The organism is Paracoccus homiensis, from assembly GCF_900111675.1.
Taxonomy (GTDB): Bacteria; Pseudomonadota; Alphaproteobacteria; order Rhodobacterales; family Rhodobacteraceae; genus Paracoccus; species Paracoccus homiensis.
In genome coordinates this window covers 56,502-102,135 of record NZ_FOHO01000011.1, presented here as the reverse complement: position 1 = coordinate 102,135, position 45,634 = coordinate 56,502, and the positions used below count along the sequence as shown (strand labels likewise).

The following is a 45,634-nucleotide window of genomic DNA, read 5'->3' as shown; positions in this document are numbered from 1 at the left end:
TGTGGGTGATGACCATCGCCGCGCGGGCGGGCGTGTCGGGGGTGAACATCACCAAGGTGCACGCGGCCTATTCGCTGGGGGCGTCGAAATGGCAATTGCTGCGGCACGTGATCCTGCCCAATTCGCTGCCCGAGATCTTTACCGGGGCGCGGGTGGCGATGGGGGTGTGCTGGGGCACGGTGGTGGCCGCCGAGCTGGTCGCGGCCCAGAAGGGCGCCGGCATGATGATCATCGCCGCCTCCAAGTTCCAGCTGACCGACATCGTCCTGATGGGCATCATCCTCATCGGAATCATCGGCTACGCAATCGACGTCATCATGAGACTCGCAGAACAAAAACTCGTCCCATGGAAAGGACAAAGCTGACATGAGGGGGAACAGGGCAATGCCCGATCCGGAAAGAAAGGACAGACCATGAAGATCATCGCCTTTACCGACCACCCGCTTGACAGCAGTCAGCGCCGCCTGGCCGATCTGCCCGACAGGGTGGTCGAGGGGGATCCCCAGCATCAGACCGACCTGCTGTTTCGCAGCCCCGATGGGGTGGTGATCGCAGGCATCTGGACCTCGACGCCCGGCAAATGGCATGCCTTCACCGATCGCGACGAATTCTGCCACATCATCAAGGGCCGCTGTGCCCTGATCGCCACCGATGGCGAGCGGCGTGAATTCACCGCCGGCCAGTCCTTCATGATCCCCAATGGCTTTACCGGCTACTGGGAGGTCATCGAAACGACCACGAAGCATTTCGTCATCCGCGAACACTAGGAAACTGCGTGTTTCCCGTGCATCCCGGCACATTTTCTGCCCCGGTGGCAGCGTGTCGGGGTGCTTTTGCCCAAACAGGCATCAATCCGTGCCTTGCCGCATAAAAATGAAAAAAACGGCAAAAATTTCATTGTCAGATTGTGAAGAATCGGACAATCTTTTCACAAGACAGGCTGGTTCGATCCTGTCGCCACAGGTCATCCGGATTCGTGGCGACAGCCTGAAAAGGGCAGGGACCGCGCCGCAGCTACCACCAGATACGATCCGCGTTCAGGGTCACGGATCGGCTTCATTCTCATCAGAGGTCCATGAATGACTATTCCTTCGACAGCACGAGTGGTGATTATCGGTGGCGGGGTGGTCGGCGTCTCGGCGCTGTATCACCTTGCCAAAGCGGGCTGGACGGATTGCGTCCTTCTGGAAAAGAACGAGCTGACGGCGGGGTCGACCTGGCACGCGGCAGGCAACTGCCCGAACTTCGCGGCGAATTACGGCGTGATGAACATGCAGCGCCACGGGCTGGCGCTGTATCGCGGCCTGGCCGACGAGGTGGATTACCCGATCAACTATCACGTGACGGGCGCGGTGCGGCTGGCCCATACCCATGACCGGATGATGGAGTTCGAGCGCGTGCGCGGCATGGCCGCCCATATGGGCCTGACCATGGACATGTGCACGCCGGACGAATTGCAGAGCCATTTCCCCTTCATGGAGACGCATGACCTGGAAGGCGGCCTCTGGGATCCGCTGGACGGCGATATCGACCCCAGCCAGGTCACGCAGGCGCTGGCCAAGGGCGCGCGGGCGCATGGCGGCACGATCCTGCGCTTCACCCCCGCCACCGGCGTCAGCCGCAAGGATGGCGAATGGATCGTCCATACCGAAAAGGGCGATATCCGCTGCGAATACGTGGTGAACGCGGCGGGCTACTATGCCGCACGCGTCGGCGAATGGTTCCTGCCGCATGGTGGCCGCCCCGTGCCCCTGTCCGTGATGAGCCACCAGTATTTCCTGACCGAGGCCATCCCCGAGGTTGCCGCATGGTCCAAGGAACATGGCCGCAAGCTGCCGATGCTGCGCGACGTGGACAGTAGCTATTACCTGCGGCAGGACACGCATTCGTTGAACCTGGGGCCGTATGAACGCAACTGCCAGGTCGGCTGGGCCTCGGGGCAGGACATGCCCGCCGATTTCAGTTTCCAGCTGTATCCCGACGATCTGGACCGGCTGGAATGGTATATCGAGGATGCGATGGCGCGGGTGCCGCTGCTGGGCACGCAAGGCGTCCAGCGCAACATCAATGGGCCGATCCCCTATGCGCCGGACGGGCTGCCGATGATCGGGCCGATGCCGGGCGTGCCGAACGCGTTCGAGGCGCACAGCTTTACCTTCGGGATCGCGCAGGGCGGCGGCGCGGGCAAGGTGCTGTCGGAATGGATCATGCATGGCCATACCGAATGGGACATGTGGTCGGTCGATCCGCGCCGTTTCACCGGACATGCCGACGCGGCATATTGCACCGGCAAGGCGCTGGAGACCTATGGCCACGAATACGCGATGCATTTCCCGCATCACGAATGGCCCGCCGAACGCGACCGCAAGCTGTCGCCGAACCACGAACGCTTGGTGGCGGATGGCGGGCAGATGGGCGCCTATAACGGCTGGGAACGCGCCAACTGGTTCGCACAGCCAGGCGACGACACGTCCGAGGAAGCGACCCTGACCTGGGATCGCAGCGGCCCGTGGGAACCCCGCGTCCGCGCCGAGGTCGAGGCCGTGCGCGACGGCGTGGGCGTGATCGACCTCTGCGGTTTCTCTCGCTTCGCGCTGTCGGGCGAGGGGGCTGCCGAATGGCTGCGCGGCATGGTCGCCGGCGGCCTGCCCAAGGTCGGGCGCATGAACCTGGTCTATTTCCCCGACAGCCGTGGCCGCGTCCTGACCGAGATGTCCTGCATCCGCCACGCCGATGACGAATTCACCCTGATGACCGCCGCCCTTGCGCAATGGCACGATTACGAGGTGCTGTCGCGCCGGATGCCCGCCGGTCTGACCCTGACCGACCGCAGCGCCGATGTGACCGCGATGCTGGTGACGGGGCCGAAATCGCGCGATCTTCTGGCCGCGATCTCGGATGCGGATCTGTCGCTTGGCTGGCTGTCGCATCAGCAGGCGACGGTGGCGGGCAAGCCCGCGATGCTGGCCCGCGTGTCCTTTGCCGGCGAACTGGGATGGGAGGTGCACGCATCCCCCACTGACGCCGCCGCGATCTATTCGGCGATCCGCGATGCGGGGGCCGCGCCCTTCGGGATGTATGCGCTGAACTCGATGCGGATCGAGAAGGGCTATCTGACCTGGAAGGGCGAATTGTCCAGCGACTACACGCTGATGGAAACCGGGCTGGGCCGCTTCGTGAAGCTGGACAAGCCGCAGGACTTCCCCGGCAAGGCCGCGCTTCAGGCCGAAACCGCACCGACCCGCCGCCTCGTGACGCTGGTGGTCGAGCCGGGCCGGCAGGACGCGCCCTATATGGCGGCGGTTTTCCAGAATGGCATCCGCGTGGGCGAGGTTCTGTCCGCCGCCTATGGATACCGCACGGAAAAGGCCATCGCGATGGCGATGCTGTCAACCGACGCCGCCGCGCCGGGCACCGAACTTGAAATCGAAATCTATGGCCAACGGCTGAAAGCCGTCGTGCAGCAGGACGCGTGCCTCTGGGACGCCGACAACAGCCGCATCCGGGCCTGAAAGGACAAAGACCATGGCATATCCCCCTGAAAAAGCGCGTGTGGTGATCGTCGGTGGCGGGGTGATCGGTTGTTCGGTCGCCTATCACCTGACCAAGCTGGGCTGGAAGGACGTGGTTCTTCTGGAACGCAAACAGCTGACCTCGGGCACCACCTGGCATGCGGCGGGCCTGATCGCCCAGCTGCGGGCATCCCAGAACATGACGCGCCTGGCGAAATACAGTCAGGAACTGTATGGCAGCCTGGAAGAGGAAACCGGCGTCGCGACGGGCTTCCGGCGCAACGGCTCGATCACCGTGGCCCTGTCCGAGGAACGCCGCGAAGAGATCCTGCGCCAGGCCTCCATGGCCCGCGCCTTCGGCGTCGAGGTCGAGGAAATCAGCCCTTCGGAACTACAGACCCGCTATCCGCATCTGAATATCGACGGCGTGAAGGCGGCGGTCTATCTGGACAAGGACGGGCAGGGCGATCCGGCCAATATCGCGCTGGCGCTGGCCAAGGGCGCGAAACAGCGCGGCGCGCAGGTGCTGGAACGCACCAAGGTCACCGGTTTTCGCCGCGACGGCCGCCGCATCACCGGCGTCTCGTGGGAGGCCGAGGGCGCAAGCGGCATGATCGAATGCGATCACGTCGTGAACTGTTCGGGCATGTGGGGCCACCAGGTCGGCCGCCAGATGGGCATTAACGTGCCCCTTCATGCTTGCGAGCATTTCTACATCGTCACCGACGCGGTGCCGGGCCTGCAGCAGCTGCCGGTGCTGCGCGTTCCCGAGGAATGCGCCTATTACAAGGAGGACGCGGGCAAGATCCTGCTTGGCGCCTTCGAACCCGTCGCCAAGCCCTGGGCGATGAAGGGCATCCCCGAGGATTTCGAGTTCGACCAGCTGCCCGAGGATTTCGACCATTTCGAGCCGATCCTGGAAATGGCCGTGAACCGCTTGCCGATCCTTGCGGAGACCGGCATCCACACCTTCTTCAACGGGCCCGAGAGCTTTACCCCCGATGACGCCTATCACCTGGGTCTTGCCCCCGAGATGGACAATGTCTGGGTCGCGGCGGGCTTCAATTCCATCGGCATCCAGTCGGCGGGCGGCGCGGGCAGCGCCTTGGCATCCTGGATGGACACGGGCGAAAAGCCCTTCGATCTGGGCGATGTCGATATCGCGCGGATGCAGCCCTTCCAGGGCAACAAGCACTACCTGTTCGAACGGTCGAAGGAGACGCTCGGCCTGCTTTATGCCGATCACTTCCCCTATCGCCAGAAGGCCACCGCGCGCGGCATCCGCCGTTCGCCCCTGCACGAGGCGCTGAAAGCCGAAGGCGCGGTCATGGGGGAACTGGCCGGTTGGGAACGCGCCAACTGGTTTGCGGATCCGGGGCAGAAGGCGGAGTACGAATATTCGTGGAAACGCCAGAACTGGTTCGACAACGCGGCCCGCGAACACAAGGCCATCCGCGAGAATGTGGGCCTGTATGACATGTCGTCCTTCGGCAAGATCCGCGTCGAGGGGGCCGATGCCGAGGCGTTCCTGAACCACATCTCGGGCAGCGACCTGTCGGTGCCGGTGGGCAAGATCGTCTACAGCCAGTTCCTGAACAGCCGCGCGGGCATCGAGGCCGATGTGACCATTAACCGCCTGGCCGAGGATGCCTATATGGTCGTGACCCCGGCGGCGACGCGTCAGGCCGATCAGGCATGGATGCGCCGCCATCTTGGCGACCGCCGCGTGACCCTGACCGACATGACCGCAGCCGAGGCCGTGATCTGCGTCATGGGGCCGAACAGTCGCGCCCTGTTGCAGCGCGTCTCGCCCAACGACTTCTCGAATGCGGCCAACCCCTTCGGGACATGGCAGGATATCGAGATCGGCATGGCCGTCGCCCGCGCCCACCGCGTCACCTATGTGGGCGAACTGGGATGGGAGATCTATGTGTCGACCGACATGGCCGCCCATGTCTTCGAGGTGCTGCGCGAGGCGGGCCGCGATATGGGTGCCAAGCTGTGCGGCCTGCACATGATGGACAGCTGCCGCCTGGAAAAGGGCTTCCGCCATTTCGGGCATGACATCTCGGCCGAGGATCACATCCTGGAGGCGGGCCTGGGCTTTGCGCTGAAGAAGGGCGACGGCGACTACATTGGCCGCGATGCCGTGATGCGCAAGCGCGAGGCCGGGCTGGACACGCGACTGGTGCAGTTCAAGCTGACCGATCCCGAACCGCTGCTGTATCACGCGGAACCGATCCTGCGCGACGGCCGGATCGTCGGTTTCCTGAGTTCGGGCGGCTACGGCCACCATCTGGGGGCGGCGATGGGCATGGGCTATGTCCCCTGCAAGGGCGAAAGCGTGCAGGATCTTCTGGCCTCGGATTACGAGATCGAGATCGCCGGGCAGCGGGTCCGCGCCGAGGCATCCCTGAAACCCTTCTATGACCCGAAGTCCGAACGGGTGAAGGTCTGATCCCTTGAAACTCAACGACAAACGAAAGGCGCAGCAATGAAGGTATTGGTGCCTGTGAAGCGGGTCATCGACTATAACGTCAAGGTCCGCGTGAAGGCCGACGGTTCCGGTGTGGACCTGGCCAATGTGAAGATGTCGATGAACCCCTTCGACGAGATCTCGGTCGAGGCTGCGATCCGCATGAAAGAGGCGGGCGTCGCCAGCGAAGTTGTGGTGGTGTCGATCGGCGACGCGAAATCCATGGAAACCCTGCGCACCGCGCTGGCGATGGGCGCTGATCGCGGCATCATGATCGAGGCGCCCGAGGCGACCGAGATCGAGCCGCTGGCCGTCGCCAAGATCCTGAAGGCTGTCGTCGACGAGGAACAGCCGCAGCTGGTGATCGCGGGCAAGCAGGCCATCGACAACGACATGAATGCGACCGGACAGATGCTGGCGGCGCTGCTGGGCTGGGGTCAGGCGACCTTCGCATCCGCGCTGGAGATTGCGGACGGCAAGGCGCAGGTCACGCGCGAGGTCGATGGCGGCTTGCAGAAGATCGAGGTCGCGCTGCCCGCCATCGTCACCACCGATCTGCGCCTGAACGAGCCGCGCTATGCCAGCCTTCCCAACATCATGAAGGCCAAGAAAAAGCCCGTCGCGGAAAAGACCGCCGCGGATTACGGGGTCGATACCACGCCCCGCCTGAAGGTCGTCGCGACCGAGGAACCCGCCGGCCGCGAGGCGGGCATCAAGGTCGGTTCGGTCGGTGAACTGGTCGAGAAACTGAAAGAAAGGGCGCTGGTCTGATGTCTGTTCTTCTTCTGGCAGAGGTTGCGGGGGGCGCGCTGGCGCTGGACGCGACCGCGAAATCCGCAAGCGCGGCGTCCGCCCTGGGTCCGGTCACCGCCCTGGTCTGCGGCCCCGCCGAGGCGGCGGCGACTGCTGCCGGCATCGCGGGCATCGACAAGGTGCTGCATTGCGCCGATGACAGCGTCGCCAACGGGCTGGCGGAAAACCTGTCGGCGCTGATCCTGCAACTGGCGGGCGGCGTGACCCATATCGTCGCCCCCGCGACGAACTCGGGCAAGAACGTGCTGCCGCGCGTGGCGGCGCTGCTGGATGCGATGGTGATAACCGACGTGACCAAGGTTCTGGACGCAAACACCTTCAAGCGCCCGATCTATGCCGGCAACGCGATCCAGACCGTGCAGTCGCAGGACGCGGTCAAGGTCCTTTCGATCCGCACCGCCGCCTTCGAGGCCGCCGCGACCGGCAATGCCGCGCCCGTGGAAACCGTCACCCTGTCCGACGCGCCCGCGCTGTCTGCGCATCTGGAGGACATGGTCGTGAAAAGCGACCGTCCCGAACTGTCCTCGGCCAAGGTCGTGGTCTCGGGCGGTCGCGGCGTCGGCTCCGAGGCCGATTTCGCGCTGATCTCGGGTCTTGCGGACAAGCTGGGCGCGGCGGTTGGTGCAAGCCGCGCGGCGGTCGACAGCGGGTTTGCCGCCAACGACCTGCAGGTCGGTCAGACCGGCAAGGTCGTGGCGCCGGACCTCTATGTCGCGGTCGGCATCTCCGGGGCGATCCAGCATCTGGCTGGGATGAAGGACAGCAAGGTCATCGTCGCGATCAACAAGGACGAGGACGCCCCCATCTTCCAGGTGGCCGATTACGGACTGGTCGCGGATCTGTTCGACGCCGTGCCCGAACTGACCGGGACGCTGTAGCCGATGGGTGCCCAGCTGATCGACGGCAAATCCTATGCGGCGGCGGTGCGTGCCGGTGTGGCGCAGCGCAGCGCCGCGCTGCATGCCCGGACCGGGCTGACGCCGGGTCTGGCCGTGGTGCTGGTCGGGCAGGACCCGGCCTCCGAGGTCTATGTCCGCGCCAAGGGCAAGCAGGCGGTCGAGGCGGGCATGCGCAGCTTCGAACATCGCCTGCCCGCCGACACGCAGGCCGACGACCTGCTGGGCCTGATCCACCGGCTGAACGACGACCCGCAGGTGCATGGCATCCTTGTGCAACTGCCGCTGCCTGCGCATCTGGATGCGCGGGCGGTGATCAACGCGATCTCGCCCGCCAAGGACGTGGACGGGTTCCACATCTCGAATGTCGGGATGGTGGGCACCGGACAGGACGCGATCGTGCCCTGCACCCCCCTTGGCTGCATGATGATGCTGCGCCATCACCATGCCGATTTCCGGGGCCTGACGGCGCTGGTGATCGGGCATTCCAACATCGTGGGCAAGCCGATGGCCCGGCTGCTGCTGAATGCCGATTGCACGGTGATGGTGGCGCATAAATCCTCGACCAACATCCCCGAACTGGCGCGCATGGCCGATATCGTGGTGGTGGCCGCGGGCGTGCCTGGGCTGGTCCGGGCCGAATGGATCAAGCCCGGCGCGACGGTGATCGACGTGGGCATCAACCGCATCCAGCGCGACGGCAAGCCCGCCCTTGTGGGCGATGTCGATTTTGAGAATGTCCGCCACGTCGCGGGCGCGATCACCCCGGTTCCGGGCGGGGTCGGTCCGATGACGATCGCCTGCCTTCTTGCCAATACGCTCAGCGCGTTCTGCCATCAGAACGGGCTTGAGGATCAGCCCCTTCTTCTGGACGAACAGGATCCGACATGACCAATTACTGCCTTACCGTCACCTGCGCCTCGCGGCGCGGGATCGTGGCCGCGATCTCGACCTTTCTGGCCGATCACGGTTGCAACATCACCGACAGCAGCCAGTTCGACGATCAGGAAACCGGCCAGTTCTTCATGCGCGTCAGCTTTACCCCCGAGCAGGGCGCGGCACTGGCCGAGTTGAAAGACGAATTCGCCCCCGTGTCCGAGGAATTCGGCATGACCTTCCAGTTCCATGACGAAGCCACGAAGATGCGCGTCGCGATCATGGTCAGCCGCTTCGGCCATTGCCTGAACGACCTGCTGTACCGCGTCCGCATCGGGGCACTGCCGGTCGAAATCGTCGCGGTCATCAGCAACCACATGGATTACCAGAAGGTCGTGGTGAATGCCGATATCCCGTTCCACTGCATCCGCGTGACCAAGGAAAACAAACCCCAGGCCGAGGCCGCGATCATGAAGGTGGTCGAGGAAACCGGGGCCGAACTGATCGTGCTGGCACGTTACATGCAGATCCTGTCCGATGAGATGTGTCAGAAGATGTCGGGCCGGATCATCAATATCCACCACTCGTTCCTGCCCAGCTTCAAGGGTGCGAACCCCTATAAACAGGCCTATGAACGTGGGGTGAAACTGATCGGCGCGACCAGCCATTATGTCACCGCCGATCTGGACGAAGGCCCGATCATCGAACAGGACATCGTCCGCATCACCCATGCCCAAAGCGCGACGGATTACGTCAGCCTTGGCCGTGACGTCGAAAGCCAGGTCCTGGCACGTGCGATCCACGCGCATGTCCACCATCGGGTTTTCCTGAACGGAAACAAGACGGTGGTGTTCCCCGCCTCGCCCGGATCCTATTCCAGCGAGCGGATGGGCTGATCTGCGGCCTTTGGATCATCAGGCGGCGCGGCTTGGTCGCGCCGCCTGACAAGGGCCGTTTACCGACCCACGCCTACAGGTGGGTGCCGCGGATGGGATAGTTGTTTTCGGGGTCGCGGATGAACCGGATGCCGCCGATCAGCAACTTCAGATCAGGCCGCAGGAACGGCGCATTCGCGATATCGACGATCTGCAGATTGCCCTCGGCATTGACGACAAAGATCGCAGGTTCGGCAAAGGGGCGGTCGGTTTCCTGCGGACTGCGCGGGTCCGAGACATACAGCCCCAGCGTCTGCATCTGATCGGGCGTCAGGTCATGGCCCACGGCATAGGCCGGCTGAACCTGCGCCATCTGTTCTTCGACCTTTTCGACGGGATCGGCAGACACGGCCACCAGATCGACGCCAAGCTGGTTCAGATCCGAAACCGCGTCGTTCAGTTCGCGCAGATAGCGCGTGCAGATCGGGCAATGCTTGCCGCGATAGATCACGATCATGCGCCAGTCATGGCCGTTTTCAGGCTGCGCCAGCGTCAGCGTGCCGCCCCCCAGCCGAGGCAGGGTGATGTCGGGGAAACGCGCACCGGGGTGCAGTTTCTGGGATTGGGTCATGAAAAGGCTCCGTGGTTGAGGCGGCAGGCGCGACCTGCGCCGGCCTGTCTTTGGGCGTCATCGGCGGCATCGGGATCCCATCCGCTGGGGCGGCCTGCACCGGCATGACGACAGGCGTTGCCGAACGTGCCGATGAAAGGGATCTTCATGGGTGTCGCCCTGACCTGTCTTGTGCTGACACGGATCTAGGAAGGGGCTTGCGGCCAATCAACCGCAGGACGCGTTTCTTGCCTTTGACCGGATAGCGCCATCGACATCCTGTATCAGCCGGGTGACCGGACGCGGCCCGCGCTGCGGTCGGATCGTAGACGCATCACAAAAACGTGAACCATGTAACGGACCTGCCCGCGACTGCGAAACGCAAGACATCAATCATCAGGAGGCTGTCGATGTTCCGTTTCTCTTTTGCTGCAACTGCCCTGTCCGTGGCACTCAGCACCGGCGCGTTCGCGGGCGAGCAATATGTCGACAGCACTGGCTACGCTGTATCGGGCTATGATGTCGTGTCCTATTTCGACCTGCCGCAATCGCCGGTCGGCGCCGCGCAGCCTGCCCCCCAAAAGGGCCTGAAGGAATTCACCGCGCAGTATAACGGCGCCAGCTTTGCCTTTTCGTCGGCCCAGAATCGCGATCGCTTTCTTGCCGATCCGGCGGCCTTCGTCCCCCAATATGACGGCCATTGTGCCTATGGGGTCGCCAAGGGTGGCAAGGTTCCGGGCAATCCGACGCTGTGGCGGATCGTTGATGACAAACTTTACCTGAATATTACAAAGAATGTGGTTGGCTTCTGGGAAGAGGACATTCCGGGCAATATCACCGTGGCCTATGGCAACTGGAAGGACATCGAAGCTGACGACGCCTCTGACAAGGATATCCCCGATTTCCGGGCCGAGGCACCGATGTAAGGCTTTCTGGCATCCGCGCGGAAACGCCCATGCGGATGCCATTCCATTTCCCGCAGAAGAAAGTTTCCGATGAAGAACGACATTTGTGACGGCAACGTCAGCATCACCGACCCCACTGCGCTGGAGGAATGGAACAGCACCATTCGCGCCTTCCTTGCCCATGGCAGCCAGACGCCCGTGCATCTGGGCGCGGTGCTGGAACGGGAACCGGGCTTTGCGATGGGGCACGCCGCCAAGGGGCTGTTCACCCTGATGCTGGGCCGTCGCGAATTGATCGCTGCCGCGCAGGATGCGCTGGATGTGGCCTTGGCCGCGCTGCGCCAGGGTCAGCCCGCGCTGCGCGAAAGGCTGTGGTGCCGCGCGCTGTCCGCATGGCTTGCGGGCCGTCCGTCGGGCGCGATCGCCGCCATGGAAGAGGCGCTGCTGGACAATCCGCGTGACACGCTGTCGGCCAAGGTCTCGCACGCGATCCGCTTCATCCTGGGCGACCATTACGGGATGCGGCGGTCCATCGAGCGGGTGCTGCCCGCGCATGGCCCCGACCACCCGCTGCGCGGCTTCGTGCTGGGCTGTCATGCGTTTACCCTTGAGGAAACCGGCGATTACGCCGCTGCCGAGGCGGCGGGGCTGGAGGGGCTGCGTCACGCCTCGGACGATGCCTGGGGGTTGCATGCGGTCGCGCATGTCTATGACATGACCCATCAGCCGGATCGCGGCATTTCCCTGATCGAGGAAAACTGCGGAAGCTGGCTGCATTGCAACAATTTCCGCTATCACGTGTGGTGGCACAAGGCGCTGCTGCATCTGGACCGGGGAGAGCTGGACAAGGTGATCGAGCTGTATGACACCGAGGTCCGCCACGACCGCACCGACGATTACCGCGATTTTTCGAATGCCAGTTCGCTTCTGATGCGGCTAGAGCTGGAGGGCGTGTCGGTCGGCGACCGCTGGAACGAGCTTGCCGACCTGGCCGAGACCCGCGCCAACGATGCCTGCGTGGCCTTCGCGGATCTGCATTACATGATGGCGCTCAGCCAGCAAGGGCGGCAGCAGGCGACGCAGGCGATGCTGGAACGGTTCCACCGCGACGCCGCCGCCCCCGAGGCCGAGACACTGCGCATCATCGCCGATCCCGGCCTGACCGCAGCCGAGGGGCTGGCCGCCTATGGCGAGGGGCGCTATGCCGCCGCCTTCCGCAACCTTGCGCAGGCCCAGCCCCGCATGCAGACCGTCGGAGGCAGCCACGCGCAGCGCGACGTGTTCGAACGCATCACCATCGACGCAGGGATGCGGGCGGGCTATCTGTCGGAAACCGAGGCCCTGATCCGCAAGCGCACCGCGCTGCGTGGCGGGGTCGAGGATGCCTTTGCCGCCGCCCGCATGCAGCAACTCTCTGCCGCGATGCGGCTTGCCGCCTCTGCCTGAGACTGAAAGAGCACCGACCCGCATGACCATGGTCCAAGACATCTCCGATGCCGGTCGCGCCCCCGCCGCGACCGTCTCGGCCCCTGCTGCGCGCGTGCGCGATCCGCGACTGGATTTCTTTCGCGGGATCAACATGTTCATCATCCTGATCGCGCATGTGCCGTCGAACTGGCTGACGCTGTGGATCCCGGCCCGGTTCGGCTTTTCCGACGCGACCGAGGCCTTCGTCTTCTGTTCGGGCGCGGCCTCGGCCATCGCCTTCGGCAAGCTGTTCGAACAGCGGGGCATGGCGCTTGGGACGGCGCGGGTCGGCTTTCGCATCTGGCAGGTCTACTGGGCGCATATCGGGCTGTTCATGGCGATCGCCGCAACCATGGCGATGCTGAACGGGCTTGGCAGCTTCGAGAAGGACTATGTCGGGTCGCTGAACCTGCATCCGTTCTTCAATGATCCGTTGACGAATTTGCCCGCGCTGATGGGGCTGTTCTATGTCCCGAACTATTTCGACATCCTGCCGATGTATCTGGTACTGCTGGCGCTGATGCCGGTGGTGATCTGGCTTGCGGGCATCTCTCGGCTGCTGGCTCTGGCGCTGGTTGCGGGGCTGTGGCTGACCGCGAATATCGGCGACGTGAACTTCCCGGCCGAGCCGTGGTCGGACCGCCAGTGGTTCTTCAACCCGCTTGGCTGGCAGTTGATCTTCTTTACCGGCTTCGCCTTCTCGGCGGGCTGGATCCCGAAACCGCCGGTCGATTGGCGACTGGCGGTGATCGCGGCGGCGGTGGTGCTGCTGACCGTGCCCTTCGCCTATTTCCGCATCATCAATGCCATCCCCGAGATCGGCGCATGGCGGTCCGACTGGCGTTTCCTGATCCAGAAAAGCGATTTCGGCATCCTGCGCTATGTCCATTTTCTGGCCGTCGCCTATCTGGCCTGGATCGCTGCGGGCGAGGCCGGGCACCGCCTGCTGCCGCCGGGCGGGCAGGGGGCCATCGCCCGCATCTGGCGCGCCTGCCTTGCGATGATCATGAAGGTCGGGCAACAGTCGCTGGCGGTGTTCATCGCCTCGATGTTCATGGCGCGGCTGATGGGCGTGGCACTGGATCAGGCCGGTCGCAGCAACTGGACGATGTTCTGGGTCAACCTGACGGGCGCAGCACTGCTGATCACGGTGGCCTATGTCGCGGGCTGGTTCAAATCCCACCCCTGGCGCAAAAGGGCCTGAGCCGATGCAGCGTCGATCCGTCCTTGCCGGCCTGATGGCCGCAGCCCTTGCCCCCCGCGCGACATGGGCCGAGCAACCCGGCCTGACCCTTGGCGATGCACAGCCCTTTTCGCGTGACGATCTGGTCGACAGGGCGCGCGGCATGGCCGCGGCGATGCACCGCCCGCGCCCGCAGATCCCGCAGGCGTGGCGCGATCTCAGCTATGATCAGTACCGGATGATCTGGTTTGACGGGCGCAACGCCTTGTGGCGCGACGGGCGGGGACCGGTTCAGGTGGACCTGTTTCCGCCGGGGCTTTATTTCCCGCGCCCTGTCCGGATTTCCGTGGTCGATGGGGGGCAGACCCGCCCGGTCTTGTTCGATCTGGATGTCTTTGACCGCACCGACAAGTTCCCGGATCTGCCCATCGACGACACGCTTGGCTATTCCGGGCTGCGCCTGCGGGCCGAGATCGAGAAGCCCGGCATCTTCCAGGAATTTGCCGTCTTTCAGGGCGCCAGCTATTTCCGGGGGATCGGCACCGGGCAGATCTATGGCCTGTCGGCCCGCGGCCTTGCCATCGACACAGCCGAACCAAGCGGCGAGGAATTCCCCGAATTCACCGATTTCTGGATCGAACGTCCGGCGGACGGCGCGCGCGAAACCGTCATCCATGCGTTGCTGGACAGCCCGCGCGCGACCGGTCTTTACAGTTTCCGCATCCGCCCCGGCGCGGTTCTTGAAATGGACGTGACCGCGCATCTGTTCGCGCGCCAGCCCCTGTCGCATGTCGGGCTGGGGCCGCTGACCTCGATGTTCCTGTTCGACGAGACCATCCGCGACCGGTTTTCGGATTTCCGGCCCGCCGTCCATGACAGCGAGGGGCTGCTGATCCATAACGGCGCGGGTGAGACGATCTGGCGGCCCCTGTCCAACCCGCGAGAGCTGCAGATCTCGGCCTTTGTCGATGACGGTCCGCAGGGCTTCGGCCTGATGCAGCGGGCACGAGGCTTCAGCGATTTCGCCGATCTCGAAGCGCTGTACCATCGCAGACCCAGTCTGTGGGTCACGCCGGATGCCGATTGGGGGCGCGGGGCCGTCACGCTGGTCGAGATCCCCGCCGATCGAGAGATCTTCGACAATATCGTCGCCTATTGGCGCCCGTCCGAACCGATCCTGCCCGGTGCCGAACACCGTTTCGGATACCGCCTGTCATGGGGCGATGATCCGGCGCCCCCGCGCGGGCTGGCGCAGGTCACGAATACGCGGATGGGCCGTCACATGCAGACGCAGGACTGGATCATCACGGTCGATTTCGCCCCGCATCCCGATCTGGAGGGCGATCTGTCGACGGTCGAGTTCATGACCCGCAGCAGCGCGGGGCAGGTCAGCGGCGGCGTGCTGCAGCGCAACCCCGATACCGGGGGCGCGCGCCTTGCCGTGACCTTCACCCCCGGGACCGCGACCCTGGCCGAGCTGCGCGTCCAGTTGCGCGCCCCCGACCGCCCCCTGTCCGAGGTCTGGCTGTATCGCTGGACGGCCTAGTCGCCGTCCAGCCCCAGATCCCGCCTGACGCGGTCGGTATCGGCCCCGAAACGCGGCGGTGCACTGCGATAGGTGACGGGCGTGCGCGACAGTTTCAGCGGATTGCCCAGCAGTCGCACCTGCCCCTTTTCCGTCTCGGGGGCGTCCATCGCGACGGTCATCTGCCGGGCCTGCGCCTGTTCCGAATTCAGCGCCTGATCCAGATCGTTGATCGGCCCGACGGGGACCTTCACCGCCTCCAGCCGATCAACGATCCATGCGACCGGATGGTCGGCCAACAGCGGGCGCAGTTGCGCGATCAGCGCGTCGCGGTTCGCCAGCCGCGCGGGGTTCGTCGCATAATTCGGGTCGGCTGCCAGATGCGTTGCGCAGAACACGTCGCAGAACCGCGCGAACTGCGCGTCATTGCCGACGGCGACGATCACATGCCCGTCCGCGGCCTGGAACACGTCATAGGGCACGATGTTCGGATGGGCATTGCCGCGTCGCTGTGGCAGCTGCCCCGAGGTCAGGAAATTCGTGCCCTCGTTGATCAGCCAGGCCATCTGCGCATCGACCAGCGCAAGGTCGATATGCTGTCCCTCGCCGGTGCGGTCGCGGTGGCGCAGCGCGGCAAGGATGCCGATGGTGGCATACATCCCGCACATCACGTCCGCGATGCCGACGCCCACCTTCATCGGCGGGCCTTCGGGGGCGCCGGTCAGGCTCATGATGCCGCCATAGCCCTGCGCCATCAGGTCATAGCCGGGCTTGTCGCGGTTCGGCCCCGTCTGCCCGAACCCCGAGATCGAGCAGTAGACAAGCCCCGGATGCCGCGCCAGCAGCGTGTCGTGGTCCAGCCCGTACTTGACCAGTCCGCCGGGCTTGTAATTCTCGATCACCACATCGGCGCGGGCGGCCAGCGCGGCAACCAGATCGCGCCCTTCGTCGGTGCCCAGATCGGCAGCGACCGATTGCTTGTTGCGGTTCGCGGCCATGAAATACGCGCTGAGATCGCCCGTGCTGCCATCCTTCATCGTGGCATAGGGCGGCCCCCAGCCGCGCGTGTCGTCGCCGCCGCTGCGCGGGTTCTCGATCTTGATGACTGTCGCGCCCAGATCGCCCAGAAGCTGCGTTGCGGTCGGTCCGGCCAGAATGCGCGACAGGTCCAGGACGACCAGCCCCTCCAGCGCCATCGGCGTCTTGTCGTTGGTCATGTCACAGCCGCCCGTCATAGGATTTGCGGTCGATCACCGCCGCGATGACGGTAAAGCGGGTCTCGGCCATGGCGGCCTGCAACGCGTCTTGCAGTTCGGCGCGATTGCGCACGGTATGCCCCGCGCCGCCGAAGGCACGTCCGATCGCCGCGATGTCCGGCCCCTCGAAATCGACCCCGTTCGAGTTCAGCCCCATCTGGCGCTGCTTCAGGTCGATCAGCGCAAGGCTGGCATCGACGAAGACGACGAAGATCGCGGGCGTGCGCAGTTCCGCCGCCGTGGCAAGTTCGCCCGCGACCATCAGGAAACCCGCATCCCCGGAAAACGACACCACGTGGCGTTCGGGTGTTGCCAGCGCCGCGCCGATGGCCAGCGGCACCGCGCAACCCATCGTGCACAGCCCCGAGGATTGCATCAGGCCACGTGGCTCGGTGCAGCGCCACATCTGCGACAGAAGGATGCGATGCGCGCCGCTGTCGGCGGTGGCCAGCGTGCCTTCGGGCAGGGCGGTCATGCAGGTGTCGATGACGGCGGCGGGGCCCCAGTCCTCGTCGCGCGGAAAGGCCGCGGCGAGTTCGGATTTCAGCCGGGCGATGCGGTCGCCCCATGCGGCGCGGGGCGTCACCCCAAGCGCCAGCGTGGCCAGCGTGGCCCCGCAATCGGCCACGAAGTTCACGCCCGCCTGATGCATGTAGTGGTGGTTCGGCGCGGCGGTGATGTCGATGACGGGCACGGTCGCGGCGTCCCACGGGTCGCGCCAGCCCACGCGCATCTCGATCGGGTCATAGCCCGCGCAGATGATCAGGTCGGCCTCGGCCAGCAGGGGCAGCAGCAGCCGGTCGGCCTTGGGCGACAGGCCCGCCGCGCCAAGCGACAGGGGGTGATCCTCGGGGATGAGGCCCTTGGCCTTGTAGGTCGAGATGACGGGCGCGCCGAAGCTTTCGGCGAAATCGCGGATCGCGGCACCGGCATTCTGGTTCATGGCGTCCAGACCCATGACGATCACGGGACGTTCCGCCGCCGCCAGCCATCGCCGCGCCTGCGCCAGATCGCCGCCCTCGGCGGGTTGCAGGGGCGGCGCATCCCTGCGGTCGAAGGCGGGACGGGCGGCCACGGGCGCCGAGGCGACGGAAATCGGCACGTCGATATGGACCGGACCGGGGCGGCCTTCGGTCGCGATGGCGACAGCCTTGTCGGCAATCGCCGCCGCCGCGCCCGCATCGAAGGTGAAGCTGGCCTTGGTGACGGGGCGGAACACCTCGCGCTGGTCCAGCACCTGGTGGGTATAGGTCGCGGCCTCGGCCGGGTCGATCGCGCCCGAAAGCACGATCATCGGCACGCGGTCCTGCCGCGCGTTTTCGACCACGTTGACGGCGTTCAGGGCACCCGGCCCGACGGTCGTGACCAGAAGCGCGGGCGCGCCGGTGCGGTGATAGACCCCTTCGGCCATGAAGCCTGCGGCGTTTTCGTGCTTGGCCAGCACGAATTCGATCCCCGCGCGGGCCAGCGCGTCGATCAGGGCCAGCACCTCGCCCCCCGGCATGCCAAAGGCAAAGCGGCATCCCGCGCGATATAACCGTTGTGCCAGGATGTCGGCTGCGGTGACGGAACTGTCTTGCGTCATGAAATCGTCCACTTTTATGGTCATGCTATTCCTCACCACGTCCATTCGTGACGGGAACCGCTTTCCTTTCACGGGTCAGGTAACAAATGCGTGATGTTGACGGGGCCTGTGTAACTTTGAGGCCGCTGGACCGGAATTGGAACATGAAACAAGCAAACAATATCCAGACGGAGCGTAAGAATGACTGATCCTCGCCAGACCGCCACCCCGCCCCTGAACAGCGACACGATGATCGCGATGCTGATCGCCGGGTCCGTCGCGACCGTCGCCTTCGACCTGTGGGGTCAGGCGATCAGCCCGATGCTGGGTTTCGCCAATCTTGCGCCCGCGGGGCTGGCACGGTCGCTGCTGGGCACGTTCGGGTTGCCGAACGGTGCCTGGGCCGGCAATTTCATGCATCTGTTTCTGGTCGGCCTGATCGCCTATCCCGTGGGCTGGCTGTATATCTTCCGCCCGCTGCAACAGAAATTCGCGCCGGCCATTCCGATGCTGCTATCTTCGGCCATCTACGGTTTCGGACTGTGGATCTTTGCAATCGGCGGGATCACCGCGATCGCCGGACTGAAATTCTTTCTGGGCTTCACCGGGATCACCTGGGTCGCGCTGGTCGGTCATGTGCTTTATGGCATCGTCGCCGCGCTGACCTTCGACTATCTGGCCAAACGCCGCTAGGCCCGGCCCGGTCCGCCTGTCATTGCAGCGAGGGTTGCGACAGCAGGCGGATCTCTTCTGCCAGATCGGCACAGAGTTGGCGCATCTTTTCGGGGTCTGTTTCCCGCTGCGCCTGAATTTTTAGCCCGAAAATATAGGTCTGGACCCGCAGCGCAAGCCGGTCCGGATCCGCATCGGCAGGCAGCTCGCCCGATGCCCTAGCCTTGCGGAAGGCCGTGGCGATCACATCCTCGATCCGATCAAGATGGGCCGAGATGAAGGTCCGAAGATCGCCGTCCCTTGGCGCCTCCAACAGTGATTTCACCAGCATGCAGGCAGTGGATGGCCGGTCACAGGGCGTCAGGTCCGACAGCCCGACCAGATGCCCGCGCAAGGCCGCCAAGGGCGAGGGGGCATGTTCCACCAGCGCGACCAGATCGGCCTCCATCCGCGCCGAATAACGATCCAGCGTTTCGCGAAACAGCGCCTCTTTGCTGTGGAAGGCCGCATAGATCGAACCGGGCCGCAAGGACAGCGCCTGTTCCAGATCCTTCAGCGAGGTCGCGTGATACCCCTTGACCCAGAAAAGCGTCATCGCGGCGTCCAGCGCCTTGTCGCGGTCATATGATGCGGTGCGTGCCATGGACGCAAATTACGGGCGGTTGCGCCGCTGTGCCAGCATAATCACAGAGATGTGTTGAGCGATTGCTCAAGAATATTGTTGAGCATTCGCTCAAATATCCCCAGATTGGCGTCGAACCCGAAACCGAAAGGACATCAGATGACCAAGTTCGAACGCTTCGACGAAACCAATGCCCCCGAAGCTGCCCTGCCGCTGATCGAAAAGTCGAAGGCCGCTTTCGGCCGCCTGCCGGGTCTGCACGCCGTCATGGCCGGTGCGCCCGCGCTGCTGGACGGGTATCAGGTGCTGCACCGCCTGTTCGCCGAAGAAACCTCTTTCGATGCCGATGAAAAGACGGTCGTCTGGCAGGCGATCAACGTCGCCCATGAATGCCATTATTGCGTGCCCGCCCATACCGGCATCGCCAAGGCCATGAAGGTCGGTGATGATGTCATCGACGCGCTGCGCGATGAAACCCCGCTGCCGACCCCCAAGCTGGAGGCGCTGCGCACCTTCACGCTGGCCATGCTGGAAAGCCGTGGCAACCCGACGGACGAACAGCTTGATGCCTTCTATGCTGCGGGCTACGGCGATCAGCAGGTGCTGGAAATCATCCTGGGTCTGGCCCAGAAGGTGATGAGCAACTACACCAACCACATCGCCAAAACGCCGGTCGATGCACCGTTTGAAAAATTCGCTTGGACCCCGGTGTCCAAGCGCTAAGTCGGTTATCTGACAGGAAAAACCAACAATCCCGGCCAGTTTGGCCGGGATTTTTTTGCGCGTCAGAAAGTTTCGAACCGGATCTGCGCGGCGGGAATGCCCGACTGTTCAAGTTCGTCCTGCATCTGGGCCACGAATCCCGCCGGACCGCACAGCATGAACCGCGCCGTGGGGTCGGGGATCAGCCGGCGGACATCTGCGGCATTCATCCGACCGGCGATGTCGTAGTCGCGACCAGCCACATCCCGGGCCTCGGGGCGGCTGTAGAACACCCGCCGATGCAGATGCGGGTGGCTGTCGACAAGCGTGGCCACCTCGGCGCGGTGGGCGTGATCGCCCCCGTTTCGCGCGCCATGCAGAAACCATGTCTGCCGACCTTCCGCCGCCGCCGCATGCAGCATCGACAGCATCGGTGTCAGCCCCACCCCCGCGCTGATCAGGACAAGCGGGGCGTCCACCTTTTCGGTGACGAAATCGCCCGATGGCGACTGTGCCTCGATGATCGCGCCGGTCTGCACCTGATCGTGCAGAAAGCGCGAGACAAGACCCTGCGCTTCGCGTTTCACGCTAAGCCGGTAGGTGTCGGCGCCCGGCGGCCCCGACAGGGAATAGCTGCGCGCCGTCGTGCCCGCCTGTCCGGGGATCTGCACGGTGATCGGAAGATGCTGTCCGGGCGTGAACGGGTCCAGCGGCCTGCCATCGGCGGGCGCAAGATGAAACGAAGTGATCTGCGCGCTTTCCTGAACCTTGCGCGTCAGTTTCAGCCGCCGCGCAAGATGCGCCTGCCTGGCCCAACGCAGGGACAGGGCGGCGGGGCGCTGAATCACGCAGTCGATATCCAGCTCGATCATCCGCCAGGCGTCACCGTCACGGGTGTCGCGGGGATCCCAATCGACGTGAGCCTTGCCGCTCAGATGCAACAGCCCGCCGGTCTCGAAATCGATGAACAGTAGCCCGACGCGCGGATCGGCCATGATATTGCCAATGGTGTTGAAGAAATTGTTGCCCATGTAGTCGGGGATCAGCAGGCGGGTCGGGCTGACGACCTGAACGAAGCCGGGCGGGCCGCCGCGATGGGACGCGTCATACCCGTCCGAGGCCTCGCCCCGTGTGCCATATTGACCCGAGCCGATGAACAGCGTGTCCGCCGCACGGATCTGCGCGATCTGGTCGGGGGTCAGTTGCTGTCCCCGAACGGGGGTGCCGGGGGTGCCCGGCACGCGGCGCAGGCTGCGCTCGTGGATATATTGCGGGCAGTTGCCGAATGTCTGGGTCATGCGGATCAGCGACCCTTCCGGGGTCGGGCTGATCTTTCCGCTGAACCGGTTGCGGCGGCGGCTGCCCAGATCGATCCCGACCGCACCGATATCGCCGCCCCCGCGCAGCCGCTCGGCCAATGGGTCATCGGCGGGTATGGCGCTGCGCAGGGCAAGATGCTGCGGATCGGGCGAGGTGATGAATCCGTCCGGTCCCTCGATCACAGTGGCCCAGACCTGTCCGGCGGCATCGCCACCCGACACGACCAGAAACGGCAGCGCGGTGTGAAACTGCCGGTGCTGTTCGGGCAGGTAGTCACGGACAAAGCCGCCCGCCCATTGCGACACGTCACCGACCCCGGCACGTTGCTGGGCGGCACGCTCTCCGGCGTGGAAGGGGTTGGTCTGGGATGTGCTGGTCATGGCATCGGCCTGTGAAAAATGCGGGCCGGGGCGAAACCCCGGCCCTTGGTGTCAGGCAAGTTCGGGCAGCGGCGAGGTCGCCATCGGCACGAAATCGGGCTGTGCCTCGACCCGAGCCAGCCAAGCGCGCAGCGCCGGATAGGGGGCCAGATCGACACCGCCTTCGGGCGCATGGGCGATATAGCTGTAGCCCGCCACGTCGGCGATGCTGATCTGGGCCGTGGCCAGCCAGTCGCGCCCGGTCAGATGCGCCTCCATCACGGCGAACAGGTCATGCGCCTTGGCAACCGCGGCTGCGTGGTCATGCGTGGTGCCAAACACCTTGACCAGACGCGCGGCGCAGGGGCCCGCATAGATGTTGTCGGCCGCGACCGTCAGCCAGCGCTGCACCTCGGCGGCGTCCTTTGCCTCGGTCGGCATCCAGTGGGTGCCGGGTGCGTAGGTCTGCACCAGATAGACAAGGATCGCGTTGCTGTCAGCCAGCGTATAGCCGTTGTCGTCGATTGCCGGGACAAGGCCGAAGGGGCTGATCTTCAGGAAGTCGGGTGCCTTGTGGGCGCCGTTGGCCATGTCCAGATCGATGGTTTCATAGGGCAGGCCCAGAAAGGCCAGCATCAGTTCGACCCGGTGGCAATGGCCGGATTTCGGGTTGCGGTACAGTTTGATCGGGGTCATCGGTTATCTCCTTTTCGGGGGTTACAGGCCAAGGTCGCTGAGGCCGGGGTGGTCGTCGGGGCGGCGCCCCAGCGGCCAGTGGAACAGGCGGTCTTCCGGGCGGATGGGCAATTCGTTGATCGAGGCATGGCGATGCGCCATCAGCCCGTTCTCGTCGAATTCCCAGTTCTCGTTTCCATAGGCGCGGAACCAGTTGCCGCTGTCATCGCGGTATTCATAGGCATAGCGCACCGCGATGCGGTTACCGCCAAAGGCCCACAATTCCTTGATCAGGCGATAGTCCAGTTCCCGCGTCCATTTCCGGGTCAGAAAGTCCTGGATCTGGTCGCGGCCCTTGGGAAATTCGGCGCGGTTGCGCCAGGTGCTGTCCGGCGTATAGGCCAGCGCGACACGCGCGGCATCGCGGCTGTTCCAGCCATCTTCGGCAAGCCGGACCTTTTCACGCGCGGTTTCTTCCGAAAACGGCGGCAGGGGCGGGCGCGAACTGTTCTGTGTCATGATCTTGATCCTTGCTGCGGGTTCAGGGATCAGGCGCGGTTGGCCTTGACCAGCGGGAAGTCGACCTCGGTCGCGAAGGCTTCGTTGACGTAATTCGTCAGCGTGTTCAGCGCGACATGGACGACGATCTCGACCAGTTCACCGTCCGAAAAGCCCGCCTCGCGGGCGGCCTGCACATCCTCGGCGCTGACGCGGCCACGCTCGGCGGCGATTTTCAGCGCGAAGCGCAGCGCCGCGTCGGCCTTGGCATCGGTCGAGCTGCCGGCCCGGTTCGCCGCCAGTTCGGCATCATCCAGCTTGGCCAGATTCTTGCCGATATAGGTGTGGGCGCTGTTGCAGTAGTCGCAGCCGTTGTAATTCGCGATGGCCAGCGCAAGGCGTTCGCGTGTGGCCGCGTTCAGGCGGCCTTTTCCCAGCGCGCCGCTGAGGCCCAAATAACCTTCCAGCGATGCGGGGCTGTTGGCGATCAGTCGAAACAGGTTCGGCACCGTCCCCAGCGATTTCTTGACGCCTTCCAGCAGCGGCTGGCTGGCTTCGGGCGTGTCGGCGATGGTGGCGGGGGTCGTGATGCGGGACATGGGCTTTCCTTTGGCTGTGTTGATGATCCCGAAGGTAATTTGCGCCGTTCTGCGAATTAATATAGCATCCGTGAAAGTCACTATTTCACTTTATGTGAGCAATCAGCATGGATCGACTGCAAAGCCTGGAAGTCTTTGTCGCCGTCGCCGAGGCCGAAAGCTTTGCCGCCGGGGCACGGCGCATGGGGCTTAGCGCGCCGTCGGCCACGCGCGGCGTCAACGCGCTTGAAGAACGTCTGGGCGCACGGCTGTTCACGCGCACCACCCGCCGCGTCCGCCTGACCGAGGTCGGCAAGACCTATCTGGAGGATGCGCGGCATATCCTGGCCCAGTTGCAGGCTGCCGACAGCGCGGCCACCGGTGCGGCGGCCGTGCCCAAGGGCGAATTGCGACTGACATGTTCGAACGAGTTCGGGCGCATCTATGTGACGCCGATCCTGACCGAGTTTCTGCATCTTTACCCCGATGTCGCGGCCGATGTGGTCATGGTCGACCGGGTGGTGAACATGGTCGAGGAAGGCTTTGACGTGGCGGTTCGTATCGGGCCGCTGCCATCCTCGGGGCTGGTGGCGGTGCGGGTCGGCAGCGTGCGCCGCGTCATCTGCGGGTCGCCGGATTATTTCGCGCGTCATGGCGTCCCTCAGGTGCCCGGCGATCTGACGGCGCATCAGATTGCCGCCGCGGCGCCGGTCAGCCCGATGGCGGAATGGCGCTTTGGGCGCGACCAGTTGCAGATGGTCCGGCTGATGCCGCGCCTGCGGCTTAGCAGTGTCGCCGCCGCGATCGAGGTCGCCCGGCAGGGGTGGGGGCTGACGCGCGTTCTGTCCTATCAGGTCGGCCCGGACCTGGTCGCAGGCAGGCTGCAGACCGTGCTTGAGGATTGCGAGCCCGAGCCGCTGCCGATCCATCTGGTCCATGTCGAGGGACGCCGCGCCCCGGCGAAAGTTCGCAGCTTTATTGAGCTTGCGCGGCAGCGGCTGCGTTCGGCGGCGATCCTGAATTGAATCGGGGTCGTAAAAAGATGGCAGGCCTACTTGATAATGAAAATTCATTATCATATATGTCCGCCATCAGACAGGACAGAGGGACCATGCCCCGCACCACCAAGGACCAGACCTATCGCAAGCTGCGCCGCGCCGTGATCGAAGAGGCCGTCGCCAAGGGCTTTGCCGCGACCGGCGTGGCCGGCGTCGTCGCGCGTGCGAAAGTGTCGGCGGGCACCATCTATGTGCATTTCGACAACAAGGACGACATGTTGCGGCAGGTCTATATGGACCTGAAATCCGAGTTCCACGAACGGGTGACTGCCCCGCGCCACCTGACCGATGCCAAACAGATGATCCATGGGATGTGGCGGGCGATGTTCGATTTCGTGCGTGCCGATCCCAAGGGCTTTCTGTTTCTGGAATCCGGCAGCACCGCAGGCATTCTGACCGATGCACAGAAAGACGTGGCTGATGGCTATGCCGCCGACATCGCCCAGCTTTTGCAGCGTGGCATCGACAGCGGCGTGCTGGCCGATCTGGACCCGAAACTTCTGTCGCTGCTGTTGGTAGCGCCCGCGATGCAACTGGCCCGCGGGGCCGCATTGTCGGATCGCCCCATTACCGACGAGATCGTCGAACAGACCTTTGACCGCGTCTGGCTGTCGATCGCAAAGACCTGATCCCGAAAAGGACAAGACATGACCAAAACCGTTCTCATCACCGGCACCTCGACCGGGCTGGGCATTGCCATTGCCATCCAGTCGGCACAGGCGGGCCATACCGTCTATGCCACCATGCGCAATCTGGACAAACGCGATGCGCTGGATGCGGCCGCCAAGGACGCTGGCGTCAGCCTGAATGTGCTGCCCCTTGATGTGCAGGACAGCGACAGCGTGACCGCCGCCGTCGACCGGATCGTCGCCGAACAGGGCCGCATCGACGTGTTGGTGAACAATGCCGGTATGGGCTATGCCCGCAGTCTGGAACAGGCGGATGAATCCGATATCGCCCGCATTCTGGACATCAACTACATGGGTGTGGTCCGCTGCATCAAGGCGGTCATGCCGCATATGCGCAAGGCCCGCGCCGGCCATGTCATCAATATCAGCTCGGTCGGTGGCCTTGTGGGCCAGCCTTTCAACGAAGTCTATTGCGGCGCGAAATTCGCCGTCGAGGGCCTGACCGAAGCCATGGCCAGCTATATCACCCCGGCCTTCGGCATTCAGTTCACGGCGATCGAACCCGGCGGCATCGCGTCCGAATTCGCCAATACCGTGCTGAAGCAGATCACCGAAACGGGCGGTATGCTGGAAGATGAATACCTGCCGATCCTGCAGAAATACGTGGCCGGATCGCAGACCCGGCAGGGCGAGGATGTCTATCAGACCGCAGATCAGGTCGCGGCGGTCGTCCTGCGCGAAATGCAGGCCGAACAGCCGGCGCTGCGGACGCGGACTTCGGCCTGGGCCGAGGAATTCACCCGGCTCAAGACCGGCCTTGATCCCGATGGCCGCAAGCAGCAGCAGATGGTGATCGATCAGATCATGGGCTGAGGCCAAGCAGATCACGACTTTGCGAGGCGGTGTAACAAATTCCGCCTCGCAGCGTCTTGGAACGAAGGACATCCCCCAGAAGGAGTATCAGGATGCAGCGTCGTTCCTTTCTTGCCGTCACGGCGGCGTCCCTTGTCGCGACCGGTTTCGCCCAAGGCGCACTGGCCCAGCAGACGACCCGCGTGGGTTTCGACAGCGCGTGGCGGACGGTCAATTTTCCGCGGCTGACGCCCACACGCTACGGTCTGGGCGGCGCGGCGCTGTCCATTTCCGGAGACGCCAGTTCGTCGCTGATCTATCGTCCCGCGCCCCAGGCCGCGCGGTCCGCCCGCAGTGCCAGCTGGTCGTGGTCGGTCGAGGAAAGCGTGCCGCCGACGGATCTGTCGCGCAAGGGCGGGGACGATCGCAATGTCTCGCTGTATTTCGTGTTTCTGGATGCAAAGACCGCCGCCGGGCTGTCGCCCGATACCTCGCCCCAGCGGCTGTTGTCCAACCGCTCGGCCCGGACGCTGATCTATGTCTGGGGTGGCAATCATGCGCAGGGCGCGCAGTTGCCCAGCCCTTATCTGCGTGGGCGCGGTGTGACCATCGCGCTGCGTCCGGCAGGCACCGGACAGGCCCGTGCGCAGGTCAATCTGGCCCGCGATTTCGCCAATGCCTTCGGCACCCAGCCCGAGGTTCTGGTCGGGCTGGCCGTTTCGGCCGACAGCGACGATACCGACAGCCGGTTGCGCGCCAGCCTGTCGAATCTGGTCTTGGGCTAGGTCAGCGCGATCACCGGGCCACCTGCCGCATCGGCATCCTGCCGATCATGCGTGACCAGCAAGGCGGGAATTCCGCTGCGGCGAATGGTGGCCATCACGAATTCGCGGATCTCGTGGCGGCGTTCGGGGTCCAGCGCCGAGAACGGCTCATCCAGCAGAACGGCGCGAGGGCGGGCCAGCATCGTCCGCATCAGCGCAACGCGCGCGCGCTGTCCCCCCGACAGCGTCGCGGGATCGCGGTCGCCCAACCCCGCAAGCCCGGCCAGGTCCAGCGCCTTGGCCACGGCGGCCTTGCGCGCGCCGCGGCCGCGCAGCTTCGGCGACAGGCCGAAGGCCAGATTGTCGGCGACCGACAAATGCGGAAACATCACTGCCTGTTGGAACATGACCCCGATATCGCGCCGTTCGGCGGGAAGGTCGGTGATGTCACGCCCGTTCAGAACGACCCGACCCCGCAGTCGGAAACCGGCCTCAAGATGGCCGCCCACCGCGTTCAGCAGCGTCGATTTGCCGACGCCGGACGGTCCGGTCAGGGTGGTGACGGTGCCCGGCGCGACGCTAAGGTTCAGATCGTCGATCAGCGCGTTGCCGTCGGGGTGGCGGATGCCCAGCCCGACCAGATCAAGGCTCATCCCGGTTCTCCTTTCAGGGCGCGGCGGTCGCGGTGCAGAAATGCGGGCAGGATCAGCGCCGCCAGATAGATCAGCCATGGCAGACCCGCCTGCAGCGTGGCGTGCACGGCCGCGACCCGGCGGTCTGATCCCGATGACAGGGCCACGGCCTCGGTCGTGAGGGTCGCGACCCGGCCCCCGCCCAGAAACAGCGTCGGCAGATATTGCGCGATCGACACCGCAAATCCCAGCGCGGCCGCAAGGGACAGCGGCGCGATCAGGACCGGCAGCTTGACCCGCCACAGCCTGCCCCACGGCCCCACGCCAAGCGATGCCGCCGTGCGGGTCAGTTGCGGGTCAAGCGCGGCCCATGCCCCCGCCAGCGCGATCACCAGATAGGGAAAGACGAACAGCACATGCCCCCAGATCACGGCGGCCATCGGGGACAGATCGGCACGCAGCAGCAGGCCCGACAGTCCGATCAGGATCGACAGCTGCGGCAGGACCAGCGGCAGCGCGACCGCCGCGCGCATCCAGCCCTGCAGGCCGGGGCGATCGGCGCGGTCGCTGCCCTCCAGCCACAGCACGGCCAGCAGCATCGCGATCGCAGTCGCGGCCAGCGCGATCCACAGCGCGGTCTGCGCAGCCGGTAGCCAGGCCGATTGCCGCTGCCATGTGGCAAGCGACAGCCGGTCGGGCCACAGATCGGGCCAGCGCCATGAAAACGCGATCGACCATACGGCCAGCGTCACAGCGGCAAGGCCCGCAAGAACCAGCAGCAGGGCCAGCATCGCGACCGGCGCGGCCAAGGCGCGATCCAGACCTTGCCAACGGGCACCACGGCGCAGGATCGCGCGTCCGCACCACCCGGCCAGCCGCATCGCCGCCCACAGGATCGCGGCCGCCAGCGCAGTCAGCCCAAGCTGCATCAGCGCCCCCGCCGAGGCAGGCAGCATCGCGTGCAGGTCGGGGTCGGTGAACAGTCGCGATACCGTCACCGACAGGGTGGGCGGGTTCGACGGGCCAAGGATCAGCGCCATGTCCACGACCGACACCGAAAAGGCCAGCACCACCAGAACCGGCAACCGGATCAGGCGGACCAGTTGCGGCACCAGCAACCACAACCAGACCGCCGCGCGCCCATATCCGAGGGCGCGCGCCGCCGCCATCTGGGCGCGCAGCGGGATCTGGGAAGATGCCGCCAGCAGGATTGCGATCAGGAACGGCGTTTCTTTCAGGATTAGCCCAAGGATCAGCGCCAGCCCCCACGGATCGCCAAGGGTCGCGACATCTGGTGGCCGCGACCAGTCCAGAGCCGGCGCAAGCAGCCGTGCGATCCAGCCCGAAGGCGCGATAACGAAGGCCAGCCCGATCGCCAGCGCGGCATGTGGCACGGCCAGCAGCGGCGCCAGCACCCGGCGCAGTCGCGGCGCATGGCCCTGCAACGCGGCAATCGCGCCAAAGGCAAGGATCAGCGACAGCACGGTTGCCGCCATCCCGGTCCACAGCGACAGGATCACCGAACGCCAAAGCCCCGGTTGGGCCAGCAAGGTCTGCCACGGCGACAGGGACGGCCCCTTTACACCAAGAACGGGCAGATGCCCGAAGCCCGCCATCACGCTGTGGCCCAGCCCGAACAGCACGGGCAGCAGGATCAGCAGCGCGACAAGCGTGCCACCAAGGCCACGCAGCGATCTCACCTTGTGTAGCGGCGCTGCCATGCGTCGGTCAGGCGGGTCGCCCAGCCGGGATGCGGCTCGGCCAGAACCGGACCCAGATCCTGCAAGCTGGGCAAGGCGGGCACGGTGGGCAGGGCGGCGAAGGCCGCAGTCGCCGCATCGTCCAGCCGCGCGGGATCCAGCACCGAAAACGCGCCCAGATTGTCGATATTCTGCATCCGCGCCTGCGTTTCAGGATCCAGAAGCGCATTGGCCAGAACCTTGGCCCCGGCGATGTTGCTGGCATTCGCGGGGATGGCGACGAAGCTGACATTGCCGATGCTGCCTGCGGCCGGAACATGCACGCGCACAGTGTCAGGCAGCAGCCCGTCCGCGATCGCGGCTGCCGCCGACGCAGGGTCGAAGGACATGCCCAGATCGACCTCGCCATCGTTCAGCAATTGCTGCTGGATCGACTCGTTTTCCGGAAAGGACAGGCCGTCGCGCCATAGATGCGGGCGCAGCGCGTCATACCATTCCCACAGAGGCGCGGTGGCGGCGGCAAAGCTGTCATCGTCCGGCGGCAGGGACAGATCGGTGCCTGCGGGTGCCAGCTCGATCAGGGCCTGTTTCAGGAAGGTCGTGCCCATGAAATTCGCGGGGTCGGGATGGGTCACGCGGCCCGGATTGGCGGCGGCCCAATCGACCATTCCGGCCATGTCGGCGGGAGGAGCGGCGATCCGGGCGCTGTCATAGGTGAAGACGAACCGCGCCAGCCGCCAAGGGCTTTCCAGCCCCTCGACCGGGACGGTGAAATCGGCCGTGTTCGCGGACCCCTCGGTCAGGTCCAGATAGCGGGCATTCGGAAGATCGGCAACGAAGGGGCCGTGCAGCAGATCCTGTTCCTTCATCGCCAGAAAATTCGGCCCGTTCAGCCAGATCAGGTCGACCGAACCGCCGCTGTCCCGTCCGGCGGCGCGTTCGGCCAGAACGCGGGCCACGGCGTCCGCGGTATCGGCCAGCCGCACATGGCGCAAGGTCACGTCATGGTCGTCCTGCAACCGATCACCGACCGAGGCGATGAAGTCATTGGTGCGCTGATCGCCGCCCCATGCGTGGAAATAGACCGTCTGGCCGCGCGCCTGATCCAGAACCTGCTGCCAGTCCTCGGCAAGAGCAGGGGTCAGTGACAGGCCAAGGGCAAGGGCGGAAAGAAGCGGTTTCATCGAAAGCTCCGGTCAGGTCAGAATGTCAGCGAAAGGCGGTCCAGCCCTGATGCCAGCGCAGGACGGTGGTCACGGTGCAGGCCGCGGCGAAGATCCAGGCAAACAGCGCGAAACACGCCGGAAACAGGCACATCGCCAGAAACAGCACGATGGTTTCGAACCCCTCGGTCAGGCCGCCCAGATAGTAGATGCCCTTTTGCGGGAACGCCTCGGCGGATTGCCCGCGTTTGCCCGCGATCGACGCAAAGGCCAGAAACGACGACCCCGTGCCCACGAAGGCCGCGATCAGGACTGCGGCGGGCAACCCGTTCGCCACCGGATCATGCAGGGCAAAGCCGACCGGGACCAGCGCGTAGAAGACGAAATCCAGCGCGATGTCCAGAAACGCGCCGCGATCCGTCGGGCCCTGGATGCGGGCAACCGCGCCGTCCAGCCCGTCCATGATGCGGTTCGTGGCGATCAGCAGCAGCGCCAGAAACCACCAGCCCATGGCCAGCGCAGGCACCGCCATCAGGCCGATGACAAACCCCGCGATGCTGATCGTGTCGGCCCGAACGCCCCAACCCGCCAGCAATTCTGCTGGCGGGCGCATGGCGGCGCGCTGTAGGGGTTGCAGCCGTGCGTCGATCATCCGCGCCTCCAATCGTGGAACTTCTTGACCGCGGCCAGAACGCGCGGGTTCACATGATCGCGCCGCCAGGCCCCGGCGGTGGCCTTGTTGGCCTCGGCCCAGGTGGGATAGATGTGGATCGTGCCAAGGATCTTGTTCAGGCCCAGGCCATGTTTCATCGCCAGCACGAATTCCGCGATCAGGTCGCCTCCATGTTCGCCGACGATCGTCGCGCCCAGAATGCGATCCTTGCCCTTGGGCGTCAGCACCTTGACGAAACCGCGCGCGGCGCCGTCAGTGATGGCCCGGTCAAGTTCGGCCAGATCATATTGGGTGACTTCCACCTCGATACCTTTTTCCCGCGCCTCGGTTTCCGACAGGCCGACCCGTGCGACCTCGGGGTCGGTGAAGGTCGCCCAGGGGATCACGCGATAATCGGCCTTGAAGCGTTTGAAGCTGCCGAACAGCGCGTTGACCGAGGCGAACCACGCCTGATGCGATGCCGTATGCGTGAACTGGAACGGCCCCGCAACATCACCCGCAGCCAGAATATTGGGATAGCGCGTTTCAAGGAACTCGTTTGTGTCGATGGTGCGGTCTGCGGCGATGCCCAGCTCTTCCAGTCCGAAACCTTCCAGACGAGCGCTGCGACCGACGGCGACGATGATTTCGTCGAAATGGATGCGGCGCGTCGTCGTGCCATGCTCGACCTCGATCCATTTGCCCTGTTCGGGGTCGATCCCGCAGGCAACGGCCTTGTGGTCGGTCAGGACCTGCACGCCATCGGCCTTGATCGAGGCGGTGACCAGCGCCGAGACCTCGGGATCCTCGCGCATCAGTAGGCGGGGAGCCATCTCGATCTGGGTGACCTCGCTGCCCAGACGGGCAAAGGCCTGGGTCAATTCGCTGCCGATCGGGCCACCGCCCAGCACAACCAGACGCTTTGGTGCGTGATCGCGGCCGCGCAGTTCCGTCCACAGGCTGTCCGAGGTCAGCGGACCCACCTGATCCAGACCCGGCAGCGGCGGCATGAAGGGCCGGGCGCCGGTGGCGATGATGATCGCGCGCGAGGTCAGGCGCCGGGTCTGACCATCGGCATCGGTGATCTCGACGGTCCAGGGGTCGATCAGGCGACCATAGCCCTTCAGAACCTCGACCCCCAGCCCGGTATAACGCTCGACGCTGTCATGGGGGGCGATCTCGGCGATGACATCATGGACGCGGTCCATCACCGCGCCGAAGGGAATGGCCGGGGTGGTGTCGGCCAGGCCATAAGTGCCGGCATGGCGCATCTGATGGGCCAGGGTCGCGCTGCGGATCAGCGCCTTCGAGGGCACACAGCCATAGTTCAGGCAGTCGCCGCCCATCTCGCCGGCTTCGATCAGGGTCACCTTGGCCTTGGTCGCCGCCGCGATATAGGCCGAAACCAACCCGGCCGAGCCGGCGCCGATGACGATCAGGTTGCGGTCGAAGGATTTCGGCTTGGTCCAGCCCTCATGGGCGCGGCGACGCTTCCACAGGCCAAGAACCGCGCGGGCCAGCCACGGGAACACCGCCAGCAGCGCGAACGAGGCCAGAAGCCGCGGCGACACGATGCCCGACAGGCTGTCCAGCGCGGCCAGCTGCGTGCCCGCATTCACATAGACGGCCGTTCCCGCCAGCATCCCCAGCTGGCTGACCCAGTAAAAGGTCCAGGCGCGCAGCGGCGTCAGGCCCATCAGCAGGTTCACCGCGAAGAACGGCACAACCGGGATCAGGCGCAGCGAGAACAGGTAGAAGGCCCCGTCACGCGCCAGCCCGGCCTCGATCCCCTTGGCGCGGGCGCCCAGACGTGCACGCACCCAGTCGCGCAGCAGGTAACGGGCCGCCAGAAAGGCCAGCGTGGCCCCGATGGCCGAGGAAAACGACACGATCAGCAACCCGGTGCCAAAGCCGAACAGCGCACCGGACGCAAGCGTCAGCCAGACCGCGATCGGCAGCGACAGCGCCGTCACCGCGATATACGCCAGCGCGAACAGCAGCCCCACCATCAGCGGATTCCGTTGCTGAAACTCGCCGATCTCGGCGACTTTTTCGCGCAATGTCGAAAGGTCGATATCCTGGCCGCCAAGCATCATCAGCAGCGCAACGATCACGGCCGCCAGGGCCAACAGCAGAACAAGTTTTTTCACGGTATCTCCTTGCCGAAAACTGGGGCGGTCCTTCACGGAGAGGCCGCATTGTTGTGCTAGTCGTTTCCCAAGGGCAATTCGTTACACCACGGACAGCAAAGAACTGTTCCCAAAACCTGTAACGCGCCGAGACCAGGACGGTTCAGACCCGCGATTGGCAGCATATGCGGGCTTTGGCTGGCCCGCTGTCGCGGATCTGTCGCAAAACTTTCACTGGCATGGGCAAATATTTCCGATATTCAGGAAATATGGAAACGAACGATGCCTCTCTTGCCTTCGCCACGCTTGGCCATCCCGGCCGCCTTGCCGTCTTTCGGCTGCTGATGCGTTTTGCCCCGCGTCCCGTGCGCCCGACCGAGATCGCGCAGGCGCTGGGGATCAAGGCCAACACCTTGTCGCATCATCTGGCCGATCTGACCGGCTGTGGCCTGACGCAGGTCCGGCGCGAGGGGCGTTCGCTGTTATATTCGGTCGATCTGGACCGGACCGAAGCCCTTCTGGGCTATCTGGCGCTGGATCTGGGGCGGGCGCGGCCCGACCTGCTGGCACCCATTCTTTCACAAGAGGCACCCATGGCTGAGACTGGCTTCAACGTCCTGTTCATCTGTTCGGGCAATTCGGCGCGTTCGATCTTTGCCGAGGCGCTGTTGCGCGATCTGGGGCAGGGCGGGTTCATCGCCCATTCCGCCGGAACGCGGCCCGGCACCGACCTGAACCCCTTTGCGCTGGAGGTTCTGAAGCGCAATGGCCACCGCATCGACGATCTGCGCGCCAAGCACCTGTCCGAATTTCAGGCCGAGGGCGCCCCGGTGATGGATTTCGTGTTCACCGTCTGCGACACCGCCGCCGCCGAGGAATGCCCCCCTTGGCCCGGCCAGCCGATCACCGGTCATTGGGGTCTGCCCGATCCGGTCAAGGCGCAGGGAACGGACGCCGAAAAGGCGCTGGTCTTTGCCCAGACCTACGGGTCGCTGCGCCGCCGGATCGAGGCATTTTCGGCCCTGCCCATCGCTTCGCTTGACCGCATGTCATTGCAACGCCGGGTCGATCAGATCGATGCCGACGCCCTGTCCAGGGATTAAGCCATGACCAGAATTGCAATAAACGGTCTTGGCCGCATGGGAAAACTGGCCCTGCGCCGGATGATCGATCAGGGGATGGGCGGGCAGATCGTCTTGCTGAACGATGCTGCGGGCGACGCCGAACAGCACGCCATGCTGATGGAATTCGACAGCGTGCATGGGCGTTGGTCCACCCCGGTGGCCGCTGATGGCGATGCCCTTGTCCTTGACGGGCACCGCATTCCGCTGCGCCATGAAACGACCATCGAGGCGTTGCCGCTGGCCGATCTGGGCGTCGATCTGGTCATCGACGCGACTGGTGTTTTCAAGACGGCAGCCAAGATCGACCCCTATTTTCAGGCAGGCGTGCAAAAGGTCGTGGTCAGTGCCCCGGTCAAGGATGGCGGCGCGCTGAACCTGGTCTATGGCGTCAATCACCACCTTTATGACGGAACCCAAAGGATCGTGACGGCGGCCAGCTGTACGACCAATTGCCTTGCGCCGGTGGTGAAGGTGATCCACGAGGAACTTGGCATCCGCCACGGCTCGATCACGACGATCCATGATGTGACGAACACGCAGACCATTGTGGATCGCCCCGCCAAGGACATGCGCCGCGCCCGGTCCGCGCTGACCAACCTGATCCCCACCACAACCGGCAGCGCCACCGCGATCACGCTGATTTATCCTGAACTTGCGGGTCGGCTGAATGGCCATGCCGTGCGGGTGCCGCTGCTGAATGCGTCGCTGACCGATTGCGTCTTCGAGGTCGCGCGCCCAACCAACGTCGACGAGGTGAATGCCCTATTTGCCGCGGCCGCCGAAGGGCCGCTGCGGGGGATCCTGGGCTATGAGACGCGCCCCCTTGTATCGACCGACTATATCAACGATCCGCGCAGCAGCATCGTCGATGCCAGATCGACCATGGTCGTCAACGGCACTCAGGTCAAAATCTATGCGTGGTACGACAATGAATGGGGCTATGCCTGCCGGCTGGTCGATGTCGCGCGCTTGGTGGCGGGATCGCTGTGACAATGGCGGTCCCCGCACATCCGGGCCGCGCCTATGCGGCGGTGACGGCGTCCTACTGGGCCTTCATGTTGTCGGACGGCGCGCTGCGCATGCTGGTGTTGCTGCATTTCAACGGGCTTGGCTTTTCGCCCGTGCATCTGGCCTATCTGTTTCTGCTGTATGAAGTCGCGGGCGTGGTCACGAACCTTGCGGCGGGCTGGCTGGCGGCGCGTTTTGGTCTGGCGGCGACGCTGTATGCGGGGCTGGGTATCCAGATCGCCGCGCTGGCGGTTCTGGCCCAGTTGGACCCGGCCTGGGGGGTGACGGCATCCGTCATCTTCGTGATGGCGGTGCAGGGCGCATCGGGCGTGGCCAAGGATCTGGCCAAGATGTCGTCGAAATCGGCGGTCAAGGTGCTGGCCCCGGCGGCGGAGGGCGGGCTGTTTCGATGGGTCGCGATCCTGACCGGATCCAAGAACGCGGTGAAGGGGCTTGGGTTCTTTCTGGGCGCGGCGCTTCTGGCGCTGGCCGGGTTTCAGGCGGCGATCTGCGGCATGGCGGCGGTTCTGGCGGTCATCCTGCTGGCGGTCGCGCTGTTTCTGCCGCCGGGCTTGCCGGGGCGGATGAAGGGCGCGGACGCATGGTCGGGATGGCGGTCGCGGGATGCGCGGGTCAACCGGCTGTCGTTGGCGCGGATGTTCCTGTTCGGGGCCCGCGACATCTGGTTCGTGGTCGGCATCCCGATCTATTTCCACGCGGTCCTGTCGGATGGAACTGCCGAAGGTCGGCGCGAGGCGTTCTTTCTTGTCGGCAGCTTCATGGCGCTGTGGATCATCCTTTACGGTGCCGTGCAGGCTGCGGCCCCCCGTATCCTTGGCGGTGCGTGGCGATCCCTGGACCAGATCGCCGGGGACGCGGTGCGTTGGGCGGGGCGGCTGGTGCCGATCCCATTCCTGCTGGCGCTGGCGGTGATCCTTGCCGGGCAGCCCGCGCCCTGGCTGACCCTGCTGCTGGTTCTGGGATTGCTGGCCTTCGGCTTTGTTTTCGCGATCAATTCCTCGGTCCATTCCTATCTGATCCTGGCTTTTGGGCAGGCCGACCGGATCACGCGCGATGTCGGGTTCTACTATATGGCAAATGCGGCGGGCAGGCTGATCGGGACGCTGCTGTCCGGGCTTAGCTACCAGATCGGGGGACTGGCGCTGTGCCTTGCCTGCGCGGGGGCGATGGCCGCGGCCAGTTTCTGGGTCGCGCGGGGCCTGATCGTCCCAAGGCCCGAACCCTAGACCACGGCGGCTGTCGTCCCGCGGATGATGCAGTCCACGTCACATTGGATGCGGAACGGGTCAGCATCGTCGCTGGTGATGTAATCCGTGAACTTCGTGCCGGCCAGCTGGCCGATGGACTCGGCCGGGATGCGGATCGTGGTCAGCCCCGGTTCGACATCGGCCGAGCCCTTGAAATCGCCGATGCCGATGATCGACAGCTGGTCGGGAACCCGCAATCCAAGGCTTTGCGCGGCGTATAACGCGCCCTGTGCGATCACGTCATTGCCGCATAGCAGCGCGGTCGGACGTTCGGGGCCGGACAGCAGCGTCCTTGCCGCCTGTTTCGCCTGCGACAGGCTGTAAGGGGCCTGCGTTTCGTGATCTTCGGGAACGGTGACACCGGCGGCGGCCAGTGCCTGATGCGCGGCGGCAAGCCGGTTCTGGGCCCGGTCATTGCCATTGGGATCGGGAAAGATCAGCCCGATCCGCCGATGCCCCAGATCCAGCAGGTGCTGCGCCGCCATCCGCCCGGCCTGACGATTATCCGCCCCCACGCAGGGCAGGGGCGAATCCTCGGCATAGTTCCAGATTGCCAGTGCCGGGGTCTGCTGCTGCTGGATCAGGCGCAGCGTGGCATCGGAATGCTGCAACCCGACCAGCGCCACCCCGTCGACGCGATGTTCCAGAAGCTTGCGCACCATCGCGTATTCGCGATCAAGGTCATAGCCATGCGAGGCCAGCAGCAGGCTGAACCCGGCCTTGTCGATCGACACCGAGAACGCCTGAATCACCTCGGCAAAGATGGCGTGGTTGATCGTGGGGACGACCAGCCCGATCGTTCCCGACCGTTTGCCATGCATGGTCTGGGCCGCGCGGTTGCGCAGATAGCCCAGTTTCTGGACCGCCTTGCTGATCTTCTTTCGCGTCACGGGATTGACCAGATCGGGGTGGTTGAAGCTGCGCGATACCGTCGAAGGCGACACTTTCGCAGCCTTTGCGACGGCGACTATATCTACCTTAGCTTTTTGATATTCATTCATAATATCGCCTTCAATCGGTCATTTTATGAAAACATTTGCAATACTATTTTCATCTCCTAGGCTGGTTTGTCAACAAAGCCGGGAATGTGAACCGAAGGGTGGGGAGGACCTGATGGAATTCATATATTATTTTGGAGATGTGTTTACGCCGCTGTCGTTCATGCTGTTGCTGGGGGGGACCATTGGCGGCTTGATCCTGGGCGCGACGCCGGGCCTGTCGCCGACCATGGCGGTGGCGCTGCTGATCCCCTTCACCTTTCAGCTTGAGGCGGTGCAGGGTCTGATCCTGCTGGGCGCGGCCTATACCTCGACGGTGGCGGGGGGTGCCGTCAGCGCCATCCTTCTGAAAATTCCAGGTGCGCCAGCCAATATCGCCACAACGCTGGACGGTCACGCCATGGCCAAGAAGGGTCAGGGCGCACGTGCGCTGCAACTGTCCTTTCTGTCCTCGGCGGTCGGCGGCGTTCTGGGTGTTCTGCTGCTGATCTTCCTGACACCGCTGCTGGCGACCTGGGCGCTGGCTTTCGGGCCGTCGCATCTGTTCTGGCTGGCCATTCTGGGCGTCACGGTGATCGGCACGCTGGATTCCGCCTCGGTGGTCAAGGGGCTGCTGTCGGGATGTATCGGACTGTGGCTGGCGACGATCGGCTTCGACGATGTCATGGGCGCGCAGCGATTCATCTTTCATCCGTCGCTTGGCGGCGGGATCAACATCATCGCCGCGCTGATCGGGCTGTTCGCGATCCCGCAGGTGCTGACCATGTTCGCCAAGGGCCGCCACGACAACGGCGCCGAGGTCATCGAGGTACAGCGCCATTCGGTTTTTGCCGCGATGCGTGAACTGACAACGCGGGTCCGCGCGCTGAGCATCGGCACCACGATCGGGGCGGTCATCGGGCTGATCCCCGGCGTGGGCGGCCAGATCGCCGGGCTGGTCGCCTATGACCAGACCAAGAAATTCTCGTCCGAGAAGGAAAAATTCGGCACCGGTCATTCCGAAGGCGTGATCGCGGCCGAGGCGGCGAACAATGCCATGGTCGGTCCTTCGCTGGTGCCGCTGCTGACCCTGTCGATTCCGGGCAGCCCGACGGCGGCCGTGCTGTTGGGCGGGCTGCTGATCCACGGCATCTTTCCGGGGTCGGATCTGTTCGACAACCACCCCGACGTGGCCTGGACCTTCATCAATTCGATGCTGATCGGTCAGATCCTGATGTGCGTGTTCGGCCTTTATGTCGCCGGGCTTGCCGCCCGCGTGGCGCAGGTGCCGCAATCGGTGATGGCGGCCATCGTTCTGGCGCTGTCGGTGTTCGGGGCATATTCGGTGCAGGGCTCGATGGGCGATGTCTATATCATGGCCTGCCTTGGCATCGGGATGTATTTCCTGGAGCGGTTCGGCTTTTCGGCGGCACCGCTGGTTCTGGGCCTGATCCTTGGGCCGATCGCGGAATCCAACTTCGTGCAGGGCGGCATGATCGCCGACGCCACTGTCGGTCGCGCGTCCTATTTCCTGACCGGCGGGCTGAACATGCTGCTGATCTCGGTCGTGCTGGCGTCCATCGCCTATTCGGCCTGGATGGAGCTGCGCCACCGTCGCTATACCACCAAAGAAGAGGCCTACGCATGAACCGCTCGCAACATGTCGTCGGATCGGGGCTGGTCTTTGCCGTGGGCATTCTGGTCACCTGGATCAGCTTTACCCAGCAACCGGCACAGGCCTTCCTGTTCCCCCGCCTGATCGCCACCGTGTTCGTCGTGCTTGCCGGCTGGACCTTCGGCAAGGCGGTGATGGGTCTGTCGAAGGTCGGCAACGGGGTTTCGGCCGCGATGTTCCTGAACATGCTGCCGGGCCTGATCGTCATGGTCGTCTATCTGTTCTGGGGGGCGGGCGCGCTGGGGTTCTATACCGCGACGGCGCTGGCATTCTTCGTGCTGCTGTCGATCTATGACCCCGCGCCCCATGACGAGCCACGGACCTGGGTCAGTCGTGCCGTCATCACCGCAGGCTTCGTGGCGGTGATGTACGGGCTCTTTTCCGAACTTCTGAATGTCTACACGCCAAAGGAAATTCTGTTCTGACGTTCGCGCGTCTGAACCCAAAACGGGAGGAAACGCAGATGAAACGACTGATTGCCGGGGCGGCACTGGCCCTGCTGGGTTTGACCGGTCCAATTCAGGCCGACGAATATCCGGACCGTCCGATCATGATGATGGTCAGCTATGGCGCGGGGGGCGCGACCGATTTTCAGGCGCGGATCGTCACCATGACCGCCGCGAATGAGGATGCGCTGGGTGCCCCCATCGCCATCATCAACAAGCCCGGTGCGGGCGGGCGGGTCGGCTGGAACTGGTTTGCGACGCAGGCCGATCCGGACGGTTACACGCTGGCGGTCTATAATGCCCCGCATTTCATCGCGCAGGCGATCAAGGGCGGCGTATCCTATGACACCGACAGCTTCGAGCCGATCGCGAACTGGGGCGCCGACCCGGCGGTCTTCGTTGTCGGCGCGGACAGCCCGTTCAATTCGATGGCCGATGCCATGGCCTATGCCAAGGAAAATCCGGGCAAGCTGACGGTATCGGGGGCGGGGCTGTTTGTAGGACACCACATCGCGGCACTTCAGATCGACAAGGCCTCGGGGACCAAGATGGCCTATATTCCCACCGCGGGCGGCGGCGCTGCGGCGATGAAGGCCGTCATCGCGGGCGAGGTGATGGCCGGGATCAACAATCTGTCCGACGCCTATCGCGCCCAGCAGGCAGGCAATGTGAAGATCCTGGCCGTGGCCGATCTGGAACGCCACGCCTTTCTGCCCGATGTTCCAACCATGCGGGAAGAGGGGCTGGATGTGGACGCATCCTCGGTCAATTTCCGGGGGGTGATGGTGCCTAAGGGGACCCCGCCCGAGGTGATCGACAAGCTGTCGGAAACGGTCACGCAGATGTTCGCCAGCGAGGAAGTCGCCCAGAAGATGAGCGCGGGCGGCGCCCCCATACATGTCATGAACCGCGAGGAAGTCGCCAGGATGTGGGCCGAACGGCAGCAGACATTGAAGGAACTTCTGGCCGGCCTCTGACGCAAGAGGTCGCATCACGGGCGGCATGCCTGCCGCCCCGCATCACGAAAATCGAGGATCAAGATGAACGTTGAGGACGGGATTTCGTATGAAATCGCTGAAGTGGACCGGCTCGTCGCGCGTGCACGAACGGCCCAGACAGCTTTCGAGGCGGGCGGCAGTCAGGCGCTGTATGACAAGGCGGCATTGGCGGTCGGATGGGCCATCATGGAACCACGGCGCAACGAGGCCTTGGCCAGACTGGCGGTCGAGACGACGGGGCTGGGCAATGTCCCCGACAAGATCACCAAGAACCACCGCAAGACGCTTGGCCTGTTGCGCGATATCGCGGGCGTGACCACCTTCGGCACCATCAGCGATGATCCGCAGACCGGCATCACCGAGATCGCGCGCCCGATCGGTGTGATCGGTGCGGTCGTGCCCTCGACCAACCCGGCGGCGACGCCGGCCAACAATATCATCAATGCGCTGAAGGGCGGCAACGCGATCGTGGTCGCGCCCTCGCCCAAGGGTGTCGCCTCTTGCGAGATGCTGATCGGCTTTATCCATGTCGAGTTCGACAAGCTGGGCCTTGACCGCGATCTGGTCCAGATGCTGCCCGCGCCGGGGTCGAAGGCCAAGACGCAGCGGCTGATGGAAACGGTGGATCGGGTCATCTGCACCGGCAGCCAGAACAATGTGCATCGCGCACAGTCCTGTGGCACGCCCGCCGTTGCGGTGGGGGCGGGCAATGTGACGGTGATCGTCGATGAAACCGCCGATCTGCGCGACGCGGCGGCCAAGATCGCCGCCTCGAAATGCTTTGACAACGCGACCTCCTGTTCGTCCGAAAACGCGGTGGTCGTGGTCGATGCGGTCTATGACGATTTCGTGGCGGCCATGGCGGCCGAGGGTGGTGCGCTGGTGCCATCGGGGGATGCCGATGACGTCATCGCGCGGCTATGGCCCGACGGGCATCTGAACCGCGACGTCATCGCACAGGATGCCGACCGGATGCTGGAGGCCCTGGGCATGACCGCCAGGGTTCCGGCGGGCACCCGGTTCCTGGCGGTCGAGACCGACGGCATCGGGCCGGATCATCCGCTGTCGGGTGAAAAGCTAAGCCGGGTTCTGGCGCTGTATCGCGCCGCAGATTTCGACGCCGCAAAGGCGACGGCGGCGCGCATCCTGTCCTATCAGGGCGCGGGCCATTCCATCGGCATTCATACGGGGGATGACGCCCGCGCCGTCGGGCTGGGCCGCGACATGCCCACCTGCCGTGTCATCGTCAATCAGGCGCATACCTTCGCGACCGGCGGCAGCTTCACCAACGGGATGCCGTTTTCGCTGTCGATGGGCTGCGGCAGCTGGGGTGGCAATTCGATCGATACCAACCTGCATTGGCGACATTTCATCCAGACCACCAAGATCGTCCGCGCGATCGCGCCCCGCGAACCGTCACTGGATGAGATTTTCGCGGGCTACTGGTCGGAGGCAGGGCAATGATGACACCCCCAGAAGGCACGGTCCGCGACTGGCTGGACCAGCGCGCGGCACAGGGCGGAACCGGGTTCGTCTTTCCCGACGGGCAGCCGGATCTTGGCTGGGATCAGCTGCGGCAGGGCGCGGGCGCTGTCGCCGCGCGCCTGACGGATCTGGGCATCGCCAAGGGTGAAAGCGTCGCCATCCTGTATCCGAACTGCCGCGAGGCGCTGCTGGTCTTGTTCGGCGTCCTTTACGGCGGCTTTCGGGCGACGATGATCAATCTTGTCGCGGGCGACAGCGCCGTGGCCTATGCGCTGGACCACAGCGACGCGCGGTTCGCCTTTGTCCATGACAGCCAGCTGGACCTGTTTGCCCGAACCGCAGATCGCGACCGGATCGCGCGGGTGCCGGCGCCGGATCAGAACGAGCCGCAAGGGCAGGGCGATCTGCATGATCTGTCGCCCGGCGATGACGCGCTGCTGATGTATACCTCGGGGACGACGGGACGTCCCAAGGGCGTGGTCCACACCCATGCCAGCCTGCTGGCGGGCGGCTGGACGACCGCGGTGGCACATGATCTGACCGATGCGGATCGCGGGTTCTGCGTGCTGCCGATCTATCACATCAACGGCCTGTGCGTGACGGTGATGGGGACGCTTGTTTCGGGCGGATCGCTGGCCATGTGCGAGAAATTCTCGGCCAGTCGGTTCTGGGACAATCTGGGCAAGACGGGGGCGACCTGGTTTTCGGTCGTGCCGACGATCATATCGCATCTTCTGCATTCCGATCTGGCCCCGGATGCCGACACGCGTCAGCGGGTCCGCTTTGGCCGCTCGGCCTCGTCGCCGCTGGCCCCTGACGTTCAGCGCGCCTTCGAGGACAGGTTCGGCATTCCCATCGTCGAGACGATGGGCCTGACGGAAACCGCGGCGCAGATCCTGTCGAACCCCCTGCCGCCGGGTGTGCGCAAGATCGGATCGCCGGGTATCGCGTTCGGCAATGAGGTCGCGATCTTCGACACGCGGATGCAGCCGGTTCCGCCCGGCACCGAGGGCGAGCTGGTCATTCGCGGCCCGAACGTGATGTCTGAATATCTGAAGAACCCCGAGGCGACCGAAGGGACCTTCACCTCGGACGGGTGGCTGCGGACCGGCGATCTGGCGCGGATGGATGCCGATGGCTATGTGTTCGTGACTGGCCGCCTGAAGGAACTGATCATCAAGGGCGGCGAAAACATCGCCCCGCGTGAAATCGACGAGGCGCTGTATTCCCATCCCGACGTGATCGAGGCCGCGGCCTTTGCCCGCCCCTGCGCCAGCTATGGCGAAACGGTCGAGGCGGCGGTGAAGATTCGCGAAGGGTCCAGTCTGACGGCGCTGGATCTGTCGCAGATCTGCCATGACAAGCTGGGCCGTTTCAAATCGCCGGATATGGTGCATGTGCTGCTGGAACTGCCCAAGGGCCCGTCGGGCAAGATCCAGCGCAATCGCATCCTTGAGATTGTCGGCGAAAAGACCTTGGCGGCCCAGCCCGAACCGTGATGGCTGTGCGGCGCCGGTGGCCGCAGGGCCGATGAAACGGGTCCGCACGGATAATTCCGTGCGGACCCTGTCGTTGTCCGGCCCGCCTATGCCGGCAGGTTCTGGGTCAGATGGGTTCCGTCAGGCAGCGTTTCGGCCGGGGCCCTGGCAGGTGCGGCGGAACTGTCTTCGCGCAGCGATTTCGCCAGACCCCAGACCATTGCGATGACCAGGAAGGAAATCGGGAAGGCCGTGGACATCAGCGCCGTCTGCAGCGCGTTCAGACCGCCCGACATCAACAATGCGATCGCTGTCGCGCCGATCCCCGCACCCCAGATCACCCGGAACTTGTTGGGCGGGTTCACATCGCCCATCGCCAGCATGGTGGTAATGACCAGCGTCCCCGAATCCGCCGAGGTCACGAACCACGACACCAGCAGCACGGTTGCCAGAAGGGACAGCGGCCAGGTCGTCCAGCTCATGTCGCCCATCCATGACGAGGCGCCGATATTGCCGATCGTCCCGTACAGGGCCGAAGGCAGTTCCCAGTTGCGCACCGTTTCGATGATGCCCGCGCCCCCGGCGTCAGCAGGCCCGCCCGCCATGTGCAGTTCCTGCCAGATCGCGCTGCCGCCAAAGATGCACAGCCAGAAGAACACCGCGACCGAGGGCACGCACAGCACCCCGATCATGAATTCCCGGATGGTGCGGCCATAGGAGATGCGGGCGATGAAGACGCCGACCATCGGGGCCCATGCGATCCACCAGCCCCAGTAGAAGATGGTCCAGCCGCCCTGCCAGGCGGTATCGGGTTCCTCGGTCGCGACCCAGAAGCCCATCGGGATGAAGTTCCAGACGTAATCGCCCATCGAGGTGATGAAGAACGCCATCAGCCACTTGCCCGGCCCGATCACCACAAAGGCGGCCAGCAGCAGGATCGACAGCCAGATATTCCATTCCGAGATGAAGCGGATGCCCCGCGCCACCCCCGACACCGTCGATGCCGTCGCGATGATCGACACGATGACGATCAGCACGATCTTCAGGGTCAGCGTCACCTCCAGCCCGAACAGCACATTCATGCCGGTCGCGATCTGGGTCGAACCCAGCCCCAGCGAAGTCGCGATTCCGAAGACCGATCCGAACACCGCCAGCAGATCGATCAAATGCCCCCAGGGACCGTAGATCCGTTCCCCGATCAGGGGATACAGAGTCGAGCGCATGGTCAGCGGCAGCTTCTTGCGAAAGCCGAAATAGGCAAGGCACAGCCCGACCAGCACATACAGCGCCCAGCCGTGAAAGCCCCAATGGAAAAAGGCCACGCGCATCGCGTCGCGGGCCCGCATCATGTCCATGTCAAGATGGCCCGCCATGTCGGCATGGGGGTTGTTGGGGTATCCGAAGGCCCCGGAATTGTCGAAATAGAAGATCGGTTCGGCCACGCCGAAAAACAGGATGCCGACCCCGATCCCGGCCGAGAACAGCATCGCGAACCAGCTGAAATTCCGGAACTCGGGGCGCGAGTCGTCATCGCCCAGCCGCAGCCTGCCATGTCGGGACAGCATCAGCCAGAAGCAGAAGAACATCACCCCGATCAGCAGCAGGATGTAATACCAGCCGAACCAGCCCTCGATCCATGCGCGCACGGCCTTGTAAAGACCGCTTGCCAGTTCAAGGTTCAGGATCGTGAAGATCACGAAAAAGGCGATCATGCCTTTGGCCGCCATGCCCATCCCCGGGTGCAGCCCCGCGAAAAAGCCCGACCTGGCCACATGATGGCGTCCGGAACTGTGTTCGGACATCTGACGCTCCCTTGTTGTGATTATGATTTGGATCGGCCCGGTCGTGGCCGGGCCGGGCGATCGTCTCAGCCGCGCTGCCCGACATGGCGACCGGCCCCTTCGGGTCGTGGCAATGCCGCATGGGCCCGAACGAAGGCGGCCAGACGTTCCGCCACCTGCGCGGCGGGCATCGAGGTGCTGCGCGTGGTCAGATCCATGTGCAGAAGCAGCGTTTCGACCGTCGCGGCCAGCGTGCCATCAGGGCCGTGCAACTTATGGAACAGGTGCATCTTCTTGCCCTCGCCCGCCAGAACCTGCGTGGTGACCTGCAGCCTGTCCCCCGCATGCAGTTCGTTCAGGAAACGCACATGGTTCTCGACCGTGAAATAGCTGCCGCCTGCGGCGATATAGGCGGCGTCGCAGCCGATCAT

The 45,634-nt window shown here is 64.6% G+C and carries 42 protein-coding genes (1 of these 42 running past the window's edge); 26 read left to right on the top strand and 16 right to left on the bottom strand.

From position 1 onward, the window contains the following. From BMX67_RS14270 to purU, 8 genes are all read left to right on the top strand, one after another. Positions 1-365, top strand: a 365-nt coding sequence (locus tag BMX67_RS14270; protein WP_139206536.1) for an ABC transporter permease subunit, incomplete at its 5' end; no start/stop codon positions are given. Between the two features lie 48 nt (positions 366-413). Beyond that, complete coding sequence (locus BMX67_RS14265; RefSeq protein WP_090736374.1) at positions 414-767, top strand: cupin domain-containing protein; 354 nt, start codon at positions 414-416, stop codon at positions 765-767. Positions 768-1,079: 312 nt separating this feature from the next. After that, positions 1,080-3,512 carry a GcvT family protein gene (locus tag BMX67_RS14260; RefSeq protein WP_090736371.1) on the top strand — a complete coding sequence of 811 codons (2,433 nt, stop codon included), beginning with the start codon at positions 1,080-1,082 and terminating at the stop codon, positions 3,510-3,512. Between the two features lie 13 nt (positions 3,513-3,525). Continuing rightward, positions 3,526-5,970 (top strand): GcvT family protein, encoded by a 2,445-nt coding sequence (locus BMX67_RS14255; RefSeq protein WP_090736368.1) that lies wholly within the window; start codon positions 3,526-3,528, stop codon positions 5,968-5,970. Positions 5,971-6,006: 36 nt separating this feature from the next. Then, positions 6,007-6,759, top strand: a complete 753-nt coding sequence (locus BMX67_RS14250) for an electron transfer flavoprotein subunit beta/FixA family protein (RefSeq protein WP_090736366.1) — start codon at positions 6,007-6,009, stop codon at positions 6,757-6,759. Further along, positions 6,759-7,679 carry an FAD-binding protein gene (locus BMX67_RS14245; protein ID WP_090736363.1) on the top strand — a complete coding sequence of 307 codons (921 nt, stop codon included), beginning with the start codon at positions 6,759-6,761 and terminating at the stop codon, positions 7,677-7,679. Before BMX67_RS14250 ends, BMX67_RS14245 begins: the two co-directional genes overlap by 1 nt. A gap of 3 nt (positions 7,680-7,682) precedes the next feature. After that, positions 7,683-8,588 carry a bifunctional methylenetetrahydrofolate dehydrogenase/methenyltetrahydrofolate cyclohydrolase FolD gene (gene folD, locus BMX67_RS14240; protein ID WP_090736360.1) on the top strand — a complete coding sequence of 302 codons (906 nt, stop codon included), beginning with the start codon at positions 7,683-7,685 and terminating at the stop codon, positions 8,586-8,588. Beyond that, positions 8,585-9,469: a formyltetrahydrofolate deformylase gene (gene purU / locus BMX67_RS14235; RefSeq protein ID WP_090736358.1), complete on the top strand. Its 885-nt coding sequence runs from the start codon at positions 8,585-8,587 to the stop codon at positions 9,467-9,469. Before folD ends, purU begins: the two co-directional genes overlap by 4 nt. A 73-nt stretch (positions 9,470-9,542) precedes the next feature. Here the strand turns inward: purU and BMX67_RS14230 are convergent, their stop codons facing one another. Then, complete coding sequence (locus BMX67_RS14230; protein WP_090736355.1) at positions 9,543-10,079, bottom strand: peroxiredoxin-like family protein; 537 nt, start codon at positions 10,077-10,079, stop codon at positions 9,543-9,545. Positions 10,080-10,468: 389 nt separating this feature from the next. On the opposite strand from BMX67_RS14230, the gene BMX67_RS14225 reads away from it, so the two are divergent. From BMX67_RS14225 to BMX67_RS14210, 4 genes are all read left to right on the top strand, one after another. Continuing rightward, positions 10,469-10,984 (top strand): YHS domain-containing (seleno)protein, encoded by a 516-nt coding sequence (locus tag BMX67_RS14225; RefSeq protein ID WP_090736352.1) that lies wholly within the window; start codon positions 10,469-10,471, stop codon positions 10,982-10,984. Between the two features lie 69 nt (positions 10,985-11,053). Continuing rightward, positions 11,054-12,409, top strand: coding sequence for a tetratricopeptide repeat protein (locus BMX67_RS14220; RefSeq protein ID WP_090736350.1), 1,356 nt, complete (start codon positions 11,054-11,056; stop codon positions 12,407-12,409). A 22-nt stretch (positions 12,410-12,431) separates the two neighbouring features. Next, the gene (locus BMX67_RS14215) at positions 12,432-13,634 is read left to right on the top strand and encodes an OpgC family protein (protein WP_090736347.1); all 1,203 of its coding nucleotides are present in this window, start codon (positions 12,432-12,434) and stop codon (positions 13,632-13,634) included. 4 nt (positions 13,635-13,638) lie between these two features. Further along, on the top strand, positions 13,639-15,159 hold the full coding sequence (locus BMX67_RS14210) for an OpgD/OpgG family glucan biosynthesis protein (protein WP_090736345.1): 1,521 nt from the start codon (positions 13,639-13,641) through the stop codon (positions 15,157-15,159). Here the strand turns inward: BMX67_RS14210 and BMX67_RS14205 are convergent. Then, complete coding sequence (locus BMX67_RS14205) at positions 15,156-16,355, bottom strand: CaiB/BaiF CoA transferase family protein (RefSeq protein WP_090736342.1); 1,200 nt, start codon at positions 16,353-16,355, stop codon at positions 15,156-15,158. The two genes, BMX67_RS14210 and BMX67_RS14205, sit on opposite strands and share 4 nt — an antisense overlap. A gap of 1 nt (position 16,356) precedes the next feature. Beyond that, on the bottom strand, positions 16,357-17,979 hold the full coding sequence (locus BMX67_RS14200; RefSeq protein WP_090736391.1) for a thiamine pyrophosphate-binding protein: 1,623 nt from the start codon (positions 17,977-17,979) through the stop codon (positions 16,357-16,359). A 180-nt stretch (positions 17,980-18,159) separates the two neighbouring features. Between BMX67_RS14200 and BMX67_RS14195 the strand changes: the two genes are divergently transcribed. Then, positions 18,160-18,651: a hypothetical protein gene (locus BMX67_RS14195; protein ID WP_090736340.1), complete on the top strand. Its 492-nt coding sequence runs from the start codon at positions 18,160-18,162 to the stop codon at positions 18,649-18,651. A gap of 19 nt (positions 18,652-18,670) precedes the next feature. On the opposite strand, the gene BMX67_RS14190 is transcribed toward BMX67_RS14195, so the two are convergent. After that, the gene (locus tag BMX67_RS14190; protein WP_090736337.1) at positions 18,671-19,273 is read right to left on the bottom strand and encodes a TetR/AcrR family transcriptional regulator; all 603 of its coding nucleotides are present in this window, start codon (positions 19,271-19,273) and stop codon (positions 18,671-18,673) included. A 138-nt stretch (positions 19,274-19,411) separates the two neighbouring features. Between BMX67_RS14190 and BMX67_RS14185 the strand changes: the two genes are divergently transcribed. Beyond that, on the top strand, positions 19,412-19,975 hold the full coding sequence (locus tag BMX67_RS14185; RefSeq protein ID WP_090736334.1) for a carboxymuconolactone decarboxylase family protein: 564 nt from the start codon (positions 19,412-19,414) through the stop codon (positions 19,973-19,975). 62 nt (positions 19,976-20,037) lie between these two features. On the opposite strand, the gene BMX67_RS14180 is transcribed toward BMX67_RS14185, so the two are convergent. Genes BMX67_RS14180 through BMX67_RS14165 form a run of 4 tightly spaced genes read right to left on the bottom strand, consistent with a single transcriptional unit; the run spans position 20,038 to position 23,405 of the window. After that, on the bottom strand, positions 20,038-21,654 hold the full coding sequence (locus BMX67_RS14180; protein ID WP_090736330.1) for an FAD-binding oxidoreductase: 1,617 nt from the start codon (positions 21,652-21,654) through the stop codon (positions 20,038-20,040). A 51-nt stretch (positions 21,655-21,705) separates the two neighbouring features. Then, entirely contained in the window at positions 21,706-22,329 is a 624-nt protein-coding gene (locus BMX67_RS14175) for a glutathione S-transferase family protein (protein ID WP_090736327.1), read from the bottom strand. 21 nt (positions 22,330-22,350) lie between these two features. Further along, a complete protein-coding gene (locus BMX67_RS14170; protein ID WP_090736325.1) occupies positions 22,351-22,827 on the bottom strand; it encodes a nuclear transport factor 2 family protein in 477 nt (158 codons plus the stop codon). Between the two features lie 29 nt (positions 22,828-22,856). Continuing rightward, entirely contained in the window at positions 22,857-23,405 is a 549-nt protein-coding gene (locus tag BMX67_RS14165) for a carboxymuconolactone decarboxylase family protein (RefSeq protein WP_090736322.1), read from the bottom strand. 107 nt (positions 23,406-23,512) lie between these two features. Here BMX67_RS14165 and BMX67_RS14160 point away from each other — a divergent pair, with 107 nt between their 5' ends. From BMX67_RS14160 to BMX67_RS14145, 4 genes are all read left to right on the top strand, one after another. Next, positions 23,513-24,409 (top strand): LysR family transcriptional regulator, encoded by an 897-nt coding sequence (locus BMX67_RS14160; RefSeq protein WP_090736320.1) that lies wholly within the window; start codon positions 23,513-23,515, stop codon positions 24,407-24,409. 86 nt (positions 24,410-24,495) lie between these two features. Continuing rightward, positions 24,496-25,071: a TetR/AcrR family transcriptional regulator gene (locus tag BMX67_RS14155; protein WP_245739463.1), complete on the top strand. Its 576-nt coding sequence runs from the start codon at positions 24,496-24,498 to the stop codon at positions 25,069-25,071. Positions 25,072-25,089: 18 nt separating this feature from the next. Next, a complete protein-coding gene (locus BMX67_RS14150; protein WP_090736317.1) occupies positions 25,090-25,944 on the top strand; it encodes an SDR family oxidoreductase in 855 nt (284 codons plus the stop codon). 92 nt (positions 25,945-26,036) lie between these two features. After that, positions 26,037-26,708 carry a DUF3047 domain-containing protein gene (locus BMX67_RS14145; protein ID WP_090736315.1) on the top strand — a complete coding sequence of 224 codons (672 nt, stop codon included), beginning with the start codon at positions 26,037-26,039 and terminating at the stop codon, positions 26,706-26,708. On the opposite strand, the gene BMX67_RS14140 is transcribed toward BMX67_RS14145, so the two are convergent. Genes BMX67_RS14140 through BMX67_RS14120 form a run of 5 tightly spaced genes read right to left on the bottom strand, consistent with a single transcriptional unit; the run spans position 26,705 to position 32,984 of the window. Then, the gene (locus BMX67_RS14140) at positions 26,705-27,340 is read right to left on the bottom strand and encodes an ATP-binding cassette domain-containing protein (protein ID WP_090736312.1); all 636 of its coding nucleotides are present in this window, start codon (positions 27,338-27,340) and stop codon (positions 26,705-26,707) included. The two genes, BMX67_RS14145 and BMX67_RS14140, sit on opposite strands and share 4 nt — an antisense overlap. Then, positions 27,337-29,040 (bottom strand): ABC transporter permease, encoded by a 1,704-nt coding sequence (locus tag BMX67_RS14135; protein ID WP_090736310.1) that lies wholly within the window; start codon positions 29,038-29,040, stop codon positions 27,337-27,339. Before BMX67_RS14135 ends, BMX67_RS14140 begins: the two co-directional genes overlap by 4 nt. After that, on the bottom strand, positions 29,016-30,203 hold the full coding sequence (locus tag BMX67_RS14130; RefSeq protein WP_090736307.1) for an ABC transporter substrate-binding protein: 1,188 nt from the start codon (positions 30,201-30,203) through the stop codon (positions 29,016-29,018). The genes BMX67_RS14135 and BMX67_RS14130 overlap by 25 nt, the downstream gene beginning before the upstream one ends. 25 nt (positions 30,204-30,228) lie before the next feature. After that, positions 30,229-30,834: a CDP-alcohol phosphatidyltransferase family protein gene (locus tag BMX67_RS14125; RefSeq protein ID WP_090736385.1), complete on the bottom strand. Its 606-nt coding sequence runs from the start codon at positions 30,832-30,834 to the stop codon at positions 30,229-30,231. After that, positions 30,831-32,984, bottom strand: coding sequence for an FAD-dependent oxidoreductase (locus BMX67_RS14120; RefSeq protein ID WP_090736304.1), 2,154 nt, complete (start codon positions 32,982-32,984; stop codon positions 30,831-30,833). Before BMX67_RS14120 ends, BMX67_RS14125 begins: the two co-directional genes overlap by 4 nt. A gap of 248 nt (positions 32,985-33,232) precedes the next feature. Between BMX67_RS14120 and BMX67_RS14115 the strand changes: the two genes are divergently transcribed. Genes BMX67_RS14115 through arsJ form a run of 3 tightly spaced genes read left to right on the top strand, consistent with a single transcriptional unit; the run spans position 33,233 to position 36,342 of the window. Further along, positions 33,233-34,066 (top strand): metalloregulator ArsR/SmtB family transcription factor, encoded by an 834-nt coding sequence (locus BMX67_RS14115; RefSeq protein WP_090736302.1) that lies wholly within the window; start codon positions 33,233-33,235, stop codon positions 34,064-34,066. Between the two features lie 3 nt (positions 34,067-34,069). Further along, positions 34,070-35,077 (top strand): ArsJ-associated glyceraldehyde-3-phosphate dehydrogenase, encoded by a 1,008-nt coding sequence (locus BMX67_RS14110; RefSeq protein ID WP_090736299.1) that lies wholly within the window; start codon positions 34,070-34,072, stop codon positions 35,075-35,077. 2 nt (positions 35,078-35,079) lie between these two features. Next, positions 35,080-36,342, top strand: coding sequence for an organoarsenical effux MFS transporter ArsJ (gene arsJ / locus BMX67_RS14105; RefSeq protein ID WP_090736297.1), 1,263 nt, complete (start codon positions 35,080-35,082; stop codon positions 36,340-36,342). On the opposite strand, the gene BMX67_RS14100 is transcribed toward arsJ, so the two are convergent. Then, entirely contained in the window at positions 36,339-37,364 is a 1,026-nt protein-coding gene (locus tag BMX67_RS14100) for a LacI family DNA-binding transcriptional regulator (protein WP_090736294.1), read from the bottom strand. The two genes, arsJ and BMX67_RS14100, sit on opposite strands and share 4 nt — an antisense overlap. 112 nt (positions 37,365-37,476) lie before the next feature. On the opposite strand from BMX67_RS14100, the gene BMX67_RS14095 reads away from it, so the two are divergent. The 5 genes from BMX67_RS14095 (at position 37,477) to BMX67_RS14075 (ending at position 43,443) form a co-directional block, all read left to right on the top strand. Continuing rightward, entirely contained in the window at positions 37,477-38,988 is a 1,512-nt protein-coding gene (locus BMX67_RS14095; RefSeq protein WP_090736291.1) for a tripartite tricarboxylate transporter permease, read from the top strand. Continuing rightward, positions 38,985-39,440, top strand: a complete 456-nt coding sequence (locus BMX67_RS14090; RefSeq protein WP_090736288.1) for a tripartite tricarboxylate transporter TctB family protein — start codon at positions 38,985-38,987, stop codon at positions 39,438-39,440. Before BMX67_RS14095 ends, BMX67_RS14090 begins: the two co-directional genes overlap by 4 nt. 38 nt (positions 39,441-39,478) lie before the next feature. Further along, positions 39,479-40,438, top strand: coding sequence for a tripartite tricarboxylate transporter substrate binding protein (locus BMX67_RS14085; protein WP_090736286.1), 960 nt, complete (start codon positions 39,479-39,481; stop codon positions 40,436-40,438). 63 nt (positions 40,439-40,501) lie between these two features. Beyond that, positions 40,502-41,923: an acylating sulfoacetaldehyde dehydrogenase gene (gene sauS, locus BMX67_RS14080; RefSeq protein ID WP_090736283.1), complete on the top strand. Its 1,422-nt coding sequence runs from the start codon at positions 40,502-40,504 to the stop codon at positions 41,921-41,923. Then, positions 41,920-43,443, top strand: a complete 1,524-nt coding sequence (locus BMX67_RS14075) for an AMP-binding protein (RefSeq protein WP_090736280.1) — start codon at positions 41,920-41,922, stop codon at positions 43,441-43,443. The genes sauS and BMX67_RS14075 overlap by 4 nt, the downstream gene beginning before the upstream one ends. A gap of 86 nt (positions 43,444-43,529) precedes the next feature. Here the strand turns inward: BMX67_RS14075 and BMX67_RS14070 are convergent, their stop codons facing one another. Further along, positions 43,530-45,224: a BCCT family transporter gene (locus BMX67_RS14070; RefSeq protein WP_090736277.1), complete on the bottom strand. Its 1,695-nt coding sequence runs from the start codon at positions 45,222-45,224 to the stop codon at positions 43,530-43,532. 65 nt (positions 45,225-45,289) lie between these two features. Further along, positions 45,290-45,634: the 3' portion of a carnitine 3-dehydrogenase gene (locus BMX67_RS14065; RefSeq protein ID WP_090736274.1), read on the bottom strand. 1,080 nt of this gene lie beyond the right edge of the window; the window shows 345 of its 1,425 coding nt (coding positions 1,081-1,425); its start codon lies beyond the right edge, outside the window — the gene reads right to left on this strand; its stop codon occupies positions 45,290-45,292.

What these genes read in the sequence shown, in the direction of transcription:
- BMX67_RS14265 (WP_090736374.1), top strand. Translation starts at nt 414, where the DNA reads ATGAAGATCATCGCCTTTACCGACCACCCGCTTGACAGCAGTCAGCGC.
- BMX67_RS14260 (WP_090736371.1), top strand. Translation starts at nt 1,080, where the DNA reads ATGACTATTCCTTCGACAGCACGAGTGGTGATTATCGGTGGCGGGGTG.
- BMX67_RS14255 (WP_090736368.1), top strand. Translation starts at nt 3,526, where the DNA reads ATGGCATATCCCCCTGAAAAAGCGCGTGTGGTGATCGTCGGTGGCGGG.
- BMX67_RS14250 (WP_090736366.1), top strand. Translation starts at nt 6,007, where the DNA reads ATGAAGGTATTGGTGCCTGTGAAGCGGGTCATCGACTATAACGTCAAG.
- BMX67_RS14245 (WP_090736363.1), top strand. Translation starts at nt 6,759, where the DNA reads ATGTCTGTTCTTCTTCTGGCAGAGGTTGCGGGGGGCGCGCTGGCGCTG.
- folD (WP_090736360.1), top strand. Translation starts at nt 7,683, where the DNA reads ATGGGTGCCCAGCTGATCGACGGCAAATCCTATGCGGCGGCGGTGCGT.
- purU (WP_090736358.1), top strand. Translation starts at nt 8,585, where the DNA reads ATGACCAATTACTGCCTTACCGTCACCTGCGCCTCGCGGCGCGGGATC.
- BMX67_RS14230 (WP_090736355.1), bottom strand. Translation starts at nt 10,079, where the DNA reads ATGACCCAATCCCAGAAACTGCACCCCGGTGCGCGTTTCCCCGACATC.
- BMX67_RS14225 (WP_090736352.1), top strand. Translation starts at nt 10,469, where the DNA reads ATGTTCCGTTTCTCTTTTGCTGCAACTGCCCTGTCCGTGGCACTCAGC.
- BMX67_RS14220 (WP_090736350.1), top strand. Translation starts at nt 11,054, where the DNA reads ATGAAGAACGACATTTGTGACGGCAACGTCAGCATCACCGACCCCACT.
- BMX67_RS14215 (WP_090736347.1), top strand. Translation starts at nt 12,432, where the DNA reads ATGACCATGGTCCAAGACATCTCCGATGCCGGTCGCGCCCCCGCCGCG.
- BMX67_RS14210 (WP_090736345.1), top strand. Translation starts at nt 13,639, where the DNA reads ATGCAGCGTCGATCCGTCCTTGCCGGCCTGATGGCCGCAGCCCTTGCC.
- BMX67_RS14205 (WP_090736342.1), bottom strand. Translation starts at nt 16,355, where the DNA reads ATGACCAACGACAAGACGCCGATGGCGCTGGAGGGGCTGGTCGTCCTG.
- BMX67_RS14200 (WP_090736391.1), bottom strand. Translation starts at nt 17,979, where the DNA reads ATGACGCAAGACAGTTCCGTCACCGCAGCCGACATCCTGGCACAACGG.
- BMX67_RS14195 (WP_090736340.1), top strand. Translation starts at nt 18,160, where the DNA reads ATGACTGATCCTCGCCAGACCGCCACCCCGCCCCTGAACAGCGACACG.
- BMX67_RS14190 (WP_090736337.1), bottom strand. Translation starts at nt 19,273, where the DNA reads ATGGCACGCACCGCATCATATGACCGCGACAAGGCGCTGGACGCCGCG.
- BMX67_RS14185 (WP_090736334.1), top strand. Translation starts at nt 19,412, where the DNA reads ATGACCAAGTTCGAACGCTTCGACGAAACCAATGCCCCCGAAGCTGCC.
- BMX67_RS14180 (WP_090736330.1), bottom strand. Translation starts at nt 21,654, where the DNA reads ATGACCAGCACATCCCAGACCAACCCCTTCCACGCCGGAGAGCGTGCC.
- BMX67_RS14175 (WP_090736327.1), bottom strand. Translation starts at nt 22,329, where the DNA reads ATGACCCCGATCAAACTGTACCGCAACCCGAAATCCGGCCATTGCCAC.
- BMX67_RS14170 (WP_090736325.1), bottom strand. Translation starts at nt 22,827, where the DNA reads ATGACACAGAACAGTTCGCGCCCGCCCCTGCCGCCGTTTTCGGAAGAA.
- BMX67_RS14165 (WP_090736322.1), bottom strand. Translation starts at nt 23,405, where the DNA reads ATGTCCCGCATCACGACCCCCGCCACCATCGCCGACACGCCCGAAGCC.
- BMX67_RS14160 (WP_090736320.1), top strand. Translation starts at nt 23,513, where the DNA reads ATGGATCGACTGCAAAGCCTGGAAGTCTTTGTCGCCGTCGCCGAGGCC.
- BMX67_RS14155 (WP_245739463.1), top strand. Translation starts at nt 24,496, where the DNA reads ATGCCCCGCACCACCAAGGACCAGACCTATCGCAAGCTGCGCCGCGCC.
- BMX67_RS14150 (WP_090736317.1), top strand. Translation starts at nt 25,090, where the DNA reads ATGACCAAAACCGTTCTCATCACCGGCACCTCGACCGGGCTGGGCATT.
- BMX67_RS14145 (WP_090736315.1), top strand. Translation starts at nt 26,037, where the DNA reads ATGCAGCGTCGTTCCTTTCTTGCCGTCACGGCGGCGTCCCTTGTCGCG.
- BMX67_RS14140 (WP_090736312.1), bottom strand. Translation starts at nt 27,340, where the DNA reads ATGAGCCTTGATCTGGTCGGGCTGGGCATCCGCCACCCCGACGGCAAC.
- BMX67_RS14135 (WP_090736310.1), bottom strand. Translation starts at nt 29,040, where the DNA reads ATGGCAGCGCCGCTACACAAGGTGAGATCGCTGCGTGGCCTTGGTGGC.
- BMX67_RS14130 (WP_090736307.1), bottom strand. Translation starts at nt 30,203, where the DNA reads ATGAAACCGCTTCTTTCCGCCCTTGCCCTTGGCCTGTCACTGACCCCT.
- BMX67_RS14125 (WP_090736385.1), bottom strand. Translation starts at nt 30,834, where the DNA reads ATGATCGACGCACGGCTGCAACCCCTACAGCGCGCCGCCATGCGCCCG.
- BMX67_RS14115 (WP_090736302.1), top strand. Translation starts at nt 33,233, where the DNA reads ATGGAAACGAACGATGCCTCTCTTGCCTTCGCCACGCTTGGCCATCCC.
- BMX67_RS14110 (WP_090736299.1), top strand. Translation starts at nt 34,070, where the DNA reads ATGACCAGAATTGCAATAAACGGTCTTGGCCGCATGGGAAAACTGGCC.
- arsJ (WP_090736297.1), top strand. Translation starts at nt 35,080, where the DNA reads ATGGCGGTCCCCGCACATCCGGGCCGCGCCTATGCGGCGGTGACGGCG.
- BMX67_RS14100 (WP_090736294.1), bottom strand. Translation starts at nt 37,364, where the DNA reads ATGAATGAATATCAAAAAGCTAAGGTAGATATAGTCGCCGTCGCAAAG.
- BMX67_RS14095 (WP_090736291.1), top strand. Translation starts at nt 37,477, where the DNA reads ATGGAATTCATATATTATTTTGGAGATGTGTTTACGCCGCTGTCGTTC.
- BMX67_RS14090 (WP_090736288.1), top strand. Translation starts at nt 38,985, where the DNA reads ATGAACCGCTCGCAACATGTCGTCGGATCGGGGCTGGTCTTTGCCGTG.
- BMX67_RS14085 (WP_090736286.1), top strand. Translation starts at nt 39,479, where the DNA reads ATGAAACGACTGATTGCCGGGGCGGCACTGGCCCTGCTGGGTTTGACC.
- sauS (WP_090736283.1), top strand. Translation starts at nt 40,502, where the DNA reads ATGAACGTTGAGGACGGGATTTCGTATGAAATCGCTGAAGTGGACCGG.
- BMX67_RS14075 (WP_090736280.1), top strand. Translation starts at nt 41,920, where the DNA reads ATGATGACACCCCCAGAAGGCACGGTCCGCGACTGGCTGGACCAGCGC.
- BMX67_RS14070 (WP_090736277.1), bottom strand. Translation starts at nt 45,224, where the DNA reads ATGTCCGAACACAGTTCCGGACGCCATCATGTGGCCAGGTCGGGCTTT.